A 55,738-nucleotide genomic window follows, 5' to 3' on the forward strand; every position below is an offset into this window, starting at 1 on the left:
GCTCGACGGGGAGGAGTTGGCGAAGCTCCCCACGAAGCGGATCGCCCGCTCGATCGGCCTGCTGCCGCAGACGCCCGTCGCGCCCGAGGCGATCACCGTCGCGGACCTCGTCGCGCGCGGCCGGCAGCCGCACCAGGCGTGGTGGAAGCAGTGGTCCGAGGAGGACGAGCGGGCGGTCACGGAGGCCATGGCCCGTACGGACGTGGCCGCGCTCGCCGACCGGTCCGTCGACGAGCTGTCCGGTGGGCAGCGCCAGCGCGTCTGGATCGCGATGGCCCTCGCGCAGGAGACCGACCTCCTGCTCCTCGACGAGCCCACGACCTACCTGGACATCGCGCACCAGGTGGAGGTCCTGGACCTCGTCCGCCGCCTCAACCGCTCGCGCGGCCGGACGGTCGTCGTCGTCCTGCACGACCTGAACCAGGCAGCCCGGTACGCCGACCACCTCATCGCCATGAAGGCGGGCCGGGTCGTGGCCCAGGGCCCGCCCTCCGAGATCGTCACGGACACGATGGTCCAGGAGGTCTTCGGCCTCCCCTCGGTCGTCATCCCCGACCCGGTGACCGGCTCGCCGCTGGTGATCCCCGGCGCGCCGTGGGACGGGGACGGGGACGGCGACAGGGACGGGGACTCAGAGACGGCGGGACTGGTGCAGGAGGTAGAGGGCTGAGAGCAGGGCGGCGGCCCTGAGCGTCCAGGGCCAGGTCTCGGCGAGGGCGGTGTCCAGGGCGCCCGCCGGGACCGGTTCACCCCAACGGCCCTGGAGCCTGCCCCACAGCCAGCCGATGCCCCCGGCCGCCGCCACGCCCGGGAGCACGAAGACGGCCCGCTTGACCTGGGCGGGGGTCAGACGACGCGAGCCGTACGCGATGAGCCAGCCGCCCGCGAGCGCGAGCAGCCAGCCGAACGCCGCACCCGCGACCAGCAGTAGCGCGGCGAGCAGCAGGAACGGCTGGCCGAAGCCGCGGGTCCTGACCTGGACCGCGCCCGCGCCCGGCGCCGCCTCCTCCCCCGGTCCCTCCTCCGGCGCCTCCTCACTCGGCCGGCGCCTGCGGAGCAGCCGGGCCAGGCGGCGGGCCCGGCCGACCGGGGCGAAGTCCGCGTCCGGGGCCTCCGGCTCCGGCGCCTCGGGCTCCGGCGGGAGGAAGAGCTCGGGGGCCTCCACGCCGCCGATGAAGCCGGGGGCGATCAGGTCGTCGGGGTCGGCGTCGGGGTCGAAGCCGGGGGTGAAAGGGAATTCGGCGTCGGGGTCGAAGTCCGTGTCCGGGCCGCCTTGCCACCAGCCCCGGGGGCGGGGGACGGCGGGCGGGGGAGCCTGCTGCTTCTGGGGAGGCGCGCTCGGGGGCGTACCGGATTCTTTGCCCGTGTCGGACCACCAGGTGCGCCCGCGCCGCTCCGAAGCCGGGGCCGGAGCCGGAGTCGTACCGGCTCCGCTCGTACCCTCTCCTCCCCTGCCTCCCGCCCTGCTCACGACCTCGTCCGGGGTGCCCAGGTCGCCGAGGATGCCCCGGACGGCGGTGGGGGACTCCTCGCCGTGGGTGGCGCGGCGGCGGTCGATCTCGTTGCGGAGGCCGGAGACGAGGGCGGTCCTGTCGCGGGGCGGGAGCTGCCGTTGCTGGGCCAGGTCGCCGACCTCGCTCAGGTAGTCCATGACCATCCGGTCGCTCTCGATGCCCACGCCGCCCCTCCACCGTCCGGCCGAACGCCGTCCCGGTCCTGACGGTAGCGCCTGCGCAGCGGATAACGTGGGGCGGATGGGGATCGGCGAGCTGGACCGGGAGGCGCACGTGCCCGAGGGACGTCCGAGTGGGACCGCGGCGAGCCCGCGCACGCTGGCCGAGGCGCTGCGGGGGCGCGGTGACGACGGGCTGGCCGCGCTGCTGCGGGCCCGCCCCGACCTGCTGGGCCCGGTGCCGAACGATCTGACGCAGCTGGCGACCCGGGCCGGGACGCGGGCTTCGGTGGTGCGGGCGATGGAGCGGCTCGACCGCTTCTCGCTTCAGGTGGCGGAGGCGCTGGCGGTGGCGCCGGACCCGGCGCCGTACCCCGTCCTGCTCGAACTGTTCCTGGGCGGGCAGGACGCGCCGGAGATCGAGGCGGCGCTGCCCCGCGCGGTGGCGCTGCTGCGCGAGCAGGCGCTGGTGTGGGGCGAGGACGACCGGCTGCGGCTGGTGCGGACCGCGCGCGAGCTGCTGTCGCCGTCGCCGCAGCACCCCTCCCCCACCGGTCTCGGGCCGACCGTCGCCGAGGCGACGGCGGGGATGTCGCCGGGGCGGTTGCAGGAGATCGTGGCGGCGGCCGGGCTGGCGTCCACGCACGACCCGGTGTCGGCGGTCGCCGCGCTGACCGGGCTCTTCACCGACCGGGAGCGGATGGGGGCGCTGCTCGACACGGCGCCGCCGGAGGCGCTGTCGGTGCTGGACCGGCTGGTGTGGGGGCCGCCGTACGGCGAGGTGACGGCGAAGCCGACGCCGCCGGTGAGCTGGCTGCGCGACCGGGGGCTGCTGCTGCCGGTGTCGCCGCGCACGATGGTGCTGCCGCGCGAGGTGGCGCTGCACCTGCGGGGCGGGCGGGCGCACCGGGTGCCGGAGCCGCGCGCGCCGGAGGCCGTGGTGGCGCGCGAGTACCGTCCCCAGGTTGTGGACAGTGCCGCCGCCGGGCAGGCGTACGCGGCGCTGGCCACGGTCGAGGAGCTGCTGAAGTCCTGGGACCACGGCGGCCCGGCGGTGCTGCGGGCGGGCGGCCTGGCGGTGCGGGACCTGAAGCGGACCGCGGCGGCGCTGGACGTGCCGGAGCCGGTGGCGGCCTTCTGGCTGGAGCTGGCGTACGGGGCGGGGCTGCTGGCCTCGGACGGCGAGGCGGACGAGCGGTACGCGCCGACGCCCGCGTACGACGACTGGCTCGACCAGCCGCCGGCCGAGCGCTGGGCCCGGCTGGTCACCGCCTGGCTCGCGGCGACCCGCACCCCCGGGCTCGTCGGCGGCCAGGACGCGAAGGGCCGGACGCTGTCCGCGCTCGGCCCCGACCTGGACCGGGCGGCGGCCCCCGAGGTGCGGCACCGGGTCCTCGGCCTGCTGGCGACCCTGCCGCCGGGCTCCGCGGCGACCCCGGAGTCCCTGCTGGCCCGGCTGCGCTGGGAGCGCCCGACCCGGCACGCGTCCGCCGCGAGCCGTACGGGGATGGCGCCGGGGCCCTCTTCGGGCGCGGGTGCCAGTGGCGGCTCGGGTGCGGGCGCGGAGGCCGGTGCGGCGGGGCCGTGGGCCTCGGAGACACGGCCGCCGGCGGCCGGCGCGTCGGCCACGGCGCCGCGGCCCGCCGCCGACCTGCGGGAGCGGCTCGCCCGCTGGGTGCTCGGCGACGCCGAACTGCTGGGGATCACCGGCCGGGGCGCGCTGTCCACGCCCGCGCGTGCCCTGCTGAACCTGCCGCTCACCGAGGCCGCCGCGCCGGCCGCCGAGGGCGGCGGGGTGGAGGTGGAGGTCGCGGCCGAGCGCGCGGCGGAGCTCCTGGAGCCGCTGCTGCCGCACGCCGTCGACCACGTCCTGCTCCAGGCCGACCTGACCGCCGTCGCCCCCGGCCCGCTGCTGCGCCCGCTGGCCGACGCGCTCGCGGTCCTGGCGGACGTGGAATCGAAGGGTGGCGCGACGGTCTACCGGTTCACGCCCGGTTCGGTGCGGCGCGCGCTCGACACCGGCCGCTCCGCCTCCGACCTGCACGCCTTCCTCGCCGCGCACGCGCGGACGCCGGTGCCGCAGCCGCTGGCGTACCTCATCGACGACGTGGCCAGGAAGCACGGGCATCTGCGGATCGGGGCGGCCTCGGCGTACGTGCGCTGCGACGACGACGCGCTGCTCGGCGAGATCCTGGCCGACCGCCGCTCGGCCCCGCTGCGGCTGCGCCGCCTCGCGCCGACGGTGCTGGCCGCGCAGACGGACCCGAAGTCGCTCCTCGAAGGGCTGCGCGCGATGGGGTACGCGCCGGCGGCCGAATCGGCGGAGGGCGACGTCCTGATCACCCGCGCCGACGCCCACCGCACCCCGCCCCGCACCGCCCCGGCCCCCGTCCCCGACGGCCCGCCCACCCCCGACACCACCCTGCTCACGGCCGCCGTCCGCGCCATCCGCGCCGGCGACCACGCCGCCACGGCCGTACGCAAGGAACCCACCGTCCCGGTCACGGCGGGCGGCCTCCCCCGCACCTCGGCCGCCGAGACCCTGGCCACCGTCCAGGCGGCCGCCATGACCGGCTCGGCCGTCTGGATCGGCTACGTCAACGCGGAAGGCTCGGCCACCCAGCGCGTCATCGCCCCCGTCCGCGTAGAAGGCGGCTTCGTCACCGGCTACGACCACACGGCCGACGAGGTCAGGACCTACCCCCTGCACCGCATCACGGGCGTGGCGGAACTGGCGGAGGAGGAGGTCTAGCTTCTCGGCGCGACCAGAGTGGCCGGGTCGACCTCCAGCGGGAACGGCTTCTCGATCAGCGTCGTCCGCCCCGCTTCGGCGACAAGGCGCTCGACGTAGCGGCCGTCCCGCAACTCGCACACGACCAGCGTCGGCACCGGCTCCAGTTCGAGCCGCCACAGGTGCTCGATGCCGGCCTCGGCGTAGTACGGCGGCTTCAGCAGGCGGTCGGTGCGGCGGCCGGAGGACGACGGGGAGACGATCTCGACGACGAGCAGGACGTCGTCGGCGTCGCACGTCGCCGGGTTCTCCGCTGCGGCGGCCGCCTCGACGACGACGATGTCCGGGATGAAAAGGCCGTCGGGCAGCACGAGATTGACCGCCTCAAGGACTTCCGCCGCCACGCCCTCCCCGTGAATGGCGCGGTCCAGCAGCATCGCGAGGCGCAGCGACGCCCGCTGGTGCTTGAACCCAGGAGCCGGAGACATCATGAGCGCTTCCCCCATCAATTCACGACGCTGCCCACGGTCCTCCCCCAGTGCCAGGACTTCCTCTATGGTCCAGGGCCCATAGTGCGGATCGTGTGCGACGCTCATCTCGCCTCCTCCCTCATGCGGAACCGGTCGACTTCAGTGTGGCAGGCCCCTCCGACAACCGCCGGGCGTCAGGCAGACTGGATGTTTGGCCGTGCGGAAGGGAACCCACATACGTGAACGGGCCACTCATCGTCCAGAGTGACAAGACGCTGCTCCTTGAGGTCGACCACGAGCTCGCCGACGCCTGTCGGCGGGCCATCGCGCCGTTCGCGGAGCTGGAGCGGGCGCCCGAGCACATCCATACGTACCGGGTGACGCCGCTCGGGCTGTGGAACGCGCGGGCCGCGGGGCACGACGCCGAGCAGGTGGTGGACGCGCTCGTGGAGTACTCGCGGTACCCGGTGCCGCACGCGCTGCTCGTCGACATCGCCGAGACCATGGACCGGTACGGGCGGCTCACGCTCACCAAGCATCCCGCGCACGGGCTGGTGCTGACGACGACCGATCGGCCGGTGCTGGAGGAGATCCTCCGGTCGAAGCGGGTCCAGCCGCTGGTGGGGGCGCGGATCGACCCCGACACCGTGGTCGTACACCCCTCCGAGCGCGGTCAGATCAAGCAGACGCTGCTGAAGCTGGGCTGGCCCGCCGAGGACCTCGCCGGGTACGTCGACGGCGAGGCGCACGCGATCGAGCTCGCGGAGGACGGCTGGAGCCTGCGGCCGTACCAGCAGCACGCCGTCGAGGGCTTCTGGCACGGCGGCTCCGGTGTCGTCGTGCTGCCCTGCGGCGCGGGCAAGACGCTGGTCGGGGCCGGGGCGATGGCCAAGGCGAAGGCGACGACGCTGATCCTCGTCACCAACACCGTCTCCGCCCGGCAGTGGAAGAACGAGCTGGTGAAGCGGACCTCGCTGACCGAGGACGAGATCGGCGAGTACTCGGGGACGAAGAAGGAGATCCGGCCCGTCACCATCGCGACGTACCAGGTCCTCACGACCAAGCGGAAGGGCGTCTACCCGCACCTGGAGCTCTTCGACTCCCGCGACTGGGGCCTGATCGTCTACGACGAGGTGCACCTGCTGCCCGCGCCGGTCTTCAAGTTCACCGCCGACCTCCAGGCCCGGCGCCGGCTCGGCCTCACCGCCACGCTCGTGCGCGAGGACGGCAAGGAGGCGGACGTCTTCTCGCTCATCGGGCCCAAGCGGTTCGACGCGCCGTGGAAGGAGATCGAGGCGCAGGGCTACATCGCGCCCGCCGACTGCGTCGAGGTGCGGGTCAACCTCACCGAGTCGGAGCGGCTCGCCTACGCGACGGCCGAGGCGGAGGAGAAGTACCGCTTCTGCGCGACGACGGCGACGAAGCGGCGGGTGACGGAGGCGCTGGTGCGGAAGTTCGCCGGCCAGCAGATCCTCGTCATCGGCCAGTACATCGACCAGCTCGACGAACTGGGCGCGCACCTCGACGCGCCGGTCATCAAGGGCGAGACGTCGAACAAGGAGCGGGAGCGGCTCTTCGACGCCTTCCGCAACGGCGAGATCAACGTCCTCGTCGTCTCCAAGGTCGCCAACTTCTCCATCGACCTGCCCGAGGCCACGGTCGCCATCCAGGTGTCCGGCACCTTCGGCTCCCGCCAGGAGGAGGCGCAGCGCCTCGGCCGCGTCCTGCGCCCGAAGGCGGACGGCCACCAGGCGCACTTCTACTCGGTCGTCGCCCGCGACACCATCGACCAGGACTTCGCCGCCCACCGGCAGCGCTTCCTGGCCGAGCAGGGCTACGCCTACCGCATCGTCGACGCGGACGAGCTGCTGGCGCCGTAGGGGCCCGTGCCTGCCCGTCCGTCCGGTCTCAGTCCATCAGGGCCAGGAGCGGGCCCGCGAGGGCCAGGGCGTACTGGGCGACGACGAGGGCGCGGCGGGGCACGACGAGGGCCGCCACGCCCGCCGCGGCGGCGAGGCCCAGGGCCCAGAAGCCGGTCACGACGAAGCCTCCGCCGGAGCCGTCGCCGGAGATCGCGTCGTCGAGGGTGACCGCCATGGTCGCCACCGTGCAGACCGCGACGAGCAACAGGCCGAAGCCCGCGAAGGCACGGAGCGCGAGGGGGCTCAGGGCGTAGGGGTCGGGGGAGGTGGTGGGGTGCGGGGGCGTTGTCATGCCCCCATCCCATCAGCGCGCCGGGGGCGTCGGTAGACGTGCGCGTACTCAGCCGGGCGGGGCGCGTACTCAGTCCGGGGGGAGGGTGTGGGCGTAGGCCGGGCGGGGGTTCTTGATGCCTGCGCCGCCGGGGCCCGAGGCGTCGCCGTAGTCGCCGTAGTCGCCCAGCAGGGCCACCTCTACGGCGGCCGAGCCGAAGGCCCGCAGGGCTGCCATCAGGCGGCGGGGGCGGGGGACGGTGGTCACGAGGGTGAAGGTCGTCGCGGTCATGTATCCATTCTGGAATCCGGACATTCGGAACATATCGGCCTGGGGGCGGAACCCGCGTCCCCCTTACGGCGGAGCGCTCCCCCTACGGGAAAACGATTCGCACCCGCCCCCGGGCCGGAGCTAGAATCATCGGCTTCCCCGCCTCCGGGACGCGTACGCATAGGCGTCCGAGGAGCGCGCCGCCGTCCGGTCGGAAACCGGCGGCCACATCGCCATGTCCGTGTGTCCGTCCGCATGCCCGACCGGAGGCTCCACCGTGTCCGCAGCTGTGCCCACCGACGATCCGCTCGTACGCGAGCGGGCCCACCTGACCTCCTCCCGCGCCGCCCTGCGCGCGATGCGCGAGGAGGTGGAGGCGCTGGACATCAAGGACGTCACCGCGAACTGGGTCAACTCGATCGTCCTGGAACGGCAGATCGAGGACCGCATCAAGGCGCTCGCGGACCTCGCCCACACCCCGCTCTTCTTCGGCCGGCTCGACTACCTGCCGCCCACCCAGCACGGGCAGCGCTTCTACATCGGGCGGCGGCACGTCCACGACGCGCACGGCGACCCGATGGTCATCGACTGGCGCGCGCCGGTCTCGCAGCCGTACTACCAGGCGTCGAAGAAGGACCCGCAGGACGTGGGGCTGCGCCGCCGCTTCGGCTACACGGGCGGCGAGCTCACCGCGTACGAGGACGAGCACCTCTCCGACCCGGCCGCTGAGACATTTTTCGGCTCCGCCGAGGGGTCGCGCACCAGCCGGCTGCTCCAGGCGGAGATCGAGCGGCCGCGCGTGGGCCCCATGCGGGACATCGTCGCCACGATCCAGCCCGAGCAGGACGAGATCGTCCGCTCCGACCTGTCCGGCACGCTGTGCGTGCAGGGCGGCCCCGGCACCGGCAAGACGGCCGTCGGCCTGCACCGCGTCGCCTATCTGCTGTACGCCCACCGGGAGCGGCTCGCCCGCACCGGGACGCTCGTCATCGGGCCGAACCGGTCCTTCCTCCAGTACATCGAGCAGGTGCTGCCCGCGCTCGGCGAGCTGGAGGTGAAGCAGGCGACCGTCGACGACCTCGTGGCGCACGTGGAGGTGCGGGGCACGGACGAGGCGGCGACGGCGGTCGTGAAGGGCGACGCCCGGATGGCGGAGGTGCTGCGGCGGGCCGTCTGGTCGCACGTGACGCTGCCGAAGGAACCGCTGATGGTGGTGCGCGGCTCGCGCCGCTGGCGGGTCCCGGCGTACGAACTGGAGGAGATCGTACGGGAGTTGACGGCACGTGACATCCGCTACGGGGCCGCCCGCGAGGCGCTGCCGCAGCGGATCGCGCACGCCGTCCTGATGCGGATGGAGCAGGCGGGCGAGGCGCCTGACGACCGGGTGCAGAACGCGGTGGCCCGGAACGCGGCGGTGAAGGCGGTGGTGAAGGAGTGCTGGCCGCCGGTCGACCCGGCGAAGCTGGTGCTGCGGCTGCTGGGGGACGCGGAGTTCCTCGCGGAGCACGCGGCAGGGCTGCTGAGCGAGGAGGAGCAGAAGCTGCTGCTGTGGGCGAAGCCGGGGCGCGGCGTGAAGACGGCGCGGTGGTCGGCGGCGGACACGGTGCTGATCGACGAGACGACGGACCTCGTCGAGCGGACGCACTCGCTCGGGCACGTCGTCCTCGACGAGGCGCAGGACCTCTCCCCCATGCAGTACCGGGCGGTGGGGCGGCGCTGCACGACCGGTTCCGCGACGATCCTCGGCGACCTCGCGCAGGGCACGACGCCGTGGGCCACGCAGAGCTGGGAGACGGCGCTGGCGCACCTCGGCAAGCCGGAGTCCCGGGTCGAGGAGCTGACGGCCGGCTTCCGCGTCCCCAGCGAGGTCATCTCGTACGCGTCCCGGCTCCTGCCCCACATGGCGCCGGGCCTCGCCCCGGTGGAGTCCGTCCGCGAGAACCCGGGCGCCTTCGAGATCCGCCAGGTCACCGCCCCCTCCGAGGAGGCGGTGGTCACGGCGTGCGCGGACGCGCTCGCGCACGAGGGGTCGATCGGCCTCATCGCGGCGGACGCGCGGGTGGCGCAGCTGGCGGAAGCGCTGTCGGAGGCGGGCCTGAAGTACCTCTCCCCAGGCGAGGAGACGACGGCGGAGTCGCGCCTCACCCTGGTCCCCGCGTCCCTGGCGAAGGGCCTGGAGTACGACTACGTCGTCCTCGACGAGCCCGCCGCGATCGTAGACGGCGAACCCGACGAACGCACCGGCCTCCGCCGCCTCTACGTAACCCTCACCCGAGCAGTCTCCGGCCTCACGATCACCCACGCGTCCCCGCTACCGCCGCAGCTGTAGGGCCCGGGGGTGCTGGCCCGCCAGGCTGGACGGCACCCTCCGCTGGACCACCCCCGTGCGGGCCTGCGCCCCGCTGCACGGCGCCCTGGCCCGCACCCCTCGTGTGTGCCTGCGCCCACGGGACGGCGCCCCAGGCCGCACCCACCCCCGTGTGGGCACACGCGCCCACGGGACGGCGCCCTTCGCCGCACCCCGCGTGTGCCCGCGCCGTGCTGGACGGCGCCCTCGGTACCACCTCCGTGTGGGCATGCGTCCCGCTAGGGGCGGGACGGGTGGGCACACGGGACGGCGCCCCCTGCCGGGCCTAGGCTTCCTGCGCCTGAACCCGCACCCGTAGGGCGGCGCACTCGTGGTGCGGGTCAGGGACGTGTGCGGAGGCACCCGCGCAGGGTGCCGTTCCGTTGTGCCCACCCGTTCCGCCCCAGCGGAACGATTGCCCACAACGGAGCGGCGGCGGAGCGGGGGGTGGGCACCGCCCCAGCGGAACGATTGCCCACAACGAAACGGCTGCGGCGGACCGGCGCCCGCACGGGCCCGGGCGGGGGCGGGCACCGGTCCAGTGGCGGGGGCTAGTTGGTGGGGTGGAGGAAGGTCTTGCGGGTTTCTTGGGCTTTGGTTTCTACTGCGCGCTGGGACAGGTGTTCCGCTTCGAAGGACGTCGTGCCGATGCTGCCCTTGTCGGCCCAGAGGCACATCGCGCGGAGCGACCCCGTCTCCCGCTCGGTGACGCGGATGCACCGCATCCAGCCGCCGTAGGGCCCCGCGTCCGCGTTCCAGGCGTCGTGGACCGTACCGAACGCCTCCATGCCGGTGAAGAAGCCGCCGTCCTGGACGTACGAGGCCCGCATGTCGTGGAAGTCGCCGGTCCTGACGGCCACCAGCTCCTCGCCGTACACCCGGGCCATCGCGCCCTCCACCTCCGCGGCGGGCACGGCCCCGAACGGGTCGTACTCCTTCTGGAGGTCGTAGCCCTCCGCGCCCCCGTAGCTGTCGTGGGCGACGATCTCGTAGCGCGGGTAGGAGACGGAGGAGCCGTACGCCGCGACGCCGACGACGAGCGCGAGGACGAGCCCGGCGCCCGCGAAGGCGTACTCGCGGCGGGTGACGCGCGGGACGGGCGGCAGTTCGGGCGGGCCGAAGCCCTCGGGGGCCGGGGAGTCGTCCGCCGACGGCACCGCGTCCACCGCCCGCGCCGCCGCCCGCTCCCGCGCCTGCCGCAGGAGCCGCCGCAGCGCGAGGTCCGGAAGGCTCAGCAGGACGAACACGGCGGCGGTGACCCCGTACGGCATCGGCAGGACCGTGCTCCGCAGGACGACCAGCAGCGCGACGAGCGCCGCGACGAGGAGCCGGTACTCGGAGGCCCGGCACAGCAGCAGGCGGAGCCAGGCGCGGCCGGGCGCAGCGAGGGCGGCGGTCGTCTCGGCGAGGACGGCGAGCCGGCGGTCGTACGGGGCGCGGGCGGCCCACTGCGCGGTCTGCGCGGCCGCGTCGGCGGGCGTCGGACCGGCCGCGAAGGCGCGGGCCGCGTCGAAGGACTGCACCCGGCGCTCCGAGACCGCGTTCCCGGTGCCCGCGGGCACGGAGCTCCCGGCCGCCTCGGCCCGCCGCGCCTCCGCCGAGTGCGGGGCGAGCTCCCGCAGCCGCGCGCTGATCGCCTCGCCGCGCGCGAACCGCCCCGGGCGCTCGAACGCGTCGGTGCGGGCGTGGAGTTCGGCGTACCCGCCGAGCAGTCCGATGTCGTCCGGGAACGCGTCGAGGCCCTCCCGGAAGACCCGCTCGGCGGCGTCGTCGTGGTCGTCGTCGTCCTCGGCCATGTGCGCGCGGCCGAGCGCGAGGTAGAGCCCGGCGTCGGGCCCGTCCGCGTCGAGCGCGTCCCGCGCGGCGGTCCGCGCCTCCCCCGGGCGCCCGGCGGCGATGAGCGCCTCGGCGCGCGTACGGATGTCGTTCAAGAGTCCCCACCCTGGTGCGAGCGGCCGGAACAGCCCGGCCGCGAGCGACACCCTCACCCGAACCGGAACCGCTGTCAACCGTTCACCGTCACCTCTGACCTGCCCTTTCGTCGCCAGGCGGAGTCAGGCGGAGTCAGGCGGAGTCGAGCGGAGTCAGATGGAGTCGGGCAGGGCCTCGCTCCACGTCCTGCGGGCGACGGCCGCGAGCACGGGGTTCGGCACCGGGGCGGTACCGGGCCCGCCCGTACCGCCGTAGTAGTGGTCGGTGACGAGCCCCCAGCACAGCGCCCAGCCGCGGCCCCGGGCCCAGGTGTCGTCGTCCACGCGGGAGGCGGCGCGGAAGAGGGGCCGGGTGGCGGCGGTGAGCAGGGCCCAGGCGGGCAGGAGGTCGGCGGCGGGGTCGCCGGTACCGAGCCCGCCGAAGTCGATGACGGCACTGAGGCGCCCGCCCCGGGTCAGCAGATTCCCCGGCAGCAGATCCCCGTGCAACCAGACGGGAGCCCGGCCCCAAGCAGGCACGGCCAAGACCTCCGCCCAGGCGTCGAGCGCGACGCGCTCGTCGAGCAGCCCGGCGCCGCCCAGCGCGGCGACGGCCGCAGGCAGAGCGCCCCCCTCCCACTCGGTGACGGCCCCGCCCCGAAAGGACCGCGGCCCACCGCTAGCGTCAACGGCCCGCAACGCCGCCCCGAACCGCCCCAACTCCCCAGCGGCATGCGCGAGATCGTCAACGGGCGACACCCACGCATCAACCCCGTCCAGCCACCCGTACACCCCCCAAGGCCGCCCGAACCCCTCCCCCGGCACGCCGACCCCAACAGGCACCGGCACAGGCAGCGGCAACGCGGGCGCGAGCAGCGGCAACCACCGCTGCTCCTTCTCCACCTGCCCACCCGCCCACTCCACCTTCGGCAACCGCACGACAAGCCCGTCCCCGAGCCGGAACATCGCATTGTCGGTCCCGGCCGAGACCACCTCCCGCACGTCGAGCCCCGCCCACCGAGGAAACTGCGCGGCGACGAGCCGCCGCACAAGGTCTTCGTCGAGTCCGTCGAGTTCGTCGCGTGCATCGAGTCCGTCCACCATGCGGGGAGGCTAACGACCGCCCGGTCGGCGCCGCACCGCGTTAAATCCCGCCCCGGCGCCCGGCCGGGCCAACATGGCTTCCGGTCAAGGGCGTTCACCTCCCGGCAGGAACGCCTGACTTCCGATCATCCGTGCTCTACCGTCGTCCCGTGGACGCCTTGGAACCCGGGGATCCCGCGCGGATCGGGCCGTACCGGATCATCGGCCGGCTGGGAGCCGGGGGAATGGGACGGGTCTATCTGGCCCGCTCGGAGGGCGGCCGGACCGTGGCCGTGAAGGCGGTGCACGACGGCTTCGCCCAGAACCGGGAGTTCCGTCTCCGGTTCGCCCAGGAGGTCGCCGCCGCGCGGAAGATCGGCGGGGCGTGGACCGCGCCGGTCCTGGACGCGGACACCGACGGCCCCGCCCCCTGGGTGGCCACCGGCTACATCCCCGGCCCCGACCTGCACCACGTCGTCGCGCGGAGCCACGGACCGCTGCCGCGCGAGTCGGTGCTCGCCCTGGCCAACGGGCTCGCGCACGCCCTGGCCGACATCCACGAGGCGGGGCTCGTCCACCGCGATCTGAAGCCGTCCAACATCCTGGTCACCGCCGACGGGCCGCGCGTCATCGACTTCGGCATCGCCCGCGCGCTGGAGACCCCGGTCGACGGCTTCCTCACCCGCACCGGCGCGGTGATCGGTTCCCCGGGGTTCATGTCCCCCGAGCAGGTCCGGGGCGAGCGGCTGACCGCCGCGTCGGACGTCTTCTGCCTGGGCACGGTCCTCGCCTTCGCGGCCACCGGCCGGACGCCCTTCGGCGACCTGGGCAGCGGCGCGCACGCGCTGATGTTCCGGATCGCCGAGGAGGAGCCGGACCTGTCCGGCCTGCGGGCCCCGCTGGAGGGACTCGTACGGGACTGCCTGCGCAAGGACCCGGCGCGGCGGCCCACCACCGCCGAGGTCCTCGCCCGCACCGAGGCGTGGGCGGTGGACGCCGTCCCGGCCTGGCTGCCCGGCCCCCTCCTGGCCTCCCTCGGCTCCCAGGCGGGCCGCCTCCTCGACGCGGACGGCCCGACCCCGACACCGACCCCGACCCCGACGGAGCCCGTCACTCCGCCCGCGCCTCCGGTCCCGTCACCGGCCCGTCGGCCCGGCCGCCGCCGCGCGACGATCGCGGCCGCCCTCGTGACGGCCGTCCTCGCGACGGCGGCGGCGGTGATCGTGCCCCGGCTGGGCGAGAAGGAGGCGGACGGGGCGGGCGGCCGGAAGGCGAGCACGCCACCGTCCTCGTCGTCACCGATGCCGGTCAACGACCCGCGGTTCACTGGCACTTGGGCGGGAGAGGTGAAGGACGGCGGAACGGGGAAGATCCCCCGCTGGGTCACGTTCGTCATCGGGGCGGGCACCCAGGAGTTCGGTCACACCGCCGACTACGTCCTCCAGTACGAGGACCGGGCCTGCCTCGGCACGGACGGGACCCTGACCGTGCACGACAGCCAGGCATCCATCGATTACAAGGCCCGTGGACTGTCGGAGAACGACAACGCATGTACGCCTCCCACCCAGACGCTCTCCGAGCAGGAGGGCATCCTGGTGTGGCGTTCCGGCCGTGCGTCGGCACGCCTCCACCGCGAGCCGGAACTGTCCCGGACACGGGAGGTCTTCGAGGGCACCTGGACCACGACGGACACCAAGCCCTCGATGGAGATCGCCCTCCCCTACGCGCGCGCGAACGCGACGGTGGAGATCACCGGGGGCACCGGTCCCGGCTCCTGCCCTGTCGCGGCCGTCGTCGTCACCGCCACCCCCGACCGCGTGGTCCTCGGCGACGTGAGCCCCGGCGGTCCCGACATGGGCATCTGCCACGGTCACGGCACCTTCGACCTCCGCCCCGCCGGGAAGGACCGGCTCCGGGTCACCACCGGGCGGGGCGTGCCCTACACCTTCACGCGGGCCTCCGCGTCCTGACGCGTTACGCGTCCACCGCCTCGCGCCACGTGCGGACCGCTTCCGGGGAGACGGGGGCGGTCCAGCCCTGGGGGCGGGCGGCGCCGCCGATGTGGAAGGCGGTGAGGCCGGTGGCGCGGAGGCGGGGGAGGTGGTCGAGGCGGAGGCCGCCGCCTACGAGGATCTGGGGTTCGTAGCCGGGTTCGCCGGTGCGGGCGGCCTCGGCCTCCAGGACCGGGAGGCCGTCGTCCACGCCGCCGGGGGCGCCGGCGGTGAGGTAGGTGTCGAGGCCGGGGAGGTCGGCGAGGCGCTTGCGGAGGACGTCGCGGTCGGCGGCGCGGTCGATGGCGCGGTGGAAGGTCCAGCGGGCGCCGTCGAGGACGGCGATGAGCCGTTCGACGGCGACCAGGTCGGGCTCGCCCGCGGGGGTGAGGAAGCCGAGGACGAACTCGTCCGCGCCGGCCGCCCGGAGCTCCGCCGCCCGGCCGGCCAGGGCGTCGATGTCGCCGGCCGCGAAGCCGTCCGCGAGGCGGAGCATCACGCGGAGCGGGATGTCGACCGCGCGGCGGATGGCGGTGAAGGTGGCCGTCGACGGGGTGAGGCCGTCCGCCGCCATGTCGGTGACGAGTTCGAGGCGGTCGGCGCCCCCGGTCTGGGCGGCGACCGCGTCCTGCTCGTCGAGGGCGATCACCTCCAGGACAGCACGGTTGCTCATTGCGCCCATTCCTCCATGAATGACGACTACAGGTCTAGTCCAATGACCAGACTAGCTGTGCGCGTGACCTCCCGCATCGTGCTCGGCGGCCTCCGAGGAAGTCGTCGCGGGGGCCGGGGCCGTGCCCGGGGTGCCCGCCTTCACGGTGAAGGCGGCCGTGTGGACCTTGCCGCCGTGCTGGAAGTCGAGGAAGAGGCGGTACGTGCCGGTGCTCGGGGCGGTGGCCGTGAAGGAGACGTCGGGGCCGGGGCCGCCCTCGTTGGGGTGGACGTGGAGGTAGGCGAGGTCACCCTGGCGGAGGGCGACCAGGTGCCCGTACGCGCCGAGGTACGGCTCCAGGTCGGTGACGGGCTTCCCGGCCTTGGTGACGGTGAGACGCAGCTCACCCGCCTTGCCGGGGTCGAGGGTGCCGCCGAGGCGGACCTGGTAGCCGTCGACGTCGGCGGTGGGGGCGACGGCGGGGAGCGGCCGCGGGGTGGAGGCGCCGGGGACGGCGAGGTCGACGCCGAGGGTGAGGGCCTTGGCGCCCTTCGCGGCGGGCTTGAAGTCGGCGAACGCCTTGTATCCGCCCGCGGCCGGGAGGTCGGCCTCGACGGTCCAGGTGCCGTCGGCGGCCTTCTCGGGGTGGAGGTGACGGAAGACCGTCAGGTCGCGTGAGGCGACGATGAAGTGCAGTTCCTTGCCGTGTTCGGTGGTGAAGGCGGTGACCTTCTTCCCGGCGGCGTCCTGGATGGCGAAGGTGAGGGTGCTGCGGCCCACGGGCGGGTTCGGGGTGGCCAGGGCGAGGGTGTAGCCGCCGTCGGAGACCTGGAGGCCGCCGGGGAGCTCGGCGCCGCGCGCGGCGGGGGCGGTCGCCTCCTCGTGGCCGGCGTGGCCACCGGCGGAGGCGTCCGCGGAGGCACTGGCGGAGGCGCTGGGCTCGGGCTTCGCGGCGGCGTGCTCGCCGTGCTCCGCCTTCTTGGGCTCCTCGACCGGCCCGACTCCCTTCCCGACCCCGTACGCGGTGCCGAAGGTCGCGGCGAGCGCGGCGGCGAAGGCGGTGATCTTCACTCCGGTGTTCATGGCTGCTCTCCCATGTCGGATGCGCAGGTGCGTGGATGCGGGTGCGCGGCGGGGTGTTCTCCTGCTCTCTGCACTTCACCATACCCCTGGGGGGTATCAAGTCAAGTCGGTCCGACACTTGCGCCGGATACCACCCGGGGGTATACATGGAGACACAACGCCGATACCCCCCGAGGGTATCCGGTCCACTGGACACACGATGGAGGACGACATGGGTTCCTGCTGCACCCCCGACAACAGCTGCTCGACGACCGGCACCACCGCGGTCGCCGTCGCCGACGCGACCAGCACCGTCTACGCGGTCTCGGGCATGACCTGCGGCCACTGCAAGACCGCGATCACCACGTCCGTCAGCGCGCTGGAGGGCGTCCTCTCCGTGGACGTCGACGTCGCCGGCGGCCTGGTGACCGTCACCACGGACGGCGCGCCCGACGACGCCGCCATCGGCGCCGCGATCGACGACGCCGGCTACGAGCTGACCGGCCGCGCCTGACCGGCCGGCGCCCCACTGGCCGCCGGGGCCCGACCGATCCCCCGCCCGGGCCCCGGCCCCCGAACCCCGCTACACCGAGGAGCAGGAAATGACCACGACCACTCCGGGCACCGCCCAGGTCGAGCTCGCCATCGGCGGCATGACCTGCGCCTCGTGCGCGGCCCGGATCGAGAAGAAGCTCAACCGCATGGACGGGGTCGAGGCCACCGTCAACTACGCCACCGAGAAGGCGAAGGTCACCTTCGCCGCCGACATCCCGGTCGCCGACCTGATCGCGACCGTCGAGGCCACCGGCTACACCGCCGAGGAGCCCGCTCCCCCGAAGGCCGACGCCCCCGGCGACAGCGGCCCCACCGACGAGGAGAAGGCCGACGAGGAGCTGCGGCCGCTGAAGCAGCGGCTGGTCACCGCCGTCACCCTCGCCGTGCCCGTCATCGCCATGGCGATGATCCCGGCGCTCCAGATCGAGTACTGGCAGTGGCTGAGCCTCACGCTCGCCGCGCCGGTCGTCGTCTACGCCGCCTGGCCCTTCCACAGGGCCGCCTGGACCAACGCGAAGCACGGCGCGGCCACCATGGACACGCTGATCTCGGTCGGCACGATCGCCGCGTTCCTCTGGTCCCTGTGGGCGCTCTTCTTCGGCACCGCCGGTACGCCGGGGATGACGCACCCCTTCGAGTTCACGATCGCCCGCACCGACGGCGCCGGGAACATCTACCTGGAGGCCGCCGCCGGCGTCACCGCCTTCATCCTGGCGGGCCGCTACTTCGAGGCCCGCTCGAAGCGGAAGGCGGGCGCCGCGCTCAAGGCGCTGATGCAGCTGGGCGCCAAGGAAGTCACCGTCATCAAGAACGGGCGCGAGATCACCGTGCCCACCGCCGAACTCCAGGTCGGCGACCGCTTCCTGGTCCGCCCGGGCGAGAAGATCGCCACCGACGGCACCGTCGTCGAGGGCTCCTCCGCCGTCGACGCCTCCATGCTCACCGGCGAGTCCGTGCCGGTCGAGGTCTCCGCCGGCGACTCCGTCACCGGCGCCACCCTGAACGCCGGCGGCCGGCTCGTCGTCGAGGCCACCCGCGTCGGCGCCGACACCCAGCTCGCCCGGATGGCGAAGCTCGTCGAGGACGCGCAGAACGGCAAGGCCGCCGCCCAGCGCCTCGCCGACCGGATCTCGGCCGTCTTCGTGCCGATCGTCATCGCGCTCTCGCTCGGCACCCTCGGCTTCTGGCTCGGCACCGGACAGGGCCTGACCGCCGCCTTCACCGCCGCCGTCGCCGTCCTGATCATCGCCTGCCCGTGCGCCCTGGGCCTGGCCACCCCGACCGCCCTCATGGTCGGCACCGGCCGCGGCGCGCAGCTCGGCATCCTGATCAAGGGCCCGGAGGTCCTGGAGACCACCCGCAAGGTCGACACCATCGTCCTGGACAAGACCGGCACCGTCACCACCGGCCGGATGACCCTGATCAAGGTCCACACCGCCGCCGGTACGGACGAGACCGACGTGCTGCGCCTGGCGGGCGCCCTGGAGCACTCCTCCGAGCACCCGATCGCCCAGGCCGTCGCCACCGGCGCGGCCGCGAAGGTCGGCACCCTGCCCACCCCCGAGGACTTCGCCAACGTCCCCGGTCTCGGCGTCCAGGGCGTCGTCGACGGCCACGCCGTCCTCGTCGGCCGCGAGAAGCTGCTCGAAGAGTGGGCGATGTCCCTCCCGGCGAGCCTCAAGGCCGCGAAGGACGCGGCGGAGAAGGCCGGGAAGACGGCCATCGCGGTCGCCTGGGACGGGGAGGCCCGCGCGGTCCTGGAGGTCGCCGACGCGATCAAGGAGACCAGCGCGGAGGCGATCCGCCGGCTCAGGGGCCTGGGGCTCACCCCGATCCTGCTGACCGGCGACAACAAGGCGGTCGCGGAGTCCGTCGCCGCCGAGGTCGGCATCGGCGAGGTCATCGCCGAGGTCATGCCGCAGGACAAGGTCGACGTCGTCAAGAGGCTCCAGGCGGAGGGCCGTTCGGTCGCCATGGTCGGCGACGGCGTGAACGACGCCGCCGCGCTCGCCCAGGCCGACCTGGGCCTGGCGATGGGCACGGGTACGGACGCGGCGATCGAGGCCGGCGACCTCACCCTCGTACGGGGCGACCTGCGGGCCGCGGCGGACGCCATCCGGCTCTCCCGCAAGACCCTCGGCACGATCCGCTCCAACCTCTTCTGGGCCTTCGCCTACAACGTCGCCGCCCTGCCGCTCGCCGCGGCCGGACTGCTGAACCCGATGATCGCCGGTGCCGCGATGGCCTTCTCCTCGGTCTTCGTGGTCGGCAACAGCCTCCGCCTGCGCGGCTTCCAGGCCGCCGACAAGTGACCTCCGGACCCTCGACCTGACGGGAGCCCGCCGTGGCCGGCTACGTGCACCACAAGGAAGACATCATCAGAAGGCTCCGGCGGATCGAGGGGCAGGTCCGGGGGGTGCAGCGGATGGTCGACGAGGACGTCTACTGCATCGACGTCCTGACCCAGGTCTCGGCCATCAACGCGGCCCTCCAGTCCTGCGCGGTCGCCCTGCTGGACGAGCACCTCAGCTGCTGCGTCACCGAGGCGATCGAGGCCGGCGGCGATCAGGCCAAGGTGAAGGTCGGCGAGGCGTCGAAGGCGATCGCCCGGCTGATCCGGACCTGACGGAGTCCACCACCGCCCCCGTGCGAGGGGCCCGCGCGAGCGGGCCGCCGTACGGGGGCGGTCGCCGTTCCGGGGGCCGTCAGGAACCCGCCAACTTACCCATGGGGGGTATACCTCGTGCGGGTGTGCGACCCGTACGATGAGCCGCCCGCGAGGGGAGGGGATGCACGTGCGCCGGCTGGGAGAGCTGGAGGCCGAGATCATGGACCGGCTGTGGGCCTGGCAGCGGCCCGCCACCGTCCGCGAGATCGTCGACGACATCAACCGCGGCCGCCGGGTCGCCTACACCACCGTCATGACGGTGGCCGACATCCTGCACCGCAAGGGCTGGCTCCGCCGCGAGAAGGCGGGCCGCGCCTGGCTGTACGAACCCGTCCGCGGCCGCGAGGAGTACACCGCCGGTCTCATGCGCGACGCCCTGGGCGACAGCCAGGACCGCCCCGCCGCCCTCCTCCGCTTCGTGGAGGCCATCTCCGAGGAGGACGTGGAAGCCCTGGACGCGGCCCTCCGCACCGCACGCGGCGAACCGGAGGCGGGTACGGATCCGGGGGCGGGTACGGATCCCGGTGCGGGTGCGGGAGCGGAGCCGCGTACGGGAGCGGAGCCGCGTACGGGATACGGCACGGCGTTTCGGGGAGGATCCGCGTGAACCACCATGTTCTTGTGCCCCTTGGGCTCGTCCTGCTCTCCGGGGTCGTCGTGCCGTGGTCGCTGGTCCGGGCCCGGTGGGCGCAGCAGGTGCCCCGGCTGGCGGTCGGGGTGTGGGCCGCCTGCGGAGCCGTCTTCGCCGTCGCCTGCGCGCTGCTTCCGGCGCAGTTGCTGCTGCCCGGGGAGTCCAGTCACCGGCTCACCGACATGGTGCTGACGCTCCGGCCACCCACCCTGGGGCAGGTACTGGGGCTGCGGGGGCGGGAGTTGGCCGCGCTGGTCGTGGCCGGCGCCGTCCTCGCCGTACCGTCCGGCGCGTTCGCCCTCGGGCTGCTGCGGGCCCGCCGGGCACGGCGGGCGCACGCGGGGGTGCTGCGCCTGATCGGGCGGTACGACCCCGAGCTCGGCGCGACCGTGCTCGAACACGCCCGGCCCGCCGTCTACTGCCTGCCAGGACGCAGCCGCCGCGTCGTCGTCTCCTCCGGCGCCCTCGACACGCTCACGCCCGCGCAGCTCGCCGCCGCCCTCGCGCACGAGCGGGCCCACATCGCGGGCCGGCACCATCTGCTGGTCGCCGCGGCCGAGGCGTTCGGCACGGTCTTCCGGCGGCTGCCGCTCGCCCGGCACGGCTCCACCGCGGTGCCGCTGCTCCTGGAGATGGCCGCCGACGACCGGGCGCTGCGCCGCTGCACGCGCGACGCGCTCGCCACCGCGCTCTACGCCCTCGCGGCGGGCCGCGCGCCGCGCGCCGCGTTCGCCGCGGGCGGGCCCTCCGCGGCGCTCCGGATGCGGCGGATCCTCACCCCGCACCGCGCCGGACATCCCGTGCTGCGGGGACTGCTGACGATCGGCGCGGCGGCTCTCGCGATGGCTCCGCTCGTCGTCGCCTGCTGTTCCTTCCCGGCCTAATGACCGGACCAACTCTCCTATTTACTAAGCGAATTCGTAGATTTCGCATCGGTCACGCACCCGGGAACCGGTCGCTATTGTGGGTACGTTGGAGCTCCGGCTCACCACGGCGCTCGGCACGGCGAAGGGTACAGATCCAATGCAGCTCGCTGGCGTCCGTACGGCAGCGGCCGGCGACGCGACGACGATATCCCGGCTGCTCGCCGACGCGATCCGGAGCAGCTATGCGGGAATGCTGGACGAAATCCCGCTGCGCCGGCTGATCTCCACACAATGCGCGCTGCCGCGCATACGCGCGGAAATAGAAATTCCGGGAGGCGCGCCCGGCTGGCTGGGCTGGCTGGTCGCGGAGAACCCCGAGGGCCGGCTCGTCGGCGCCGCCGCGTGCGGGGTGCCGGTGCCGGGCGAGGGCGAGCTGTACGCACTCGCGGTCGCGGAGGGCGCGCGCCGCCGGGGGGTCGGTACGGCCCTGCTGGCGGCGGCCACCGACCGGACCCGCGCCTACGACGCGCGGGAGCAGCGGGTGCAGCTGCCGGTGCAGGCGGACCCGGCGCTGCCCTTCTACCGGGGCCAGGGCTTCACCTCCCTGGGGCCGACCCGCTGGAGCCGCGCGGTCGTCTAGGGACCCCACCCGGACCCCACCCTCGCCTCGTACAAGGGTTCGTGGCAGATCTACGCCATCGCGTGTTCACGCAGCCCGATCCGGTGGATCGGGCGTCCTCGCGCAGGTCAGGATGGTCGCAGCGGCGCGGTCCCGGCGGCACGGGCACCTCGCCCGGACGGCATGGACCGCGCGAGCCCCTGGAGGAGCGATGCACACCCCGAGCGGCACTTCCCTGCCCGCCGTGCCCGCAGCGCTCACGCCGGTCCTGCCGTCCCGATACGACCGGGAGCGGGCGCCCCGGGCCGGGGCCGGGGTGCGGATCACCCCCGACGCGCTGCCCGGCCTGGAGTCCGTCTCCGCGATGGACGAGGGGTCGGTCTGGCTGCACGACGCCCTGCTCGGCCCGCACAGCGCGGACATCGTCCGCTATCTCGGCCTCGCCCGCTCCACCGGCGGACCCGTCCTGGACCTCGGCTCCGGCGCGGGGCGGCTCGCCGTCCCCTTCGCCCGGCACGGCTTCGCCGTGGAGGCCGTGGACCGGGACGCCTCGGCACTGGAGCGCCTCGACGGCTGGGCCCGGCGGATCGGCCCGCAGGTGGCCGGTCTGGTGGTGACGCATCGCGCGGACCTCAACGAGCTGCGGCTCAGGGGCAGTTACCGGCTGGCGCTGCTGGCGGGCGCGATGGTCTCGGCGGTCCCGCCGGCCCGGCGGCCCGGGCTGCTGCGGGAGGTCGCGGGCCATCTGGAGGCGGGCGGGGCGCTGGCCCTGGACTACACCGCGCACCTGCGGCCGGGCCTGGTGGCGGAGCCGCGGCGGACCTGGGCGTTCCAGGTGCCGCGGTTCGACGGGATCGACGAGTGGGTGGTGGCCCGGCAGGTCTTCGACCTGGGCGCGATGAGCGAGCGGATCACGTACTACACGGCGAGGACCGGCAAGCTCTCCGTGGAACGGACGGTCCTGACCACCGACAAGTGGATCGTCGACCAGGACCGCCTCACCGCCGAACTCCACTCGGCGGGCCTCCACATCGAGGGCCGCCGCCGCCACCGCATCGACGACCGCACGGAGTCGGTCCTCCTGGTCTGCCGCGCGGACGACTGAGGGGCGGGGCGCGCGACAGGGCGCCCGGATCCGCCGCCCTGACGGGGCGGGTGGGCAAGAGGTACGATGCCCGCAAACGTTTGGGTCGACCAGAAGGCGCCGGGTGGCGGACCGGGTGGCCGGGCGGGCGGCGGAGGAGAGGGCGGTCGTGGGAGAGCTGGCGGGTCGTGAGGCGGTGATCCAGCGGCTTCGGGACGTGGGGCTGCGGGTCACCGGGCCGCGCCTGGAGGTCCTTTCGGTGCTCGCCGCCGGGGGTCACCTCGACGTCGAGGCGATCACCACGACCGCCCGCGAGCGGCTGGGCACCCTCACCAGCCAGGCCGTCTACGAGATGCTGCGGCACTTCCAGGAGACCGGCCTGGTCGGCAAGTTCGACCGTCCGGGCCTGCCGGCCGTCTTCGAGATCTCGGGCCCCCCGCACCAGCACGCCCTGTGCGTGCGCTGCGGCCGGGTGGAGAACGTCGACATGACCACGCCCGCGCCCGCGCCGCCGCGCGGCAGCCTGCCCGGGTGGCGGACCGGCGAGACCGAGCTGGTCTTCAAGGGGCTGTGCCCCGATTGCGCGGAAGAGTCCGCCTGATCCCGCTCGTGCGGCTTCGTCCGTGAACATCGTGCGGAACGTTCGAATGTGTGGCAGGGTCTGCCGGGGCGTTTTTCAACGGGATCCGCGCGATCCGAGGGGAGTCTGCTGCCGACGTGTCCAAGAACGCCGCCGGAGTACGTACAGGAGCCGAGCAGGCCCTCGCCCTCTACCAGGCCCTCCGCGCAGCACCGGGCACCCCGCTCGACGAGGCGGCCCGCGCACTCCAGCTCACCGACACCGAACGGGAGCGCTCCCAGGCCGAGTTGGCCGCCCTCGGACTGATCGACCCCGCCTCGCCGTCCCTCTCCGTCATCGCCCCGGACGTCGCCCTCCTCGCGCTGCTGCGGCACGAGCGGGACCGGCTGGAGAGCCGGCTCGCCGAGACCAGCCGCGCCCACACCGCCCTGGAGACCCTCGCCGGACCGTTCCTGCGGGCGCGCACCGAGCCCGGCTCCGACGTCGAGGTCGAGATCGTGGACGACCCGGCGCGGATCCGGCGCGAGCTCGCCGACCTGACGAAGACCGCCCGCGGCTCCGTCCACTCCATGGCCACCGGATCGGTCCGGCGCGAGGAGATGGCCCAGGAGCTGGACCGGGACCGGGAGCGGGTGGCCCGCGGGGTCACCGTCCAGGCCATGTACAGCCACCGGGTCGGCCAGGTACCGGAGATGGACCAGCACCTCGCGGCCCGGACCGCGCTCGGCGCGGAGATCCGCCTCTCCCCCGTCGTCCCCATGAACATGCTCCTCGCCGACGACTCCTTCGCCGTGCTCCCGACGGACCCCCGCGACCCCGCCTCCCCCGCGATCCTGGCCCGCGGACCCGGTCTGGTCCGCGTCTACCGCGCGCTGTACGCCTACTGCTGGCACGCCGCGACCCCGTACGGACACCACCAGGAACCGGACGGGAGCGGTGGCGACGGCCTCACCGAGCAGCAGCGGACCGTGCTGCGGATGCTGGCCTCGGGCATCAAGGACGAGCAGGTGGCGCGGACCCTGGGGGTGTCGCTGCGCACGATCAGCCGGCTCATCTCCGAGGTGATGCACGAACTGGGCGCGGCCAGCCGCTTCGAGGCGGGCGTGAAGGCGGCCCGGCTCGGCCTGCTGGACGGCGAGGGCGGCCCGGACGGCCTCGGGACTCCGCAGGACAGCGCGTAGCCTGAACGGTCCGGACGGTCGATTCGCGACGACGAGGGGGAAGTTCGCCATGGACACCACGGGCGGCGGCACGGTGGACGACAGGACCGGGCTGCTGGTGACGCTCTATCAGGAGCTGCGCCGCCGCGGGGTGTCGAACTACACGGAGGTGGCCGCCGGGTTAGGACTCACACCGGAGGAGTACGAGCGATGTCGGGCCGAACTGCTCTCCCTCGGCCTGATCGTCCCGACCACCAGCCGGCACGCCACCGCCGCCGACCTGCGCAACGCCGACTGGCGACCCGAGGAGGGCGCCGTCGCGTCGGTCCACCCGGAGATCGCGCTGCTGCGCATCCTGAACCGGGAACGGGCCCGCCTCCGCGAGCACCTCGCCGAGGCCGACCAGGCGTACAGCACCCTGGAGACCCTGGCCGGGGCCTTCCTCCAGCCCGGCTCGCTCTCCGGCTCCGAGATCGCCGTCGAGGCGATCACCGACTACCGGCGGATCCAGCAGGCCCTGGAGGACATCGTCGACGTCACCCAGGAGGCGTCCTGCTCGATGTACCCCACGGGCCCCGGCCGCCAGGTCCCGGAGCGGATCTTCGAGCGGGACGCCCGCCAGCTCGCCCAGGGGATACGGCTCCGCGCCGCGTACCGCGTCCAGGACGCCGTACGCCCCGAGGCCGCGGCCGTCATCAAGCGCCGCGCCGAACTCGGCGTCGAGGTGCGGATCGCGCCCGAACTCCCCATGACCATGGTCCTGGTGGACCAGCAGTACGCGCTCGTGCCCCTGCACCCCGAGGAGCCCGGCCGGGGCGCGATCCTGGCCCGCGGCCCCCTCCTCGTCGGGTCCTTCCTGAGCCTGTACGAGCACTGCTGGCACACCGCCACCCCGTACGGCGACGACATGGCGCCCGAACGGGGCGGCGACGGCCTCTCGGAGCAGCAGCGGGCGGCGCTCCAGATGCTCGCGGACGGAATGAAGGACGAGAAGATCGCCCGCAATCTCGGGGTGTCGCTGCGCACGGTGAGCCGCATGCTCTCCGAACTCATGCAGGAATTGGGGGCGTCGAGCCGTTTCGAGGCCGGAGTGCGCGCGGTGCGCCTCGGCTGGCTCGACTGAGGAAGCGGAACTCGACCGAGGAAACGCAACCCGGCCGAGGACGCGGAAAAGCCCCGTGATCGTGGCAGCGATCACGGGGCTCCGGTGAATTCTTTTGCGAATGCGCTCAGTTCACCGGCGGGGCGGGCGTCGCGGTGGCCGTGTTGTGCGGCCAGTCGACGGTGACACCGGCGTGCTGGACCGGGGAATCCGGGCCGGTGCCGGGGGTGACCGCGAAGGCCGCGCCGGCGCCGACCGCCAGACACGCCGTGAGGGCGACCAGGAACTGGCGGACGGCCTTCTGCATTCCGGAGTTCTGCTCGACGGACATGATTCCTCCAGGAGTTGGAACAGTCGAATGTGCTGAATCCCGCTTCCGGGGGCCCGTGCCGCCGGGCACTCCCTGAAGACAACTCCATTCTGTCGGCGCCCCGTTGGCGAATCCACCGTTCTCCGATGCGTGGACCCGCCATGGCGTGAGTGCGTCAATCGGCCGCCGAATCAACGGAATTGGCCGGTCCGTAGCGCCCCTAACCTTTGGTCGAACCAAAAGAGATGCTAGACTCGTGCTACGGCCTTCTCGTTCCTCCAGGAGAGAGGGGCCGCCGGGGCAGGGGCGTGCCGCCGCCCTTGCCCCACCCGTGACGGACCCGCCGGTGACGCACCCGCCCGCCGCGCCCCCGCCGGCTCCCGTACCGCCAGCGCGTCCTCGTACACCTCGATCGTCCGCGCGGCGGACCCCCGCCAGCTCATCCCCCGGGCGTGCCCCACCGCCGCCGCCCCCATCGTCGCCCGCGCCCGTGGGTTCCGGGCCAGCCACAGCAGCCTGCGGGCGTACTCCACCGGGTCGTGCCCCCGCACGAGCAGCCCCGTCACCCCCTCCCACACCGCCGTCGGCAGCCCGCCCACCGCCGAGGCCAGGACCGGCGTCCCGCACGCCTGCGCCTCCGCCGCCACCAGGCCGAACGACTCGCTCCGCGACGGCACCACCAGCACGTCCGCCGCCCGGAACCACTCCGCGAGCCGCTCCTGCGGCACCGGCGGCCCCGGCCGCAGCACGTCCGCCACGCCCAGCTCCGCCGCAAGGCGCGCCACCGCGCCCTGCTCCCCCGCCCCCGAATGCCCGCCGATCACCGGCACGAGCAGCCGGCCGCGCAGCCCCGGCGCCATCCGCAGCAGCTCCGCCACCGCCCGCACCAGCACGTCAGGCCCCTTCAGCGGCTGGATCCGCCCCGCGTACAGCGGCACGAACGCGTCCGCCGGCAGCCCGAGCCGGGCCCGCGCCGCCGCCCGCCCCGCGTCCCGCCCCGGCCCGGGGGCGAAGGTCCGCAGGTCCACCCCCGGCCGGACGACCTCGGTGCGCGCCGCGTCCGCCCCGTACAGGCTCCGCAGCGCCTCGGCCTCGTCCGCCGTGTTGGCGATCAGCCGGTCGGCGCCCGCCGCGAGCTGCCGCTCGCCGAGGATCCGGGACTCCGGCTCGGGGGTGTCGCCCTCGCCCAGGTGCGCGTTCTTCACCAGGGCCAGGGTGTGCGCGGTGTGCACCAGCGGGGTTCCCCAGCCGAAGGCGGCGATCCTGCCCGCCTGCCCGGAGAGCCAGTAGTGCGAGTGGACCAGGTCGTAGGCCCGCTCGTGCCGGAAGAGACCGAGCGCGAAGGGCAGCACCAGGTCCGGCACCGCCTCCTTGGCCACCGCCCGGCGCGGACCCGCCACCACCTGCCGGACCCGCACGCCGGGCGCGAGATCGGTCAGCCGGGGCTCGCCGCCGCCCTGGCAGCGGGTGAACAGGTCGACGCTCACGCCCTGTTCGGCGAGGGCCCGGGAGAGTTCGACCATGTAGACGTTCATGCCGCCGGCGTCCCCGGTACCGGGCTGGTGGAGCGGGGAGGTGTGGACGCTGAGCATGGCGACGCGCAGGGACACGAGGGGCTCCTGAGAGGTGGGGGAGCCGCGTGCCCCCGCGCGGGACGCGCCGGGGCACGCGGCAGGGGATGAGGGGATGAGGGGATGAGGGGTACGGGACTGGATATTGGCTATTGGCTATTGGCTATTGGCTACTGGCTACTGGCTACTGGCTACTGGCTGATGTATCCGACTGCTTAGTTGCTTAGAAGGCCAGGTCGGGAGGCGGAGGATTCAGAAGCCGAAGACCGGGCCCGACGGCGGGGCGAGCCGGGTGCCCGGGAGCGGCGGGATCAGCGCGTGCCAGTCCACCGGACGGCCCGTCTCCACCCGCAGCGCCGCCGCCAGCCGGTCCGCGCCCTCCGGCATCACCGGCCGCGCCCACGCCGTCAGCGCCGACGCCACCGCCAACTGCGCGGCCAGCGCGGGCAGATGGCGGCACGCGGTGGTGGGGCGGCAGCGCTCGTGCGCGTTGACGTGCCCGAAGTCGGCGGCCGAGCGGACCATCTCGTCGAGGACGGCCACCGCCCGGCGCGGGTCGAAGGCGTCGGGGCCGTACGCCTCCCGCAGGTCGTCCACCGCCCGGTGCAGCCGCCGCTCCAGGATCTCCCAGCCGGTGCCGCCGGGCAGTGCCTGCGGGGCGAGCCCGTCGCACTCCTCGCGGACGGCGGAGAAGAGCCGGGAGAGCCAGCTGTTCCAGTTCTCGTCCAGCTCGCGGCGGGCCGCCGCCAGCCGGTCGCGCCGGAAGACCGTCCTGCGGCCCAGCGGGCGGGCCTGGAGGACGTGCCGGCGCAGGGTGTCGGAGCCGTACTCGGTGAGCAGGTCGAGCGCCCACACGTTCCCCTCCCGCACCCCCTCCTCGATCACGAACGACTCGTTGACGTTGAAGTCCTGCGGCAGTTTCACGCCCTGCGCGAGCAGCAGCACCGGCAGCAGCACCGCGTGGCAGAAGGAGTGCCCGAAGCCGCAGAAGTGGATGGCGCGGGCCGGCAGCGGCCCCTTGGTGTCGTAGCCGAAGAGGTGCATCGCGGCCGACTCGAAGCAGCCGTCGATCCGGTGCTCCGGGAAACCCTCCACCGGCACGTCCAGGCCCCACTCGGCCGGGTGCCCGACCGCGATGTCCGGCAGCCCGTCCTCCACCAGCGACTCGCACAGCGCGGCGAGGCGCGGCGGCAGACCGGCCGCCGCCCAGTAGTCGGCGAGCGTCTCCCGGAACGGCTCCAGGGGGATGTAGAGGCGGCGGCAGCGGCGGGCGGTCGCCGGGGTGCCGCACAGCGCGCAGCGCGCCCCGATGAGGTCGCCGCCGTCGTTGGGCCGCGCGCACTCGTGGCACATCCCGCCGTCGCTCGCGGCCCCGCAGTGCGGGCAGGAGCCGGTGGCGTGCGCCCCGTGCAGCCACCGCTCGCACGGCTCGCAGTAGGGCAGCAGGCGGGTCCGCGGGGCGATGACCCCGTCCGCGTACAGCTTCGCGAAGAGGTCGCGCACCCAGCGGGCGTACCCCTTGTCGCGGCGCGGCCGGACGATGTGGTCGAACTCGACGCCCGACCGCAGCCAGTCGGCGGTGATCGCGGCCCGGTACCCCTCCGCGACCTCCTCCGGCTTGCGCCCGAGGCGGCGCGCCCGCACCTCGACGGAGCTCGCGTGGTCGGCGGTGCCGGTGGTGAAGCGGACGGGCTCGCCCTCGGCCCGCAGGTATCTGGTCAGGACGTCGGCGGCCACGTACGGCCCCGCGAGGTGGCCGATGTGGAGTTCGCCGTGGGTGGCGGGCGGGGTCGCGGTGATCCAGACGGGGGTGCTCACGGAAATCCTCCTGAGCGTCGGCGAGATGCGGGTGGTGAGGGGGGTGCGGGGCCGGGGGTCAGCGGGGTTCGAAGTGGAAGGAGCGGATGAAGCAGTCGCGGGGCTGCTCGACGGCGTAGACGATGCACTCGAAGAGCGCCTGGGTGGTGAGCTTGTCGTCGGCGGCGGACCCGGTCGGGTCGATGCCGTCCCACTCCGCGAAGCGCGGGTCGGCGGTCGAGAAGTCGGGCGGGAAGAGGGAGAAGACCCGCACGCCGGACGGCCGCAGGCGGCGGGACAGGATGTCCGCGAAACCGGCCTGCGCGCTCTTCGCCGCCCAGAACGCCTCGTGCGCCCCGCCGGCGGCGGTCGCGGAGGCGCCCTCGGCGTCCCGCACGGCCACCATGTTCACGATGTCGGGCCGCAGCGAGCCGCGCAGCAGCGGCAGGAAGTGCTTGACCATGAGGACGGTGCCGCCGGCCGTGGACTCGATGGTCTCCACGATCTCGGCGTCGCTGGCGGCCTCCAGGTCCATGCCGTCGAGCCAGCGCGCGCCGTTGTTGACCAACAGGTCGACCCGGTCGGTGTGTTCGCCGACGCGGGCGGCGAACTCCCGGATCTCGGCGGGCCGGCTGAGGTCGCACCCGAAGGCGTGGATACGGTCACGGGCCGAGCCCATCACCTCGGTACGGGTCCGCTCAGCCGCCTCCACGGTCCGCGCCGACACGTAGACCTCCGCCCCGAGATGGGCGAACCCAACGGCGAGCGCGCGGCCGAAAGAGCGGGACGCGCCGGTCACGACGACACGCAGATTCTCGAATTTCATGTCCGTCTGCTCTCCCCATGGATACGGGTTCCCGGATACGGCGTCCAATGGCCGGTCCTTTTCAGCGTGGCAGAGGTGAGGAGCGCGGGACCTGCGGAAAGGGCTGCGCGTTCACGCCGTTGCGTGGATGCGCCACGGAAGCGGGCAGGGGCCCAGGACGGTCGCCCGCTTGTGGTGGACGCTGACGCGGTCGGGGCGGGTGGAGACGGTGACGGTGCCGCCCGGGGTCCGTACGGGCCGGTCGACGCGGGGCACGACCGTCCCGTCCAGCGCCCCGGCGGCGGCGAGCGCGGCGGCGCCCGTCAGCGCGAGCCGGGGGTGCCAGCCGCCGACGGTGAGGGCGCGGACGGAGAGCCCGTGGGGGGTGCGTTCGACGGCCGCGATCTTGGGGAGCGCGGAGTCCGGCGGATGTCCGAGCAGCCGCGCGGCCTCCGCGCGGAGCGCCAGCAGATGCGGCTGGGCGTCGTGGGTCCGGACGTGCCAGGCGTCCACGAACACGTAGGGGTTCCCGTACGAGACGAGGCTGACCGGCACGCCGAGGAGGCGGTCGCGGGGGCGGCCGGTGGGGAGGGTGCCGGGGGCGTCGGGCGGGCGGAGGAAGTGCAGGGTGTACGCCCCTGGGTACGCCCTCGGGTCCGCCTCCGGATCCGCCTCCGGGTACGCCCCCGGGACCGCCTCCGGCTCGCAGAGCACGGTGTCGCCGGTGGTGAGCGCGCGGACGGTCACGGGCCCGGGGCGCCCCTCGGCGACGACGCAGGCGAGCAGCGAGTGCCCGCACCCGGCCCGGAAGTCGAACCCGCCGCCCGGCAGCCGCTGCACGAACCGGTACCGGAGCCCGCCGGCGCCGTCGTCCCCGTACAGCGCGATCTTGCGGTGCGCGGCGGGGAGGAGCGCCAGCTCCGGCCCGAGCCCCAGCAGGCCGCCGGGCAGCTGGTCGAGGCGGACCACGAGCGTCGGGCCGGGAGCGTCGTGGGCCCGCACGGTGAGCGCGGCCCGTCGTCCGTCACGCCGCGGCACAGTCCGCCGGGACCCGCATCGTGCGGACGACGTCGGTCCAGAGTTCGTGGACGGCGAGGGCCCAGAGGGCTTGGGCGTCAGCTCGGTTGGGGCGGTCCAGTTGGCGGGAGAGGAGGCGGGCGACCCGGTCGGCGCGGAGTTTGCCGCCCAGGACCAGGCGGGCCGGGGAGAGGAGTTCGCGGACGGTGTCGAGGAGCGGCCCGCCGGGGGCGATCATCGCCTCGACGGGGAGCGTGAAGGGCTGCTTCGGGCGGCGCAGGACGGGCGCGGGGAGCAGTTCCGCGCCCGCCTCGTACAGCGCCCGCTTCCCTGTCCGCGCGGCCGCCGGCAGGGCGCGCGCGTGGGTGACGACCGCCGGCTGGCAGAAGGGGAGGCGGGTCTCGACGGCCCAGGCCATCGCGAGGTGGTCGACGCGCCGCAGGTGGTACGCGGGCAGCCGCCACCGCGTCTCCAGCGCGGTCGTCGCGGTGACCCGGTCCGCCCCCACCGCCTCGGCGGACCGCAGCTCCTGCTCGATGCGGTCGGCGGCGGAGCCCGTATCGGCGATGTGGGCACGGTAGTTGGCGGTGTAGAGGTGCTCGCGGAGGAGCCGGGGCGCGGCGGAGAGCGCGTCGGTGTAGGCGGCGGCCCAGTCGGCGCCGGGCGGGGCGGCGAGGGCGGCCGCCATCCGGTCGTACCCGCCGAAGAGTTCGTCCGCGCCGTCGCCGGTGAGCGCGACGGTGAAGCCGTTCTGCCGGACGGCGCGGAAGAGGGCGTAGGTGGAGAGGGTGATGGGGTCGGCGTTGGGCTGGCCGAGGTGGCGGACGGTGCGGGTGAGGAGGGAGGGGAGCTCGTCGGGGTCGAGGGCGATCTCGTGGTGGACGGTACGGGCGCGGCGGGCGACGGACCGCGCGTGGGCGGCTTCGGAGCCGGGCCAGTTGCCGCGATAGGTGAGGTGGAAGGTGTGGAGCGGCGGCGCGTCGGTCTCGCGGGCGTGTTCGGCGGCGAGGGCGGTGACGAGCCCGGAGTCGAGGCCGCCGCTGGTGACGGCGCAGACGGGCACGTCGGCGGCGGCGAGCCGGCGGACCTCGCGCCGCAGCACGTCCTGGGTGTCGCCGACGGGCGCTGCCCCGTGGGGCCCGCGCCGGCGGACCACGGGCGCGGCGCCGGGCCGGACGAGGGCGGTGGCGCCGGGCGGGAGCACGCTGACGCCTTCGAGCGCGGTGCCGGTGGAGAAGGAGGTACGGGTCGCGAGGACGGTGTCGAGGGAGTCCTCGCGCGGGGTGAACCGTACGCCTCCGAAGGCGAGGAGCGCGGGGATCTCGGAGGCGAAGCGGGTGGAGCCGTCCTCGGGGTCGTGGTGGAGGTGGAGCGGCTTCATGCCCATGTCGTCGACGGCCAGGACGAGTTGGGCGCGGCCGGGCCGCAGGTCGAGGACGGCGACGGCGAACATGCCGTCGAGGTGCTCGGCGAAGGCGGGCCCGTACTCGGCGTAGAGGGCCGGGAGGACGGTGCCGTCGCAGCGGTCGGGGAAGCGGTGGCCTCGGGCGGCGAGGGCGCGGCGGAGCTCGGTGTGGTTGTAGATCTCGCCGTTGAGGACGGCGAGGATCCCGGGGAGGTGGGGCAGCCGGTAGGGCTGCTGTCCGCCGCGCGGGTCGGTGACGGCGAGCCGGTCGCAGCCGAGGGACCAGCCGGGGCCGCTGAGCACCCGGTGTTCGTCGGGCCCGCCGTGGCGCTGGCGGGCCGAGGCCGATGCGAGCGCGGCCGGGTCGGGGCGGGCCGCCCCGGCTGCGAGGGTGCCGAGAATCCTGCACATGCCGGTCGCCTCCGTGTCGGTCGTCCGAGGTCCTGCGGGGTCGCGACGCCGCGTTGTCGCGGTGCCGTGTTGTCGCGGTGCCGTGTTGTCGCGCCGTCACGACCCGAGGGGATCAATGATTTGAATCTACCAAGTTTTTGAATGGCGCGTAAGTGCCATGTCCTGTTCACGCCACGGGTTGGCCTTGCGAGGCCCCTCCGCCCCCAACAGGCTGGACGCATGGAGGACTTGGCGACCGACCACCCCACCGCCCGCAGCGCGCCGGAATCACTGCTGGTGGTGGCCGCGCACCCGGACGACATCGAGTTCTGCGTCAGCGGCACCGTCATGCGGTGGATCGAGCGCGGCACCCGCGTCACGTACTGCATCGTCACGGACGGCGGCGCCGGCGGTTACGACCCGATGCTGCCCCGGCAGGCCATGGCGGACCTGCGCCGCGCCGAGCAGGTCCACTCCGCGAAGCTCAGCGGCGTCGCCGACGTCCGCTTCCTCGGCTACCCGGACAGCTTCGTCGAGCCGAGCGTGGCGCTCCGGCGCGACCTGTGCCGGGTCATCCGGGAGGTGCGCCCGCAGCGGGCGATCGTCCCCTCCCCCGAGATCAACTGGGCGCGCGTCGCCGACCTCCACCCCGACCACCGGGCCGTCGGCGACGCGTGCCTCCGCGCGGTCTACCCCGAGGCGCGGAACCCCTTCGCGCACCCCTCGCTCCTCAAGGAGGAGGGCCTGGAGCCGTGGATCGTCCACGAGCTGTGGCTCATGACCGGCCCGACGCCGAACCAGTACGTCGACGTCACGTCCGTCTTCGACCGCAAGGTGGAGGCGCTCCGCATCCACACTTCCCAGACGGCCCACTTCGACGACCTCGCGGGCCTCCTCCGCACCTGGCTCTCCGAACACGCCGCCGCCGCGGGCCTCCCCCCGGGCCGCATGGCCGAGGCGTTCCAGATCGTCCACATCGACTGAGCCGGGCCCGCCCGCCGGGCGCTAGACGTGCAGCTCCTGCGGGAAACCGGTCCAGCGCAGGGGGACGGGGAGATGCCCGATGTCGTTGAAGAGGAGAAGGGCCGGGGCGCGGCCGGGGGCGTAACGGATGACGGTGAGCGCCGCGTTCGCGTGGTTGATGCCCATCCAGCGCCAGGCGGGCGCGTCCAGCGCCGCGCGGACGAGCCACCCGACGAGGAAGTTGTGCGTCACGACCAGCTCGTGGCGCGGCTCGTCCCCCTCGACCGGCCCGGTGAACCGCGCGACCGCCTCCGCCGCCAGCTCCGCGCCCCGCGCCCGCTCCTGGGCGGGGAACTGCTCCAGGAACCCGAGCATCGCGTCCGCCGACTCCGCCGGCAGCTCCTCCCGGGAGGGCGCGTACGGAAGATAGTCACCGGCCGCCTCGGAGGCCCGTACCGGCACCCCGTCGAGCTGCGCGCCGGCCAGCCGCGCGGTCTCCGCGGCGCGGGCCAGCGGCCCGTGGTGCACCGCGCTCAGCGGCACCCCCCGCAGCCGCTCCCCGAGGAGCGCGGCCTGCCGCCGCCCCGCCTCCGTCAGCCCGCTCTCGTCGGGCGTGGCCTCGCCGTGGCGGGTGAGGTAGAGATAGCGGGCGGCCGTGCTGCTGGTCATCGTCGGGCACCTTGCCTGTCGTGGGACGGAATCGATCATGCGGGCGATTCCTGGGACGCCCTCCCGCCCGCGCCGGTTGCACGCACCCCCTCCTTCAGCAGCCCCGCCCACAGCCGGGCCCGCCCCGTCCGGTCCAGGGCCTCGTGGGCGGCCAGCAGTCCGCCGATGACCGCGCCCATGAAACCGCCCGCCAGGACGTCCTGCCCGGCGAGGTACAACCCCTCGACCCCGGTGCGCGGACGCAGCCAGTCCGCGAGCCCCGGCCCGCGCCCGTCGCCGAAGGCGGCGACGTCCTTGGCGAGCCCGTAAAGGCTGCCCCCGGCCCACCCCGCGAAGTGCTCGGCCGTCAGCGGCGTCCCGAGCTCGCAGTACGCCACCCGCCCCCGCGTGCGCGGCAGTTGCCGGTACAGCTCGGCGAGGAGCCCCTCGGTCAGTTCGGCCTTGAGCTTGAGGTAGGCGGGCTCCCGGTCGCGCCACCGCGAGCCGCTGAAGGGCGCGAACAGCTCCGGGTCGACATAGGCGAGGATCTCGCCGGTCGACCGGCCGGGGTAGCGCGCGGCCCAGGTCGGGTCCTTGGCGGAGGAAAAGGAGAGGAAGAGACCGCTGGTACGTCTGTGGCTACCGGCCCTACCGTCGATGCCGTCGGCGCCGTCGAAGAAGGCGTCGCAGTCTCCGTCCGTGACCATCAGGTTGTGGCGGGGGAGTCCCAGCTCCGCCGGGTCGCCGTCCAGGCCGAGGAAGAGGACCACGAAGGGGTAGCCGGGGCGCATGGTGTCCAGGCGGTCGGCGTGGGCGCAGGGGGGTGGGTCGGGGAGCAGGGTGCGGTAGGTGTGGTGGGCGCCTGCCGCGCCGATGACGACCGGGGCGCGTACGGGGGTGCCGTCCGCCAGGGTCACGCCGGTCGCGCGCGTTCCGGCCAGGGTGATCCGGGCGACCGGGGTGCGTACGAAGACCTCTCCTCCGGCGGCGCGGATCGGTTCGGTCATCGCGCGGGCGATGGCCGCGCTGCCGCCCTCCGGGTACCAGGCGCCGGTGCGGAAGTGCTCGAACAGCACGGCCAGGAGGAAGAACGGCAGCCGGGCGGTGGAGTCGGCCAGCAGCAGGGCGCTCCGGGTGAGGAACACCTGCCGCAGCCGCTCGTCGCGGACCAGGCCCGCCACCACCTCCCGGGCCGGCCGCAGCGCCTCGGGCGGGACGGCCGCCGGCCGCAGCAGGCGGGACAGCCGCCGCGCCACCGGGCCCGACAGGCGGCCCAGCGCGAGCGCGGGAAGCGTCGCACGGCACCGCGCGACCAGCCGGAACAGCGCCTCGATCCCGGCCCGTTCGGCCGGGAACCGCGCGGTCAGCACGGCCTGGTACGCCTCGAAGCCGACCGGCGCCCGGTGCGCCTCGCCCGCCAGCCGGTACTCGTCGTACGGATCCCCGACCGGGGCCCAGCGCAGCGCGCCGCCCGTCAGGTAGTCCGACAGCACCCGGACCGGCTCGCGGGGCGCGAGCTGGCCGACGTAGTGGATGCCGACGTCCCACTCCCAGCCGCGCCTGCGGTACGCGTGGGTGTAGCCGCCCGCCGTGTAGTGCCGCTCGAAGACGGCCACCCGCCGCCCCTGCCGGGCCAGGCAGACCGCCGCCGTCAGGCCGCCGGCCCCGGAGCCGATCACCACCGCGTCGTACGCGTCCCCCACCTCGCCCGGCGCGGGCGCCCGGCCCACCAGCACACCGCGCGTCACCTCCGCCGCCTCCGCCCGAACGCTCCGGTCACGGGTACGGGTACGGGTACGGCGATGGGCATGGGTGGTGCTCCTCGGGGAGGGGGGAAGTGAACAGCGGCGGGAGGCATCGGGTGGAACGTAACGTTTCGTCGCCGTCGGGGGTGCGGCCGTGCCCCTGCCGTCACCTGGACGGCTCCACGGCCGCGTTGACGCCCGGGGGGCGCTGGGGGCGCTGGGCCGAGCGGGGGTGGTTGGCGGGCGGTCGGGGGCGCCGAACGAGTGGACTCGTGACCGGTCCTGTCGGCGGGCGGGGCGGCGGAACGGGTGCCGGTGCTGATCTGGCAGCGCCCGTACCGTCCCTCTTCTCCCTCCTCCCCCCTCCCCTCCGACACGAGAAGGCGCCCCCCATGCCACGCACTCCCCGCCGCCGGTCCCTCTTCGCCACCGCCGTGCTCCTCGCGACGGCCGCTCTCGCCCCCTCCGCCCTCCCGGCGACGGCGGCCCCCGTCCCCCTCCCCGCGACCGGCTCCCACGGTGAGGAGCGTTGCCCGGAGGGTGAGCGGCTGCCGGCCGCCACCGCCGCGCGGCTCGACACGACCGTCGAGAAGGTCCGGCGGGAGGCCGGGATCCCCGGGCTCGTGGTGGGGGTGTGGATGCCGGGGAAGGGGTGTTACGTACGGGCCACCGGGGTCGCGGACAAGAAGACCGGGCGGCCGATGTCCGCCGACGACTTCATCCGGATCGGGAGCGAGACGAAGACGTTCACCGTGACCGCGCTCCTCCAGCTCGTCGACGAGGGGAAGGTCGGGCTCGACGACCCGATCGACGACTACGTCCGGGGGGTTCCGAACGGGCACCGGATCACGCTGCGGCAGCTGGCGGGGATGCGCAGCGGGCTGTTCCCGTACACCTCCGATCCCGACTTCGTCCGGGACCTGCTGAGCGCGCCGAAGCGGGCGTTCAACCCGTGGGAGGTGCTCTCGTACGGGTACCGGCACGCCAACACCTTCCAGCCGGGCGCGACCTTCCAGTACTCCAACTCCAACCTCGTCCTGCTCGGGCTGGTCATCGAGAAGGTCACCGGCCGGCCGCTCGCGAAGGTGCTGCACGAGCGGGTCGTGCGGCCGGGCGGGCTGCGGCACACGTTCCTGCCGAAGGGGGCCGAGTTCCCGGAGCCGCATCCGCGCGGCTACACCGACCAGACACTGAGCGGTGCCGTCGCCGACGCGACCGACTGGAACCCGAGCTGGGCGTGGGCGGCCGGCGCGATGATCTCGGACCTCGACGACCTGCGCCGCTGGGCGCGCGTCCTCGCCACCGGCGAGCTCCTCAGCCCCGCGACGCAGGCGCAGCGCCTCAAGACCCTGCCGACGGGCTTCCCCGGCACCAGCTACGGCCTCGGAATCCTCGACACGAACGGCTGGATCGGGCACAACGGCTCCCTGCCCGGGTACGAGACGGTCACCGTGTACCTCCCGTCGCAGAAGGCCACGCTCGTCCTGATGCTCAACACGGACGCCTTGAGCGGCGGGCAGGAGCCCTCCACGCTCGTGGCGCGCGCCGTGACGGGCGTCATCACCCCGAAGAACGTGTACGCGGGGTCGGTGACTCCGCGCCGCTGAGTTCCCGCCGGCCTGCGCCGGGCAGGGCTTCGTGCCTACGATCGGAACATGAGCGCTGACGGTTCCCGCTGGTCCCTCTGCTCCCGCGACTCGTTCCTGTCGATCGGCTCGGTGGGCTCGTTCCTGTCCATCGGCTCGGTGGGCTCGTTCCTGTCCATCGGCTCGGTCGGCTCGGCCGCCTCCATCCTCTCCGCCGGCTCCTGGGCGAGCCTCGGCTCCCTGCTGTCGGCGGAGTCCCAGTGGTCGGCCCTGTCCTGGCGGTCCCGCTGCGGCGTCATGGCAGGAGGAACCGCCGTACTCGGCGGAACCGCACTCGCCGCGGCCCTGCTGGCGCGCAGGGCCTGACACCCACACAGAACGCCCCGCCCCGGAACCTCCGGGGCGGGGCGTCGTCGTGTCCGGCCGTCTGCTCAGGCGTGGGACTCGATCTTGGTCTTGAGGGCCGTCAGGAGGTCGCGGAGGAGGGATATGGAGGTCTCGTCGGTCAGGGTGCCGGTGGCGTCGAAGCGTTCGTGGGAGCGGAAGAGGTGGACCTCGGGCTTCACCACGACGTCGCTGCCCGTGCAGACGAAGACCTGGCGGAGGACCAGCTGCGCGCGGACGGTGCCGAAGTTGGTGGGGGCGGCGCCGAGGATCGCGATCGGCTTGCGGTGGAGGGGGACGAGCTCCTCGCCGGTCGGGTTCGTGGAGAGCCAGTCCAGCGCGTTCTTGAGGACGCCGGGGACCGAGTAGTTGAACTCCGGCGTGGCGATGAGGAGTCCGGCCGCCTCGCCGGCCCTGCGCCGCAGCTCCGTGACGGCGGCCGGGCGGCGGTCGGGGTGGTCGAGGTCCTGGTCGTACGGCGGGATCTCGCGGAGGTCCTCGTAGATCTCGATGTCGAGGCCGCCCGGGTTGAACTTGCGGGCGGCGTGCAGCAGCAGCGTGTTGTGCGAGTCGGCGCGGAGCGAGCCGGAGATGGCGAGCACGGTGGCGGTCATGAAATCCCCCTGGGTGGTGGTCTGTCGGTCGGTGGGCAGCGGCAGCGGTATGCCGCCGCCGCACCTCGAACGGCGATGAACGTAAACCGAACGGTTCAGGGTGTCAACCGAACCGTTCAGTCTTGACAGTGAACCGAACGGTGTAGTTCTCTCGCCCCATGACGACGACGACACCAGCAGCCACCGCCCTCACCGAGCAGGACCACCGCGCCGGGCGGATGGGCCGGATACCCGTGGGCGGCGCCTCATGACCGCGCCCGCCGTGGCGCTGCCGGCGCGGACGCGGGGCGACGGGCCGGTGCTCGCCGCTCTCGCCGCGCCCGCCGCCGCCGGGGTGTCCGGGCCCGCGCTCGTCGTGCCCGAGGCCGCCGCCTCGCTGGGGGTGTCCGTCGGGACGGCGGCCTGGCTCCTGACCGTGTTCGGGATCGGCATGGCCGTCGGTACGCCGCTGCTCACCGCCGCCGGCCGGCGCGGCGGTCCGGGCGGGACGCTGCGGGTCGCGGCGGGACTCGTCGTCGCCGGGGCGGCCCTCGCCCTCTTCGCCCCCGGCTTCCCCGCCGCCCTCGGCGGACGGGCCCTGCTCGCGGCCGGCGCGGCCGGCTTCAACGTGGCCGCCTTCCAACTCGCCGGCCGCGACCCGACCGGCCGCTCCGCCGCCCTCGTCGCCATCGGCAGCGCGGCCGGCGGCACAGCGGGCCTCTTCGCCGGGCCGGCCATCGCCGCGACCCTCGACTGGCGAGGCGCCCTGGTCCTCCCCCTGCTGAGCCTGCTGGTCTGGGGCGCGATACGGGGCGGCCTGGGCACGGACGCGAAAGCGTCCGGCGGGAATACCCTCGCCGCCGGCGCCCTGCCCACCATCCTCCGATCCCCCGCCTTCCTCTCCTCCTCCGCCCTCATGCTGCTGCTCTCCACCGTCAACTTCGGGCTCATGTACGCCGGGCCCCGGCGGGCCGGGGAGCTGGCCGGGTGGGGGGCCGTGCAGACGGGGGCGTACGCGGCCCTCGCCTCGCTCGCCGGGGCGGTGCTGTCCTGGGGGCTCGTACGGGCCCACGTCCGGTGGTGGGTGCTCGCCGGTGGCGGCGCGGCCGCCGTGGTGCTTGCCGCGGGCGGGCCCTGGGCCTGGGTCGTGCTGGCCGCCGGCGGGCTCAGCTCGCTCGTGACCGCCGGGGGCCAAGGGCTGCTCACCGGGCGATCGGCGGACGGGCTGCCCCCGGGGCTGCGCGACACCGCCGTCGGGCTGTTCAACTTCGCGTTCCTCATCGGCGTCGCCGCCGGTCCCGCGCTCGCCGCCTCCCTCTTCTGACCTCTCACGATCTTCCGACCTCTCACGATCCCTGGAGCCGTCATGTCCTTCCCCGACCCCCGCTACCCCGCTGCTCGCTACACCGGCGACCACGGCGAGATCAGCGCCCGCTTCCGGGCCGCCGACACCCCGCCGGACTTCGTCGCCACGGGCGCCGCGCCCGCCGCGTACCACTACCTCTCCACCACCCTCTCCACGCAGGGCGAGTACGGGCTCTACCGGGTGGACATGGGGCCGGAGTCGGCCGGGCCCAGCACCCACTTCCACAAGGCGATGTCGGAGGCGTTCTTCGTGCTCTCCGGGACCGTCCGGCTCTTCGACGGCGAGCGGTGGGTGGACGCCCGCTCCGGCGACCACCTCTACGTCCCCGTCGGCGGGCTGCACGCCTTCCGCAACGAGTCCTCCGAGCCCGTGTCGATGCTGATGCTGTTCGCGCCGGGCGCGCCCCGGGAGCAGTACTTCGAGCAGATCGGCGAACTCGCCGGGATGAGCGAGGAGGACCGGACCGCCTTCCTCGTGAAGCACGACAGCTTCTTCGTCTGAGGGGGCCCTGAACCGGAACCCGTCTTTGCAGACCGAACCGTTCAGTTCATATACTGGGATCCCCTGTCCCCCTCCCCACCCCCGAGGACGTACGCCATGGCCGCCAGCAACGACGTCCTCGACGAGTACGGGATCCCCGTCATCCCGGACCCCGCCGACGCGGCCTCGCGGAAGCGGCAGGCGATCATCGACGCCGCGCTGACGGAGTTCCTCGCGGAGGGGTACTCGGCGGCGTCGATGGACGCGATCACCGCCCGCTCCGGGGTGTCGAAGGCGACGATCTACAAGCACTTCGGCAGCAAGGAGCGCCTGTTCCTCGCCGTCATCGGCGGGGTGCTGCCGAAGACGTACGCGGATCTGGAGCCGACGAACTCGACCATCGCCGCCGCCCCCGACCTGCGCTCCGCGCTGGTCAAGCTGACGACGGACTGGGCGCGGATCCTGCTGCGGCCGGACATCATGTCGCTGCGGCGGCTGGTGATCGGCGAGATCGACCGGTTCCCGCAGCTGGGGCAGCTCTGGTACCGGGTCAGCTACGACATGAACAACGGGCCGCTGATCGAGGCGTTCACCGAGCTGGACGCGCGGGGCGACCTCGACGTGCCGGACCCGAGGCTCGCGGTGCAGCAGCTCGTCGCGGCGACCGTCGGGGTGCCGCAGCTCGTGCGGACCTTCTCCCCGGAGGCGGAGATCGGGGAGGACGAGCTGGAGCGGGTCATCAGCTCGGGAGTGGACCTGTTCCTGGCGCGGTACGCCACCGGCGCCTGACCGCCGCCCAGACGAGCAGCGCCGCCGCCCAGCCGCCGGTGGTGAGGAGCTGGGTACGGCTCCCGGCGTCGCCGAGCATGAAGAGGAGTACGGCTCCGATGCCGGCGAGCGCGCCGACCGAGGCGGCGGACGGGCCGCGCAGGCGCAGGTGGGAGCCGGCGATCAGCGCCCAGACGATGAGGATCGCCGCGCCGATCGAGTTCAGCAGGAACGGGAAGACCGTGCGCGGCCACAGCAGGCTCAGCACGACGGAGACGAAGCCGAAGGCGGCGGAGGCGAGGACGGCGGCGTACGGCACGCCCGCTCGGACCCGGCCGAGGACCGGCGGCGCGTCACCCCTTCCGACCAGCGCGAAGAGCATCCGCGAGGAGCCGTAGACGTTCGCGTTCATCGCGGAGAGCAGGGCGATCAGCACGACCGCGCTCATCACGTCGGCGGCGCCGGGGACGCCGATCCGTTCCATGACGGCGGTGTACGGGCCTTCGGCGACGCCCGGCGCGTCCCAGGGGACGAGGGCCACGATGACCGCCATCGAGCCGAGGTAGCAGACGGCGACCCGCCACATGACGGCGCGGACGCCGGAGCGGACGGCGCGGGCCGGGTCCTCGCACTCGGCGGCGGCGATGGTGACGGTCTCCAGACCGCCGAAGGCGAAGACGGCGGCCACCATGCCGACGGCGACCCCGTGCCAGCCGTGCGGCAGGAACCCGCCGTCGCCGGTCAGATGGGCCGTCCCCGGTGAGGCGAAGCCGTCGACGAGGCCCGCGAGCGCCGCCCCGCCCAGCAGCAGGAAGCACGCGATGGCGGCGATCTTCAGGCCCGCGAACCAGAACTCCAGCTCGCCGAAGCGCCGCACCCCCACCAGGTTCGTCACCGTGAACAGGCTCACGAAGACCGCGACCCACGCCCACGGCGGCACCGACGGCACCCAGCCGTGCGCGATCCTCGCCGCGCCGATCGCCTCGGCGGCGACGCTGACGACGAGCAGCGCCCAGTACATCCAGCCGGCCAGCAGCCCGGCCCAGCCGCCGAAGGCCCGCCGCGCGTGCTCCGCGAAGGAGCCGGTCACCGGATGCTCGGCGGACAGGTCGCCGAGCATCCGCATCACCAGCACCGTCAGCGCGCCGGCGAGGGCGTACGAGACGAGGATGCCCGGCCCGGCGGCCGCGATCCCCACCCCCGAGCCCACGAACAGCCCGGCGCCGATGGCCCCGCCGAGCGCGATCATCGCCAGATGTCTCCGGCGCAGCCCGCGCGCCAGCACCCGTCCCGTCATGTTGCTCCCCCGATCTCCAGGACGACCAGCGGGGATACTGACCCGCCGCCGCCCCCGGAGGCAATCGGGAACCGGTCGGTGAGACGCCCTCAGACCACGAGGCCCACCGCCAGGACGGCGATCAGGGCGCTCGACGCCAGGCCCGTGAGGAGCCGGGCGCGGGCGCCCGTCAGGGCGTGGCCGAGGAGGGTGCCGGTGCCGGCCAGGAGGAGCTGCCAGCTCGCCGAGGCGGCGAAGGCCGCGGCGACGAAGACGGCCGCCTCGGCCGGGCCCGTCGTGGCGTGGCCGCCGAGGACGAGGGCCGTGAAGTACAGGACCGTCATCGGGTTGAGGATCGTGAGGCCGAGGAAGGTCCAGAACGCGCGGTGCGGGGCCGTCACCGGCCGGTCCGCCGCCGGGGTCCCGGCGCGGTGGGCGCGGAGCGCCGTACGGGCCGAGGCCGCCGCGAGGGCCAGCAGGACGAGCACCGACGCCCAGCGCAGGGGCGTCGCCACCGGCGCGAGGAGCGGGACCAGGGCGGCCCCGCCGGCGACCGCGACCAGGGCGTACACCCCGTCCGCCGCCGCGATGCCGAGCGCCGCGCCCGCCCCCGTACGCCACGGGCCGCGGGCGGCGACGGCCACCAGGTGCGCGCCGACGGCGCCCACCGGGATCGCGATGCCGTAGCCGGCCAGCAGGCCGGCCACCACCGCGGCCGTCACGCGACGGCGGGGGCCGCACCTCCGGGGACCGGGGCCGTCTGCTGTCGGTGGTAGACCGCGCCGTCCTTCGTCCGGGCGAGGAAGCCGCCGACGACGAGGTAGCGGCGAAGCGCCGGGTAGTCCTCGTGGACGGTCTTCAGCGCCTCGTTGACCTCGGCCTCGCGGTAGACGCGGCCGGACGCGAAGAGGGTCTCGGCGAGGTGCGCGAGGAGCGCCTCGCGGCGGGCCGGGCGGCGCGGGATCGCGATCAGGCGCCCGTCGGCGGCGAACAGGTCCGCGACGGGCCGGGGGGAAGGATGACTGCTCATGGGGGAAGGGTGGCGGCCACGCCCCGGCCCCGCAAAGGGTTTTCGGCCCGGGGGAGCCAGGCGTTCCCGTCAGCCGAGGACGACGTTCACCGCCTCCTGGAAGGTCGGCAGGATCGGCGGCAGGCCCTCCTCCTGGAAGATCGGGCGCGCCTTGACCGCGAAGCCGAGGAAGTCCTCCTCCGTGTCCCAGAAGTCCACCACCCGCCAGCCCCCCGACCCGTCCGGGCCCGCCGCGTGGGCGAGGAACCCCTCCGGCGGCCACCACGCGGTGGCGCTGAGCCGGCGCATGGTGGCCTCGTACTGCTCCCGCGTGCCGCCGGGGATCTCGATGGTGACGATGACGGCCATGCTGCTGCTCCCGTACGTCCGGGGGTGGGGGGTCCCGACCAGCAGACCCCCGCGCCCCGGGCCCCGCACCGCGACGGGGACCGAACGGGCGAGGCCGGAGCATGCCGGCTCACCCTCGGCTCACTTGTAGATCAGCGGTAGATCAGCAGTTCCTGTTCCGTCGCGCCGGTGAGGGCGTAGCGGGTGCGGACCAGGGGGCGGCCGGCGTAGATGCGGATGAGGGTGGCGGCGTCGCCCTCGAAGCGGGCCGGCGGGCGGCCCTCGATCGCGTTGCCGAGGGCCACCTCCCCCGGGTGGCCGGCGAGCCGGCCGACGAGGCGCGGGGTCTCCCGCCTCCGGCTGGTGACGGAGAGCAGGGGGAGAGCGAGGGCCAGGGCGTCGCCGCAGTACGCGCCGGGTTCGCCGAACGCCTCCCGTACGTCCCCGGCGTGCACCCACTCCCCGAGGGCGACCGCGTCGAGCCGCCCGTCCTCGTGCCCGGCGATCACCGGGCCCGCCTCGGTCAGTCCTCGCTCCAGCTCGTCGAGGACCCGGCCGAGCGCCCAGTCCTCCCGTTCGGCCACGTCACAGGCGTTGGCCTCGGGCAGGAACACCCCTTCTTCGAGGCGTCCTTCCACGATCCGGACCAGCGCCGCGCCGCAGTGCGCGAGGACCTGCCGGACGGTCCACCCGGGGCAGGCGGTGCGCAGCTCGTACGCCTCCTCGGGGGTGCGGCGCAGGAGCGGCATGAGCAGGTCCCGCTCGGTGGTGAGCAGCCGGTCGGGCAGCCAGGGGTCGCGGGTGTCGTCGGTACACATGTCAGTAGCGGTAGTGGTCGGGCTTGTACGGGCCGTCGGCCGGTACGCCGATGTAGGCGGCCTGGTCGGGGGTGAGGGTCGTGAGGCGCACGCCGAGGGCGTCGAGGTGGAGGCGGGCGACCTTCTCGTCGAGGTGCTTGGGGAGGGTGTACACGCCGACGGGGTAGGCGTCGGTCTTCGTGAAGAGCTCGATCTGGGCGAGGGTCTGGTCGGCGAAGGAGTTCGACATCACGAAGGAGGGGTGGCCGGTGGCGTTGCCGAGGTTGAGGAGGCGGCCCTCGGAGAGGACGATGACGACCTTGCCGTCCGGGAAGGTCCAGGTGTGGACCTGGGGCTTGACCTCGTCCTTGACGATGCCGGGGACGGCGGCGAGGCCGGCCATGTCGATCTCGTTGTCGAAGTGGCCGATGTTGCCGACGATCGCCTGGTGCTTCATGCGGGCGATGTCGGACGCCATGATGATGTCCTTGTTGCCGGTGGTGGTGATGAAGAGGTCGGCGGTCTCCACCACGTCCTCCAGGGTGGCGACCTGGTAGCCGTCCATCGCCGCCTGGAGCGCGCAGATCGGGTCGATCTCGGTGACGATCACGCGGGCGCCCTGGCCCCGGAGGGATTCCGCCGAGCCCTTGCCGACGTCGCCGTAGCCGCAGACGACGGCCGTCTTGCCGCCGATGAGGACGTCGGTGGCGCGGTTGATGCCGTCGATGAGGGAGTGGCGGCAGCCGTACTTGTTGTCGAACTTCGACTTCGTCACGGCGTCGTTCACGTTGATCGCCGGGAAGAGGAGCTCGCCCTCGCGGTGCATCTCGTAGAGGCGGTGGACGCCGGTGGTGGTCTCCTCGGTGACGCCCCGGATGCCGGAGGCGAGCGCCGTCCAGTCGAGGGGGCTGCGCTCCAGCAGGGCGCGGACGACGGCCAGTTCCTCGTTGGCGGCCTCCGGCAGCGCCCCGGTCTTCCGGTACTCCACACCCTTGTGGACGAGGAGCGTGGCGTCGCCGCCGTCGTCGAGGATCATGTTGGGGCCGTCGCCGCCGGGCCACGTGAGGGCCTGCTCGGTGCACCACCAGTACTCCTCCAGCGTCTCGCCCTTCCAGGCGAAGACGGGGATGCCGGCGGCGGCGATCGCGGCGGCGGCGTGGTCCTGGGTGGAGTAGATGTTGCAGGACACCCAGCGGACCTCGGCGCCGAGCGCGACGAGCGTCTCGATGAGGACGGCGGTCTGCACGGTCATGTGGAGGGAGCCGGTGATGCGGGCGCCGGCGAGCGGCCGCGTCTCGGCGTACTCGCGGCGGATGGCCATCAGGCCGGGCATCTCGTGCTCGGCGAGGGTGATCTCCTTGCGGCCGAAGGCGGCGAGGGACAGGTCGGCGACCTTGAAGTCGGCGAAGACGTCAGACATGGGCGGGGACTCTCCTAGCGCTGAGGATGGTGCGGTGGATTTCGAGGGCCGCCGTCGACTTGTTGAGGGTGATGTGGTGCAGGCCGGGCGCACCCTCGTCGAGGAGGCGCAGGCCCATGGCGGCCGCGTGCTCGACGCCGACGCGGTGGGCGAGGGCCGGGTCGTCCTTCGCGGCCTCCAGGCGGTGCGCGAGGTCCTCGGGGAAGGCCGCGTCGGAGAGTTCGGCGAAGCGGCGGATCTGGCGGACGTCGGTGGCGGGCATGATCTCCGGGATGATCGGGGTGTCGCAGCCGGCGGCGGCGACCCGGTCGCGCAGCCGCAGGTAGTCCTCGGGGTCGAAGAACATCTGCGTGACGGCGTAGTCGGCGCCCGCCCGGCACTTGGCGACGAAGTGCGCGAGGTCGCTCTCCGGGGACTCCGAGCGCGGATGGCCCTCGGGGAAGGCGGCGACGCCGATCCGGAAGTCGCCCAGCGAGCGGACCAGTTCGACCAGTTCGTGCGCGTAGGTGAAGCCGTCCGGGTGCGGGGTCCAGGGGCCGCGCGGGTCGCCCGGCGGGTCGCCGCGCAGCACGAGGACGTCCCGGACGCCGGCGTCGGCGTAGGCGCCGATGATCGCCCGGAGCTCGGCGACGGAGTGGCCGACGGCGGTGAGGTGGGCGACCGGCCGGAGGGTGGTCTCGGTGACGATCCGCTTCGTGATCTCGACCGTCCGGTCCCGGGAGGAGCCGCCGGCGCCGTACGTGACCGAGACGAAGTCCGGCGCGAGGGCCTCCACGCGCCGGAGGGCGTCCCAGAGGGCCCGCTCCCCCTTGTCGGTCTTCGGCGGGAAGAACTCGAAGGAGAACGTGGGGATCATCTGCGGCCTCCCGCGTTGAAGTAGCTCGCCTCCGGGTGGTGGACGACGATCGCGTCCGTGGACTGCTCGGGGTGGAGCTGGTACTCCTCCGACAGCTCGACCCCGATCCGCTCCGGCCGCAGCAGCGCGGCGATCTTCGCGCGGTCCTCCAGGTCGGGGCAGGCGGGGTAGCCGAGGGAGTAGCGGCAGCCCTGGTACTCGGTGCGGAGCATGCCGTCGAGGCCCGCCGGGTCCGCCCCGGCGATGCCCCAGTCGGCCCGCACGCGCGCGTGCCAGTACTCGGCGAGGGCTTCCGCCAACTGCACGGACAGGCCGTGGAGTTCGAGGTAGCCGCGGTAGGCGTCGGCGGCGAAGAGGCGGGCGGTCTCCTCGCCGATCCTCGATCCCACGGTCACGACCTGGAGGCCGACGACGTCGACCTCCCCGGAGTCCTCGGCGCGGTGGAAGTCGGCGAGGCAGAGGCGGCGGCCCCGCTGCTGGCGGGGGAAGCTGAAGCGGGTCCGCTCGCCCCCGTCCTCGTCCAGGACGATCAGGTCGTCGCCCTTGGAGACGCAGGGGAACCAGCCGTGGACGACGGCCGCCTCCACCAGCCCCTCGCGCTCGACCCGGTCCAGGAGGGTACGCAGCCGGGGCCGGCCCTCCGTCTCGATCGTCCCGGCGTCCTTGAGCCCCCACTGGCCCTTGAAGAGCGCCGCCTCGTCCAGCCAGGGCGCGTACGCGTCGAGGGGGATGCCGGTGACGACCTTCGTGCCGAGGAAGGGCGGTTCGGGCACGGGGTTGTCGGCGGCGACGTCGGAGCGTCCGGCCGGCTCGGGCTCCCGCACCTCCAGCGGGGTCTCCCGCTTCGGCACCCGCCGCTGCTTCAGCGGAGGGAGTACGGCCCCGGGGACGCCCCGCTTCACCCCCATCAGCGCGTCCATGAGGCGCAGGCCCTCGAACGCGTCGCGGGCGTAGCGGACCTCGCCCTGGTAGATCTCGTGCAGGTCCTGCTCGACGTACGCCCTGGTCAGGGCGGCGCCGCCGAGGATCACGGGGTACGTGCCGGCCAGTCCCCGGCCGTTCAGCTCCTCCAGGTTCTCCTTCATGATCACGGTGGACTTCACGAGGAGGCCGGACATGCCGATGACGTCGGCGCGGTGTTCCTCGGCGGCTTCGAGGATGGCGGAGACGGGCTGCTTGATGCCGATGTTGACGACGTCGTAGCCGTTGTTGGACAGGATGATGTCGACGAGGTTCTTGCCGATGTCGTGGACGTCGCCGCGGACGGTGGCCAGCACGATCGTGCCCTTGCCGTCGGCGTCGGACCTCTCCATGTGCGGTTCGAGGTGGGCCACGGCCGTCTTCATGACCTCGGCGGACTGGAGCACGAACGGCAGCTGCATCTGCCCCGAGCCGAAGAGCTCGCCGACCGTCTTCATGCCGTCCAGCAGCACCTCGTTGACGATCTCCAGGGCCGGGCGTCCGGCGAGGGCCGCGTCGAGGTCGGCCTCCAGGCCGTTCTTCTCGCCGTCGATGATCCGGCGCCTCAGGCGCTCCTCCAGCGGCAGCGCCGCCAGCTCGTCGGCCTTCCCGGCCCGGAGGGACTGGGCCGTCGCCCCCTCGAAGAGCTCCAGGAGCCGCTGGAGCGGGTCGTAGCCCTCCCGCCGCCGGTCGTGGATGAGGTCCAGCGCCACCTCGACCTGCTCGGGCGCGAGCCGGGCGATCGGGAGGATCTTCGACGCGTGGACGATGGCCGAGTCCAGGCCCGCCTTCACGCACTCGTCGAGGAAGACCGAGTTGAGGACGAGCCGGGCCGCCGGGTTGAGGCCGAAGGAGATGTTGGAGAGTCCCAGCGTCGTCTGGACGTCCGGGTGGCGGCGCTTCAGCTCGCGGATCGCCTCGATCGTCGCGACGCCGTCCTTCCGCGACTCCTCCTGACCGGTGCAGATGGTGAAGGTGAGCGTGTCGATGAGGATGTCGGACTCGCGGATCCCCCAGTTCGAGGTCAGGTCCGCGATCAGGCGCTCGGCGATCTCGACCTTCTTCTCCGCCGTCCGCGCCTGCCCCTCCTCGTCGATCGTCAGCGCCATCAGCGCGGCGCCGTGCTCCCGCGCCAGCGCCGCGACCTTCGCGAAGCGGGACTCGGGGCCGTCGCCGTCCTCGTAGTTCACCGAGTTGACGACCGCGCGGCCGCCGAGCTTCTCCAGGCCGGCCCGCAGGACGGGCACCTCCGTGGAGTCGAGCACGATCGGGAGGGTGGAGGCGGTCGCGAAGCGGCCGGCCAGCTCCTCCATGTCGGCGACGCCGTCCCGGCCCACGTAGTCGACGCACAGGTCGAGCAGGTGCGCGCCCTCGCGGATCTGGTCCCGCGCCATCTCCACGCAGTCGTCCCAGCGCCCGTCGAGCATCGCCTCGCGGAACTTCTTCGACCCGTTGGCGTTCGTCCGCTCGCCGATGGCCAGGTACGAGGTGTCCTGCCGGAAGGGGACGTGACTGTAGAGCGAGGCGGCGCCCGGTTCGGGGGCCGGGCGCCGCTCCAGGACGGCCGCGCCCCGCACGCGGTCGACGACGGCCCGCAGGTGCGCCGGGGTCGTACCGCAGCAGCCGCCGACCAGCGCGGGCCCGTACGACCGGACGAACTCCTCCTGCGCGTCGGCCAGTTCCTCCGGACCCAGCGGGTAGTGGGCGCCGTCGGAGGTGAGGACGGGCAGGCCCGCGTTGGGCATGACGGAGAGCGGGATACGGGCGTGCCGGGCGAGGTGGCGCAGGTGCTCGGCCATCTCCGCCGGGCCGGTGGCGCAGTTGAGGCCGATCATGTCGATGCCGAGCGGCTCCAGGGCCGTCAGCGCGGCGCCGATCTCGGAGCCGAGGAGCATGGTGCCGGTGGTCTCCACGGTGACCTGGACGATCACCGGGAGGTCGAGGCCCACCCAGTCCAGGGCGCGGCGGGCGCCGATGACGGCCGCCTTGGTCTGGAGGAGGTCCTGGGAGGTCTCGATCAGGAGGGCGTCGGCGCCGCCCCGGATCAGGCCCTCGGCGTTCTGCTGGAAGGCGTCGCGCAGGGGTCCGTACCCGATGTGCCCGAGGGTCGGGAGCTTGGTGCCGGGGCCGATGGAGCCGAGGACCCAGCGGGGCCTGCCGTCCTCGGCGGTGCAGGCGTCGGCGACCTCGCGGGCCACCCGGGCGCCCGCCTCGGACAGTTCGTAGACGCGGTCCTCGACGCCGTACTCGGCGAGCGCGGCCAGGTTGGCGCCGAAGGTGTTGGTCTCGACGCAGTCGACGCCGGCGGCGAAGTACTCGCGGTGGACGGAGGCGACGATGTCGGGCCGGGTGAGGTTCAGGATCTCGTTGCAGCCCTCCAGGCCCGTGAAGTCGTCCAGGGTGGGGTCGGCGGCCTGGAGCATGGTGCCCATGGCGCCGTCCGCCACGACCACCCGCCGGGCGAACTCCTCCCTCAGGGAACGCCTCATGACAGTCCCCTCAGGTGAGGGACGAGGGCGGCCGTGCAGCCGACCCCGTAGGTGGTCCGGATCCGGTCGAGCAGCGGCTCCCGGTGGAGCCGGTACTCCTGGGTGCCGACGTAGTCGAGGACGGTCGCCGCGACGGCGCAGCCCAGCTGGGCGGCGCACCGCTCGGGGACGCCCCACAGGGTTCCGGCGAGGAAGCCGGCCCGGAAGGCGTCGCCGACGCCGGTCGGGTCGATCACCGCGGGGACCGGGACGGCGGGCACGGCCAGCGAGCCGCGGCCCTCGCCCCGGATCCGTACGCCCGCCTCGCCGTGGGTGGTGACCCAGGTGCCCGCCCGGCGCAGCACCTCCGCCTCCGTCCAGCCGGTCTTCTCCAGCAGCAGGGCGGTCTCGTACTCGTTGGTGAACAGGAACCGGGCCCCGTCCACCAGCTCCCGCACCGCGTCCCCGTCGAGCCGCGCGAGCTGCTGCGAGGGGTCGGCGGCGAAGGGGATCCCGAGCTCGCGGCAGGTGCGGGTGTGCCGGAGCATCGCCTCGGGGTCGTCCGGGGAGACCAGGACGAGGTCCAGCCGGCCGGCGCGCGCGACGACCTCGCGGAGGTCGATCGCGCGCGCCTCGGCCATCGCCCCCGCGTAGAAGGTGGCGATCTGGTTCTGCGCCCGGTCGGTCGTACAGACGAACCGGGCGGTGTGCAGGGAGCCGCTGACGCGCACCGAGTCGGTGTCGACGCCGTGGTCCTTGAGCCAGACGCGGTACGGCTCGAAGTCGGCGCCGACCGCGCCCACGAGGACCGGGCGCAGTCCGAGCACGCCCAGTCCGAAGGCGACGTTCGCTGCCACTCCGCCGCGCCTGACCTCCAGGTTGTCGGCGAGGAACGACAGGGAGACCCGGTCCAGCCGGTCGGCGAGCAGCTGCTCGCTGAACCAGCCGGGGAAGGTCATCAGATGGTCGGTCGCGATGGAACCCGTGACAGCGATCCGCATGTCGATCAGACCCCCGCCGCCTTCTTCAGGGCGTCGGCCCGGTCGGTGCGCTCCCAGGTGAAGTCCGGCAGCTCGCGGCCGAAGTGGCCGTACGCGGCGGTCTGGGCGTACACGGGCCGCTTGAGGTCCAGGTCGCGGATGATCGCGGCGGGGCGCAGGTCGAAAACGTCCGTGACGGCCTTCTGGATCCGGTCGACGGGGACGGTCTCGGTGCCGAAGGTCTCGACGAAGAGGCCGACGGGCTCCGCCTTGCCGATGGCGTACGCGACCTGCACCTCGCAGCGGCGCGCGAGCCCGGCCGCGACGACGTTCTTGGCGACCCAGCGCATGGCGTAGGCGGCGCTGCGGTCGACCTTGGACGGGTCCTTGCCGGAGAAGGCGCCGCCGCCGTGGCGGGCCATGCCGCCGTACGTGTCGATGATGATCTTCCGGCCGGTGAGGCCCGCGTCGCCCATCGGGCCGCCGACCTCGAAGCGGCCGGTCGGGTTGACGAGGAGCCGGTAGCCGTCGGACTCCAGGGTCACGCCCTGCTCGACCAGCTCCTTGAGGACGTGCTCGACGACGTACTCGCGGATGTCGGGGGTGAGCAGGCCCTCGACGGAGATGTCGGCGGCGTGCTGCGAGGAGACGACGACGGTGTCGAGGCGGACCGGGCGGTCGCCGTCGTACTCGATGGTGACCTGCGTCTTCCCGTCGGGCCGCAGGTACGGCACGGTGCCGTCCTTGCGGACCTCGGTCAGGCGGCGGGAGAGCCGGTGGGCGAGGGCGATCGGCAGCGGCATCAGCTCGGCGGTGTCGTCGCAGGCGTAGCCGAACATGAGGCCCTGGTCGCCTGCGCCCTGCGCGGCCAGGGCGTCGGCCTCCCCGTCGACCCGGGACTCGTACGCCGTGTCGACGCCCTGCGCGATGTCCGGGGACTGCGCGCCGATCGACACCGAGACGCCGCAGGAGGCGCCGTCGAAGCCCTTGGCGGAGGAGTCGTATCCGATGTCCAGGATGGCGTCGCGCACCAGCTGGGCTATCGGCGCGTAGGCGGTGGTGGTGACCTCGCCGGCGATGTGGACCTGGCCGGTGGTGATCAGCGTCTCGACGGCCACGCGGGCGCCCGGGTCCTGGGCGAGGAGCGCGTCCAGGACGGTGTCGCTGATCCGGTCGGCGATCTTGTCGGGATGGCCCTCGGTCACGGACTCCGAGGTGAACAGGCGGCCGCCGCTCATGCCTGGACCGCCTCCGCCCCGGTCTTGGCGAAGAAGTGCGTCTCGATGGCGCCGAGGGTGCGGATGGCGTCGACCTCCAGGGTCTCCATCTGGATGGAGACGCCGCTCTCCTGCTCCAGGAGGAAGACGAACTCGACGAAGGAGAGGGAGTCGATGAGCCGGTTCTCGATGAGGTCGAGGTCGGGGGCGATGTCCTGGCGCTCGGGGTGGCGCTCCAGGATCCAGTTCTTCACCTGCTGAAGGCCGTCGGCCATGGGGGATCTCCTCAACTCGGTTGCGTGGGTGGGGTGTGGGCGATGATCGGGGCGGCGACCGCCACCGCGTAGTCCACGTCGTGGCTGATGGACACGGTGATCTCGGCGATGCCGGATCCGGCGGCCATCTCGGCGGCGGCGCCGTGGAGTTCGACGAGCGGCCAGCCGCCCTCGGAGCGCCGCACCACGATGTCCGGCCAGGGCAGGAACCTGCCCCGGACCCGTAAGGTCTTGAAGGCCGCTTCCTTGGCCGCGATCCGTCCGCACAGGCTCAGCACGTCGAGCCCGGAGGAGGTGCGGCAGTCGGCGAGTTCGCCGGGGGTGAGCATCCGCTCGAAGAAGCGCTCCCCGTACTGCGCGAGGAGCCGGCGGACACGGTTGACGGACACGATGTCCATGCCGAGGTTCGCCCAGCCCAGGCCGCCCGCCGGCGGGGCGACGGGACGGGCCGGCACGTCAGATCACCGGCCCGGCCGCGTCCAGGACCGCCCGGGTCGCCGCCTCCCAGCCGCCGTGGCGGCGGGTCAGCGCGGACAGCCATCGTTCGAGGCCGAAGGCGACGCAGCTGGTGAAGGCCGGGCCGCCGGTCGAGGCGAGCGTGATGTCGCAGCGCTCGCCGAAGAAGTTCCGGTGCGTGTTGACGGAGGCGATCGCCAGGTCCTCGTACAGGAACTCGTACTTCACCGGGGTGAGTCGCTGGAGCAGCGCCTTCGAGCTGCCCTTGTCGAAGAAGGGGTCGCAGGCGGCCTCCTTGCGCAGGGACAGGCCCACGGCCTCCGCGAAGGCGTCGATGCGGGCGGTGAAGGCGGTGAGGTGGTCCTCGGCGTGCTCGCGGGCGCCGATGGCGACGATCTCCCGCATGCGGAAGCCGAGTTGGCGCCGCATGCCCTCGTAGTGGGTCTCCTTGCGGAAGCACCACGAGCAGACGGTGACGAGGGTGTCGTCGGCGACCCGCCGGCCCTGGTGGTCCAGGTAGACGGCGTAGCAGGAGGCGGAGGGGAGGCCGAGGCCGGCCGGTTCGAGGGAGGCCGCGGGCCAGTGGCCGCGGTCGCCGTCGAAGGGGGTGGTGAGGCGCCGCTCCAGGTCGAGCGGGGCGGCGAGGACGGCCTGGTGCGGGAAGTTGTCGTAGTAGTCGAGCCGGGCCAGGTCGGCGGCGGGCAGCAGCGGGGGCATGGTCATCGGGCGGGCGCCCGCGGACACGCCCCAGCGCTCGAAGGTGTCGTCGAGGAGCCGCAGCAGGCGGGTCCCCTCCGGCCCCAGGGACGGCAGGCCCCTGGTCGCCCCGACGGTCTCGGGGGTGGTCACGGTCATGGTCGGTGCACCTCTCGGTGAGGGCTCACGGGTGGGGGCTCGCGGGTTCTCAGAGGACGGGCAGGGTGTCGTCGGAGAAGATCCCGGTCTTCAGGAAGAAGGCGAGCGGCTTGCGGATCGCCTTGCGCTCGTGGGCGCGGCGGGCCGGGTCGGCGATGAGCGCGTTGCGCAGGCCGAGCGGGTCGGCGATGCCGGCGTCCTTGTACACGTGCGGGTTGTAGAGGGAGTTGACGCTGTAGACGACGTACCGCTTGAGGTACGCCTCCACCTCCCGCACGCGGTCGGCGGGCACGGCCTCGCACATGCGCTGGTGGAGGAGGGAGACGAGTTCGCGGCCGAAGGCGATGTGGCGGGACTCGTCCTGGTGGTGGATGCGGTTGACCTCGCGGATGGTGTGGCAGAGCGAAGTGTCCTTCGCCATCCGGGCGTTGTAGTGGTCGACGAGCTCCTCGAAGAAGAGGATCCGGGTGAAGACGAGGAAGTTCTCGACCTCGGGCTCCCATGCGGCGTCGGCGCGCATGGCGGTGGAGCCGTAGATCTTGTGGCCGTAGCGGCGGCAGAACTCGGAGAAGAACCACATGTGTTCGTTCTCCTCGCCGATGAAGTGGTGGAAGAAGTCCGAGGGGACCTCGAAGCCGGGCATGTGGATGCGGCCGACGACCTCGATGAGGAGCTCGCGGATGCCGTGCACGTTGAGGCTGTAGAAGTTGACGGACTCCCACTTGGAGAGGCGCTGAAGCGTTTCCTCACCGAGGGCGTCGTAGTGCTCGGTGCCGAAGACGGTGAGCAGCTCCGGCGTCATCCAGAAACGGTTCTCCTCCAGGGTCTCGGGCCACTGGAAGGTCTGGTACGGGTTGTAGTAGTCCTCGACCGAGCGCTCGCTGAGGCGGCTCAGGACCTCCATGAACCGGTCGCTGACGGGGAGGGGGGCGGTCACGCCCATGGGTCGGACTCCTTCGGGAAGGGTTTACGGGCGTTACGGGCGGACTTCGTAGACCGCGTTCACGGGGGTCTCGGTGGCGCGCCGCCAGCGGGTGAAGCCGGCCTCCTCGGCGATCGCCCGGAAAGCCTTCTCGCCGGAGTGGTTGCCGAGCGCGTGCGGGCCGCGCTGGGCGACCGCGACGGGCAGGCACATCACGGCGGACAGGGCCATGAACATGCGGGCGGCGGGGGTCTGGGTGTCGATGTCCTGCGGGGAGACGTTGGACTCGACGAGCATCCAGGTGCCGTCCGCGTCCAGGGACTTGTGGACGTGCTGGGCGGCGGCGACCGGGTCGCCCATGTCGTGCAGGGCGTTGAAGAAGCAGACCAGGTCGTAGCCGGTGCCGGGGTAGTCGTCGGCGGAGG

General features: G+C 73.7%; 53 protein-coding genes (2 of these 53 running past the window's edge). 21 read left to right on the forward strand and 32 right to left on the reverse strand.

The annotated features are described in order from the left end of the window. Window positions 1-670 carry the 3' portion of an ABC transporter ATP-binding protein gene (locus ACFXMG_RS17000; protein WP_383818075.1) on the forward strand. The gene continues 182 nt to the left of window position 1, outside the view, so only the last 670 of its 852 coding nucleotides appear in the window; its start codon lies off the left edge, out of view; the stop codon is at window positions 668-670. On the opposite strand, the gene ACFXMG_RS17005 is transcribed toward ACFXMG_RS17000, so the two are convergent. After that, window positions 632-1,678: a hypothetical protein gene (locus tag ACFXMG_RS17005; RefSeq protein WP_383818073.1), complete on the reverse strand. Its 1,047-nt coding sequence runs from the start codon at window positions 1,676-1,678 to the stop codon at window positions 632-634. The two genes, ACFXMG_RS17000 and ACFXMG_RS17005, sit on opposite strands and share 39 nt — an antisense overlap. Before the next feature lie 76 nt (window positions 1,679-1,754). On the opposite strand from ACFXMG_RS17005, the gene ACFXMG_RS17010 reads away from it, so the two are divergent. Beyond that, complete coding sequence (locus tag ACFXMG_RS17010; RefSeq protein ID WP_383818072.1) at window positions 1,755-4,424, forward strand: helicase-associated domain-containing protein; 2,670 nt, start codon at window positions 1,755-1,757, stop codon at window positions 4,422-4,424. Here the strand turns inward: ACFXMG_RS17010 and ACFXMG_RS17015 are convergent. Continuing rightward, window positions 4,421-4,999 carry a Uma2 family endonuclease gene (locus ACFXMG_RS17015; protein WP_383818070.1) on the reverse strand — a complete coding sequence of 193 codons (579 nt, stop codon included), beginning with the start codon at window positions 4,997-4,999 and terminating at the stop codon, window positions 4,421-4,423. The genes ACFXMG_RS17010 and ACFXMG_RS17015 overlap by 4 nt on opposite strands. A 113-nt stretch (window positions 5,000-5,112) precedes the next feature. Between ACFXMG_RS17015 and ACFXMG_RS17020 the strand changes: the two genes are divergently transcribed. After that, a complete protein-coding gene (locus ACFXMG_RS17020) occupies window positions 5,113-6,753 on the forward strand; it encodes a DNA repair helicase XPB (RefSeq protein ID WP_383818069.1) in 1,641 nt (546 codons plus the stop codon). Between the two features lie 28 nt (window positions 6,754-6,781). Here ACFXMG_RS17020 and ACFXMG_RS17025 read toward each other — a convergent pair whose 3' ends face one another. Together ACFXMG_RS17025 and ACFXMG_RS17030 are read right to left on the reverse strand one after the other, a co-directional pair. Next, window positions 6,782-7,087, reverse strand: coding sequence for a hypothetical protein (locus ACFXMG_RS17025; RefSeq protein WP_383818067.1), 306 nt, complete (start codon window positions 7,085-7,087; stop codon window positions 6,782-6,784). A 69-nt stretch (window positions 7,088-7,156) separates the two neighbouring features. Then, a complete protein-coding gene (locus ACFXMG_RS17030) occupies window positions 7,157-7,357 on the reverse strand; it encodes a hypothetical protein (protein ID WP_383818066.1) in 201 nt (66 codons plus the stop codon). A 214-nt stretch (window positions 7,358-7,571) separates the two neighbouring features. Here ACFXMG_RS17030 and ACFXMG_RS17035 point away from each other — a divergent pair, with 214 nt between their 5' ends. Next, complete coding sequence (locus tag ACFXMG_RS17035) at window positions 7,572-9,665, forward strand: HelD family protein (RefSeq protein WP_383818064.1); 2,094 nt, start codon at window positions 7,572-7,574, stop codon at window positions 9,663-9,665. A gap of 569 nt (window positions 9,666-10,234) precedes the next feature. On the opposite strand, the gene ACFXMG_RS17040 is transcribed toward ACFXMG_RS17035, so the two are convergent. Continuing rightward, complete coding sequence (locus tag ACFXMG_RS17040) at window positions 10,235-11,614, reverse strand: hypothetical protein (RefSeq protein ID WP_383818063.1); 1,380 nt, start codon at window positions 11,612-11,614, stop codon at window positions 10,235-10,237. A 153-nt stretch (window positions 11,615-11,767) separates the two neighbouring features. Further along, a complete protein-coding gene (locus ACFXMG_RS17045; RefSeq protein WP_383818061.1) occupies window positions 11,768-12,697 on the reverse strand; it encodes an aminoglycoside phosphotransferase family protein in 930 nt (309 codons plus the stop codon). Window positions 12,698-12,846: 149 nt separating this feature from the next. Between ACFXMG_RS17045 and ACFXMG_RS17050 the strand changes: the two genes are divergently transcribed. Beyond that, window positions 12,847-14,646 (forward strand): serine/threonine-protein kinase, encoded by a 1,800-nt coding sequence (locus ACFXMG_RS17050; RefSeq protein WP_383818060.1) that lies wholly within the window; start codon window positions 12,847-12,849, stop codon window positions 14,644-14,646. A 4-nt stretch (window positions 14,647-14,650) separates the two neighbouring features. On the opposite strand, the gene ACFXMG_RS17055 is transcribed toward ACFXMG_RS17050, so the two are convergent. Beyond that, window positions 14,651-15,340: a copper homeostasis protein CutC gene (locus ACFXMG_RS17055; RefSeq protein WP_383818059.1), complete on the reverse strand. Its 690-nt coding sequence runs from the start codon at window positions 15,338-15,340 to the stop codon at window positions 14,651-14,653. A 51-nt stretch (window positions 15,341-15,391) separates the two neighbouring features. After that, a complete protein-coding gene (locus ACFXMG_RS17060) occupies window positions 15,392-16,402 on the reverse strand; it encodes a hypothetical protein (RefSeq protein ID WP_383818057.1) in 1,011 nt (336 codons plus the stop codon). A 211-nt stretch (window positions 16,403-16,613) separates the two neighbouring features. Between ACFXMG_RS17060 and ACFXMG_RS17065 the strand changes: the two genes are divergently transcribed. From ACFXMG_RS17065 to ACFXMG_RS17110, 10 genes are all read left to right on the forward strand, one after another. After that, window positions 16,614-16,895, forward strand: a complete 282-nt coding sequence (locus ACFXMG_RS17065) for a heavy-metal-associated domain-containing protein (RefSeq protein ID WP_383818056.1) — start codon at window positions 16,614-16,616, stop codon at window positions 16,893-16,895. An 88-nt stretch (window positions 16,896-16,983) separates the two neighbouring features. After that, window positions 16,984-19,248 carry a heavy metal translocating P-type ATPase gene (locus tag ACFXMG_RS17070; RefSeq protein ID WP_383818054.1) on the forward strand — a complete coding sequence of 755 codons (2,265 nt, stop codon included), beginning with the start codon at window positions 16,984-16,986 and terminating at the stop codon, window positions 19,246-19,248. 32 nt (window positions 19,249-19,280) lie between these two features. Further along, window positions 19,281-19,562: a metal-sensitive transcriptional regulator gene (locus ACFXMG_RS17075; protein WP_383818052.1), complete on the forward strand. Its 282-nt coding sequence runs from the start codon at window positions 19,281-19,283 to the stop codon at window positions 19,560-19,562. 169 nt (window positions 19,563-19,731) lie between these two features. Further along, window positions 19,732-20,211: a BlaI/MecI/CopY family transcriptional regulator gene (locus tag ACFXMG_RS17080; RefSeq protein WP_383818050.1), complete on the forward strand. Its 480-nt coding sequence runs from the start codon at window positions 19,732-19,734 to the stop codon at window positions 20,209-20,211. Window positions 20,212-20,225: 14 nt separating this feature from the next. Then, the gene (locus ACFXMG_RS17085; protein ID WP_383818049.1) at window positions 20,226-21,119 is read left to right on the forward strand and encodes a M56 family metallopeptidase; all 894 of its coding nucleotides are present in this window, start codon (window positions 20,226-20,228) and stop codon (window positions 21,117-21,119) included. A gap of 139 nt (window positions 21,120-21,258) precedes the next feature. After that, on the forward strand, window positions 21,259-21,741 hold the full coding sequence (locus ACFXMG_RS17090) for a GNAT family N-acetyltransferase (protein WP_383818048.1): 483 nt from the start codon (window positions 21,259-21,261) through the stop codon (window positions 21,739-21,741). A 190-nt stretch (window positions 21,742-21,931) separates the two neighbouring features. Further along, entirely contained in the window at window positions 21,932-22,825 is an 894-nt protein-coding gene (locus ACFXMG_RS17095; protein ID WP_383818046.1) for an SAM-dependent methyltransferase, read from the forward strand. A gap of 148 nt (window positions 22,826-22,973) precedes the next feature. After that, complete coding sequence (locus ACFXMG_RS17100) at window positions 22,974-23,405, forward strand: Fur family transcriptional regulator (protein ID WP_383818045.1); 432 nt, start codon at window positions 22,974-22,976, stop codon at window positions 23,403-23,405. 116 nt (window positions 23,406-23,521) lie between these two features. Next, window positions 23,522-24,565 (forward strand): LuxR C-terminal-related transcriptional regulator, encoded by a 1,044-nt coding sequence (locus ACFXMG_RS17105; protein ID WP_383818043.1) that lies wholly within the window; start codon window positions 23,522-23,524, stop codon window positions 24,563-24,565. Between the two features lie 49 nt (window positions 24,566-24,614). Next, window positions 24,615-25,667 (forward strand): LuxR C-terminal-related transcriptional regulator, encoded by a 1,053-nt coding sequence (locus tag ACFXMG_RS17110; RefSeq protein WP_383818042.1) that lies wholly within the window; start codon window positions 24,615-24,617, stop codon window positions 25,665-25,667. Between the two features lie 106 nt (window positions 25,668-25,773). Here the strand turns inward: ACFXMG_RS17110 and ACFXMG_RS17115 are convergent, their stop codons facing one another. The 6 genes from ACFXMG_RS17115 to asnB form a co-directional block, all read right to left on the reverse strand. Next, window positions 25,774-25,977 (reverse strand): hypothetical protein, encoded by a 204-nt coding sequence (locus tag ACFXMG_RS17115; protein ID WP_383818040.1) that lies wholly within the window; start codon window positions 25,975-25,977, stop codon window positions 25,774-25,776. Between the two features lie 227 nt (window positions 25,978-26,204). Continuing rightward, the gene (gene mshA / locus ACFXMG_RS17120) at window positions 26,205-27,548 is read right to left on the reverse strand and encodes a D-inositol-3-phosphate glycosyltransferase (RefSeq protein WP_384119870.1); all 1,344 of its coding nucleotides are present in this window, start codon (window positions 27,546-27,548) and stop codon (window positions 26,205-26,207) included. 231 nt (window positions 27,549-27,779) lie between these two features. Beyond that, complete coding sequence (locus tag ACFXMG_RS17125; protein WP_383823857.1) at window positions 27,780-29,345, reverse strand: class I tRNA ligase family protein; 1,566 nt, start codon at window positions 29,343-29,345, stop codon at window positions 27,780-27,782. A 58-nt stretch (window positions 29,346-29,403) separates the two neighbouring features. After that, complete coding sequence (locus ACFXMG_RS17130) at window positions 29,404-30,150, reverse strand: SDR family oxidoreductase (protein WP_383823855.1); 747 nt, start codon at window positions 30,148-30,150, stop codon at window positions 29,404-29,406. Between the two features lie 111 nt (window positions 30,151-30,261). Next, on the reverse strand, window positions 30,262-31,167 hold the full coding sequence (locus ACFXMG_RS17135; RefSeq protein WP_383823853.1) for a hypothetical protein: 906 nt from the start codon (window positions 31,165-31,167) through the stop codon (window positions 30,262-30,264). Next, complete coding sequence (gene asnB, locus ACFXMG_RS17140; protein ID WP_383823850.1) at window positions 31,154-32,962, reverse strand: asparagine synthase (glutamine-hydrolyzing); 1,809 nt, start codon at window positions 32,960-32,962, stop codon at window positions 31,154-31,156. Before asnB ends, ACFXMG_RS17135 begins: the two co-directional genes overlap by 14 nt. A 219-nt stretch (window positions 32,963-33,181) precedes the next feature. Between asnB and ACFXMG_RS17145 the strand changes: the two genes are divergently transcribed. Beyond that, window positions 33,182-33,925, forward strand: coding sequence for a PIG-L deacetylase family protein (locus ACFXMG_RS17145; protein WP_383823848.1), 744 nt, complete (start codon window positions 33,182-33,184; stop codon window positions 33,923-33,925). 21 nt (window positions 33,926-33,946) lie between these two features. On the opposite strand, the gene ACFXMG_RS17150 is transcribed toward ACFXMG_RS17145, so the two are convergent. Beyond that, window positions 33,947-34,612, reverse strand: a complete 666-nt coding sequence (locus tag ACFXMG_RS17150) for a histidine phosphatase family protein (RefSeq protein ID WP_384119855.1) — start codon at window positions 34,610-34,612, stop codon at window positions 33,947-33,949. Beyond that, window positions 34,609-36,300 (reverse strand): phytoene desaturase family protein, encoded by a 1,692-nt coding sequence (locus ACFXMG_RS17155; RefSeq protein ID WP_383823842.1) that lies wholly within the window; start codon window positions 36,298-36,300, stop codon window positions 34,609-34,611. Before ACFXMG_RS17155 ends, ACFXMG_RS17150 begins: the two co-directional genes overlap by 4 nt. A 389-nt stretch (window positions 36,301-36,689) precedes the next feature. Here ACFXMG_RS17155 and ACFXMG_RS17160 point away from each other — a divergent pair, with 389 nt between their 5' ends. Next, entirely contained in the window at window positions 36,690-37,904 is a 1,215-nt protein-coding gene (locus ACFXMG_RS17160) for a serine hydrolase domain-containing protein (RefSeq protein ID WP_383823840.1), read from the forward strand. A gap of 48 nt (window positions 37,905-37,952) precedes the next feature. Continuing rightward, complete coding sequence (locus ACFXMG_RS17165; RefSeq protein ID WP_383823838.1) at window positions 37,953-38,249, forward strand: hypothetical protein; 297 nt, start codon at window positions 37,953-37,955, stop codon at window positions 38,247-38,249. A 65-nt stretch (window positions 38,250-38,314) separates the two neighbouring features. Here ACFXMG_RS17165 and ACFXMG_RS17170 read toward each other — a convergent pair whose 3' ends face one another. Next, window positions 38,315-38,881 carry an NADPH-dependent FMN reductase gene (locus tag ACFXMG_RS17170; RefSeq protein ID WP_383823836.1) on the reverse strand — a complete coding sequence of 189 codons (567 nt, stop codon included), beginning with the start codon at window positions 38,879-38,881 and terminating at the stop codon, window positions 38,315-38,317. A gap of 247 nt (window positions 38,882-39,128) precedes the next feature. Between ACFXMG_RS17170 and ACFXMG_RS17175 the strand changes: the two genes are divergently transcribed. From ACFXMG_RS17175 to ACFXMG_RS17185, 3 genes are all read left to right on the forward strand, one after another. Continuing rightward, on the forward strand, window positions 39,129-40,184 hold the full coding sequence (locus tag ACFXMG_RS17175) for an MFS transporter (protein WP_383823835.1): 1,056 nt from the start codon (window positions 39,129-39,131) through the stop codon (window positions 40,182-40,184). 42 nt (window positions 40,185-40,226) lie between these two features. After that, the gene (locus ACFXMG_RS17180) at window positions 40,227-40,727 is read left to right on the forward strand and encodes a cupin domain-containing protein (RefSeq protein WP_383823832.1); all 501 of its coding nucleotides are present in this window, start codon (window positions 40,227-40,229) and stop codon (window positions 40,725-40,727) included. Window positions 40,728-40,823: 96 nt separating this feature from the next. Then, complete coding sequence (locus ACFXMG_RS17185) at window positions 40,824-41,495, forward strand: TetR/AcrR family transcriptional regulator (protein WP_383823829.1); 672 nt, start codon at window positions 40,824-40,826, stop codon at window positions 41,493-41,495. Here the strand turns inward: ACFXMG_RS17185 and ACFXMG_RS17190 are convergent. The 15 genes from ACFXMG_RS17190 to ACFXMG_RS17260 all read right to left on the reverse strand — a co-directional run. After that, window positions 41,446-42,771: an amino acid permease gene (locus ACFXMG_RS17190; RefSeq protein WP_383823826.1), complete on the reverse strand. Its 1,326-nt coding sequence runs from the start codon at window positions 42,769-42,771 to the stop codon at window positions 41,446-41,448. The genes ACFXMG_RS17185 and ACFXMG_RS17190 overlap by 50 nt on opposite strands. Window positions 42,772-42,860: 89 nt before the next feature. Next, the gene (locus ACFXMG_RS17195; protein WP_383823823.1) at window positions 42,861-43,472 is read right to left on the reverse strand and encodes a LysE family transporter; all 612 of its coding nucleotides are present in this window, start codon (window positions 43,470-43,472) and stop codon (window positions 42,861-42,863) included. Then, a complete protein-coding gene (locus tag ACFXMG_RS17200; protein WP_383823820.1) occupies window positions 43,469-43,780 on the reverse strand; it encodes a DUF2087 domain-containing protein in 312 nt (103 codons plus the stop codon). The genes ACFXMG_RS17195 and ACFXMG_RS17200 overlap by 4 nt, the downstream gene beginning before the upstream one ends. Window positions 43,781-43,849: 69 nt before the next feature. After that, complete coding sequence (locus ACFXMG_RS17205; protein ID WP_383823817.1) at window positions 43,850-44,128, reverse strand: hypothetical protein; 279 nt, start codon at window positions 44,126-44,128, stop codon at window positions 43,850-43,852. A 131-nt stretch (window positions 44,129-44,259) separates the two neighbouring features. Beyond that, window positions 44,260-44,925, reverse strand: a complete 666-nt coding sequence (locus ACFXMG_RS17210; protein ID WP_383823815.1) for a maleylpyruvate isomerase family mycothiol-dependent enzyme — start codon at window positions 44,923-44,925, stop codon at window positions 44,260-44,262. A gap of 1 nt (window position 44,926) precedes the next feature. Next, entirely contained in the window at window positions 44,927-46,324 is a 1,398-nt protein-coding gene (gene ahcY / locus ACFXMG_RS17215) for an adenosylhomocysteinase (protein ID WP_383823812.1), read from the reverse strand. Continuing rightward, window positions 46,317-47,180, reverse strand: a complete 864-nt coding sequence (metF, locus tag ACFXMG_RS17220; protein ID WP_383823810.1) for a methylenetetrahydrofolate reductase [NAD(P)H] — start codon at window positions 47,178-47,180, stop codon at window positions 46,317-46,319. The genes ahcY and metF overlap by 8 nt, the downstream gene beginning before the upstream one ends. Continuing rightward, window positions 47,177-50,629: a methionine synthase gene (gene metH / locus ACFXMG_RS17225; protein ID WP_383823809.1), complete on the reverse strand. Its 3,453-nt coding sequence runs from the start codon at window positions 50,627-50,629 to the stop codon at window positions 47,177-47,179. Before metH ends, metF begins: the two co-directional genes overlap by 4 nt. Beyond that, entirely contained in the window at window positions 50,626-51,609 is a 984-nt protein-coding gene (locus ACFXMG_RS17230) for a carbohydrate kinase family protein (protein ID WP_383823806.1), read from the reverse strand. The genes metH and ACFXMG_RS17230 overlap by 4 nt, the downstream gene beginning before the upstream one ends. Window positions 51,610-51,614: 5 nt before the next feature. Further along, window positions 51,615-52,826 (reverse strand): methionine adenosyltransferase, encoded by a 1,212-nt coding sequence (gene metK, locus ACFXMG_RS17235; protein WP_383823803.1) that lies wholly within the window; start codon window positions 52,824-52,826, stop codon window positions 51,615-51,617. After that, window positions 52,823-53,080, reverse strand: a complete 258-nt coding sequence (locus ACFXMG_RS17240; RefSeq protein WP_190223789.1) for an acyl carrier protein — start codon at window positions 53,078-53,080, stop codon at window positions 52,823-52,825. Before ACFXMG_RS17240 ends, metK begins: the two co-directional genes overlap by 4 nt. 11 nt (window positions 53,081-53,091) lie before the next feature. Further along, the gene (gene acpS, locus ACFXMG_RS17245) at window positions 53,092-53,535 is read right to left on the reverse strand and encodes a holo-ACP synthase (protein ID WP_383823800.1); all 444 of its coding nucleotides are present in this window, start codon (window positions 53,533-53,535) and stop codon (window positions 53,092-53,094) included. A gap of 1 nt (window position 53,536) precedes the next feature. Further along, window positions 53,537-54,391: a hypothetical protein gene (locus ACFXMG_RS17250; protein WP_383823797.1), complete on the reverse strand. Its 855-nt coding sequence runs from the start codon at window positions 54,389-54,391 to the stop codon at window positions 53,537-53,539. Window positions 54,392-54,440: 49 nt separating this feature from the next. Then, window positions 54,441-55,334: a diiron oxygenase gene (locus ACFXMG_RS17255; protein WP_383823794.1), complete on the reverse strand. Its 894-nt coding sequence runs from the start codon at window positions 55,332-55,334 to the stop codon at window positions 54,441-54,443. 33 nt (window positions 55,335-55,367) lie between these two features. Continuing rightward, a protein-coding gene (locus ACFXMG_RS17260; RefSeq protein ID WP_383823791.1) for a methyltransferase domain-containing protein crosses the window boundary here: on the reverse strand, window positions 55,368-55,738 show its final stretch. It continues 673 nt past the right edge of the window; the window shows 371 of its 1,044 coding nt (coding positions 674-1,044); its start codon lies off the right edge, out of view; it ends in the stop codon at window positions 55,368-55,370.

Origin of the sequence: Streptomyces sp. NPDC059201 (genome assembly GCF_042754585.1) — a bacterium.
GTDB lineage: Bacteria > Actinomycetota > Actinomycetes > Streptomycetales > Streptomycetaceae > Streptomyces.

Excerpts from the sequence above, each read along its gene's own strand:
- ACFXMG_RS17010 (WP_383818072.1), top strand. The coding sequence starts at position 1,755 with ATGGGGATCGGCGAGCTGGACCGGGAGGCGCACGTGCCCGAGGGACGT.
- ACFXMG_RS17015 (WP_383818070.1), bottom strand. The coding sequence starts at position 4,999 with ATGAGCGTCGCACACGATCCGCACTATGGGCCCTGGACCATAGAGGAA.
- ACFXMG_RS17025 (WP_383818067.1), bottom strand. The coding sequence starts at position 7,087 with ATGACAACGCCCCCGCACCCCACCACCTCCCCCGACCCCTACGCCCTG.
- ACFXMG_RS17030 (WP_383818066.1), bottom strand. The coding sequence starts at position 7,357 with ATGACCGCGACGACCTTCACCCTCGTGACCACCGTCCCCCGCCCCCGC.
- ACFXMG_RS17035 (WP_383818064.1), top strand. The coding sequence starts at position 7,572 with ATGTCCGTGTGTCCGTCCGCATGCCCGACCGGAGGCTCCACCGTGTCC.
- ACFXMG_RS17045 (WP_383818061.1), bottom strand. The coding sequence starts at position 12,697 with ATGGTGGACGGACTCGATGCACGCGACGAACTCGACGGACTCGACGAA.
- ACFXMG_RS17055 (WP_383818059.1), bottom strand. The coding sequence starts at position 15,340 with ATGAGCAACCGTGCTGTCCTGGAGGTGATCGCCCTCGACGAGCAGGAC.
- ACFXMG_RS17060 (WP_383818057.1), bottom strand. The coding sequence starts at position 16,402 with ATGAACACCGGAGTGAAGATCACCGCCTTCGCCGCCGCGCTCGCCGCG.
- ACFXMG_RS17065 (WP_383818056.1), top strand. The coding sequence starts at position 16,614 with ATGGGTTCCTGCTGCACCCCCGACAACAGCTGCTCGACGACCGGCACC.
- ACFXMG_RS17070 (WP_383818054.1), top strand. The coding sequence starts at position 16,984 with ATGACCACGACCACTCCGGGCACCGCCCAGGTCGAGCTCGCCATCGGC.
- ACFXMG_RS17090 (WP_383818048.1), top strand. The coding sequence starts at position 21,259 with ATGCAGCTCGCTGGCGTCCGTACGGCAGCGGCCGGCGACGCGACGACG.
- ACFXMG_RS17095 (WP_383818046.1), top strand. The coding sequence starts at position 21,932 with ATGCACACCCCGAGCGGCACTTCCCTGCCCGCCGTGCCCGCAGCGCTC.
- ACFXMG_RS17110 (WP_383818042.1), top strand. The coding sequence starts at position 24,615 with ATGGACACCACGGGCGGCGGCACGGTGGACGACAGGACCGGGCTGCTG.
- ACFXMG_RS17115 (WP_383818040.1), bottom strand. The coding sequence starts at position 25,977 with ATGTCCGTCGAGCAGAACTCCGGAATGCAGAAGGCCGTCCGCCAGTTC.
- mshA (WP_384119870.1), bottom strand. The coding sequence starts at position 27,548 with ATGCTCAGCGTCCACACCTCCCCGCTCCACCAGCCCGGTACCGGGGAC.
- ACFXMG_RS17130 (WP_383823855.1), bottom strand. The coding sequence starts at position 30,150 with ATGAAATTCGAGAATCTGCGTGTCGTCGTGACCGGCGCGTCCCGCTCT.
- asnB (WP_383823850.1), bottom strand. The coding sequence starts at position 32,962 with ATGTGCAGGATTCTCGGCACCCTCGCAGCCGGGGCGGCCCGCCCCGAC.
- ACFXMG_RS17145 (WP_383823848.1), top strand. The coding sequence starts at position 33,182 with ATGGAGGACTTGGCGACCGACCACCCCACCGCCCGCAGCGCGCCGGAA.
- ACFXMG_RS17150 (WP_384119855.1), bottom strand. The coding sequence starts at position 34,612 with ATGATCGATTCCGTCCCACGACAGGCAAGGTGCCCGACGATGACCAGC.
- ACFXMG_RS17160 (WP_383823840.1), top strand. The coding sequence starts at position 36,690 with ATGCCACGCACTCCCCGCCGCCGGTCCCTCTTCGCCACCGCCGTGCTC.
- ACFXMG_RS17165 (WP_383823838.1), top strand. The coding sequence starts at position 37,953 with ATGAGCGCTGACGGTTCCCGCTGGTCCCTCTGCTCCCGCGACTCGTTC.
- ACFXMG_RS17170 (WP_383823836.1), bottom strand. The coding sequence starts at position 38,881 with ATGACCGCCACCGTGCTCGCCATCTCCGGCTCGCTCCGCGCCGACTCG.
- ACFXMG_RS17175 (WP_383823835.1), top strand. The coding sequence starts at position 39,129 with ATGACCGCGCCCGCCGTGGCGCTGCCGGCGCGGACGCGGGGCGACGGG.
- ACFXMG_RS17180 (WP_383823832.1), top strand. The coding sequence starts at position 40,227 with ATGTCCTTCCCCGACCCCCGCTACCCCGCTGCTCGCTACACCGGCGAC.
- ACFXMG_RS17185 (WP_383823829.1), top strand. The coding sequence starts at position 40,824 with ATGGCCGCCAGCAACGACGTCCTCGACGAGTACGGGATCCCCGTCATC.
- ACFXMG_RS17190 (WP_383823826.1), bottom strand. The coding sequence starts at position 42,771 with ATGACGGGACGGGTGCTGGCGCGCGGGCTGCGCCGGAGACATCTGGCG.
- ACFXMG_RS17200 (WP_383823820.1), bottom strand. The coding sequence starts at position 43,780 with ATGAGCAGTCATCCTTCCCCCCGGCCCGTCGCGGACCTGTTCGCCGCC.
- ACFXMG_RS17205 (WP_383823817.1), bottom strand. The coding sequence starts at position 44,128 with ATGGCCGTCATCGTCACCATCGAGATCCCCGGCGGCACGCGGGAGCAG.
- ACFXMG_RS17210 (WP_383823815.1), bottom strand. The coding sequence starts at position 44,925 with ATGTGTACCGACGACACCCGCGACCCCTGGCTGCCCGACCGGCTGCTC.
- ahcY (WP_383823812.1), bottom strand. The coding sequence starts at position 46,324 with ATGTCTGACGTCTTCGCCGACTTCAAGGTCGCCGACCTGTCCCTCGCC.
- metF (WP_383823810.1), bottom strand. The coding sequence starts at position 47,180 with ATGATCCCCACGTTCTCCTTCGAGTTCTTCCCGCCGAAGACCGACAAG.
- metH (WP_383823809.1), bottom strand. The coding sequence starts at position 50,629 with ATGAGGCGTTCCCTGAGGGAGGAGTTCGCCCGGCGGGTGGTCGTGGCG.
- ACFXMG_RS17230 (WP_383823806.1), bottom strand. The coding sequence starts at position 51,609 with ATGCGGATCGCTGTCACGGGTTCCATCGCGACCGACCATCTGATGACC.
- metK (WP_383823803.1), bottom strand. The coding sequence starts at position 52,826 with ATGAGCGGCGGCCGCCTGTTCACCTCGGAGTCCGTGACCGAGGGCCAT.
- ACFXMG_RS17240 (WP_190223789.1), bottom strand. The coding sequence starts at position 53,080 with ATGGCCGACGGCCTTCAGCAGGTGAAGAACTGGATCCTGGAGCGCCAC.
- ACFXMG_RS17250 (WP_383823797.1), bottom strand. The coding sequence starts at position 54,391 with ATGACCGTGACCACCCCCGAGACCGTCGGGGCGACCAGGGGCCTGCCG.
- ACFXMG_RS17255 (WP_383823794.1), bottom strand. The coding sequence starts at position 55,334 with ATGGGCGTGACCGCCCCCCTCCCCGTCAGCGACCGGTTCATGGAGGTC.